45 protein-coding genes and 2 pseudogenes are annotated in these 48,288 nt (G+C 63.5%); 23 read left to right on the top strand and 24 right to left on the bottom strand.

The annotated features are described in order from the left end of the window. The 7 genes and pseudogenes from MUM_RS01000000132690 to MUM_RS0125240 form a co-directional block, all read right to left on the bottom strand. Window positions 1-1,316: pseudogene (locus MUM_RS01000000132690) on the bottom strand (type IV secretion protein Rhs); the annotation flags it as partial. A gap of 174 nt (window positions 1,317-1,490) precedes the next feature. Then, a complete protein-coding gene (locus MUM_RS0125265; protein ID WP_010175449.1) occupies window positions 1,491-2,252 on the bottom strand; it encodes an SDR family oxidoreductase in 762 nt (253 codons plus the stop codon). Then, a complete protein-coding gene (locus tag MUM_RS0125260) occupies window positions 2,245-3,045 on the bottom strand; it encodes an SDR family NAD(P)-dependent oxidoreductase (RefSeq protein ID WP_010175448.1) in 801 nt (266 codons plus the stop codon). Before MUM_RS0125260 ends, MUM_RS0125265 begins: the two co-directional genes overlap by 8 nt. After that, window positions 3,038-3,859, bottom strand: a complete 822-nt coding sequence (locus tag MUM_RS0125255) for a molybdenum cofactor biosynthesis F family protein (protein WP_010175447.1) — start codon at window positions 3,857-3,859, stop codon at window positions 3,038-3,040. Before MUM_RS0125255 ends, MUM_RS0125260 begins: the two co-directional genes overlap by 8 nt. A gap of 85 nt (window positions 3,860-3,944) precedes the next feature. Then, window positions 3,945-4,604 (bottom strand): helix-turn-helix transcriptional regulator, encoded by a 660-nt coding sequence (locus MUM_RS0125250; protein ID WP_010175446.1) that lies wholly within the window; start codon window positions 4,602-4,604, stop codon window positions 3,945-3,947. Between the two features lie 50 nt (window positions 4,605-4,654). Further along, window positions 4,655-5,020: a cupin domain-containing protein gene (locus MUM_RS0125245; protein ID WP_003209872.1), complete on the bottom strand. Its 366-nt coding sequence runs from the start codon at window positions 5,018-5,020 to the stop codon at window positions 4,655-4,657. Window positions 5,021-5,130: 110 nt separating this feature from the next. Next, entirely contained in the window at window positions 5,131-6,429 is a 1,299-nt protein-coding gene (locus MUM_RS0125240) for an NAD(P)/FAD-dependent oxidoreductase (RefSeq protein WP_010175445.1), read from the bottom strand. A gap of 195 nt (window positions 6,430-6,624) precedes the next feature. On the opposite strand from MUM_RS0125240, the gene hpaR (MUM_RS0125235) reads away from it, so the two are divergent. Further along, window positions 6,625-7,047, top strand: a complete 423-nt coding sequence (hpaR, locus tag MUM_RS0125235) for a homoprotocatechuate degradation operon regulator HpaR (protein ID WP_010175444.1) — start codon at window positions 6,625-6,627, stop codon at window positions 7,045-7,047. Window positions 7,048-7,189: 142 nt separating this feature from the next. Here the strand turns inward: hpaR (MUM_RS0125235) and hpaI are convergent, their stop codons facing one another. The 8 genes from hpaI to MUM_RS0125195 all read right to left on the bottom strand — a co-directional run bounded on the left by hpaI (window position 7,190) and on the right by MUM_RS0125195 (window position 14,635). Beyond that, window positions 7,190-7,990 carry a 4-hydroxy-2-oxoheptanedioate aldolase gene (gene hpaI, locus MUM_RS0125230; RefSeq protein WP_010175443.1) on the bottom strand — a complete coding sequence of 267 codons (801 nt, stop codon included), beginning with the start codon at window positions 7,988-7,990 and terminating at the stop codon, window positions 7,190-7,192. Between the two features lie 16 nt (window positions 7,991-8,006). Then, a complete protein-coding gene (gene hpaH / locus MUM_RS0125225; RefSeq protein WP_010175442.1) occupies window positions 8,007-8,810 on the bottom strand; it encodes a 2-oxo-hept-4-ene-1,7-dioate hydratase in 804 nt (267 codons plus the stop codon). A 10-nt stretch (window positions 8,811-8,820) separates the two neighbouring features. After that, window positions 8,821-10,125: an MFS transporter gene (locus tag MUM_RS0125220; RefSeq protein WP_010175441.1), complete on the bottom strand. Its 1,305-nt coding sequence runs from the start codon at window positions 10,123-10,125 to the stop codon at window positions 8,821-8,823. A 49-nt stretch (window positions 10,126-10,174) separates the two neighbouring features. Then, a complete protein-coding gene (locus MUM_RS0125215) occupies window positions 10,175-10,567 on the bottom strand; it encodes a 5-carboxymethyl-2-hydroxymuconate Delta-isomerase (RefSeq protein ID WP_010175440.1) in 393 nt (130 codons plus the stop codon). Window positions 10,568-10,708: 141 nt separating this feature from the next. Continuing rightward, complete coding sequence (gene hpaD / locus MUM_RS0125210; RefSeq protein WP_010175439.1) at window positions 10,709-11,566, bottom strand: 3,4-dihydroxyphenylacetate 2,3-dioxygenase; 858 nt, start codon at window positions 11,564-11,566, stop codon at window positions 10,709-10,711. Window positions 11,567-11,736: 170 nt separating this feature from the next. Next, complete coding sequence (hpaE, locus tag MUM_RS0125205; protein WP_010175438.1) at window positions 11,737-13,197, bottom strand: 5-carboxymethyl-2-hydroxymuconate semialdehyde dehydrogenase; 1,461 nt, start codon at window positions 13,195-13,197, stop codon at window positions 11,737-11,739. 5 nt (window positions 13,198-13,202) lie between these two features. Next, window positions 13,203-13,973, bottom strand: coding sequence for a fumarylacetoacetate hydrolase family protein (locus tag MUM_RS0125200; protein WP_010175437.1), 771 nt, complete (start codon window positions 13,971-13,973; stop codon window positions 13,203-13,205). After that, window positions 13,970-14,635, bottom strand: coding sequence for a fumarylacetoacetate hydrolase family protein (locus tag MUM_RS0125195; protein ID WP_010175436.1), 666 nt, complete (start codon window positions 14,633-14,635; stop codon window positions 13,970-13,972). The genes MUM_RS0125200 and MUM_RS0125195 overlap by 4 nt, the downstream gene beginning before the upstream one ends. A 143-nt stretch (window positions 14,636-14,778) precedes the next feature. On the opposite strand from MUM_RS0125195, the gene hpaA reads away from it, so the two are divergent. Beyond that, window positions 14,779-15,681: a 4-hydroxyphenylacetate catabolism regulatory protein HpaA gene (hpaA, locus tag MUM_RS0125190; protein ID WP_010175434.1), complete on the top strand. Its 903-nt coding sequence runs from the start codon at window positions 14,779-14,781 to the stop codon at window positions 15,679-15,681. A gap of 11 nt (window positions 15,682-15,692) precedes the next feature. Here hpaA and MUM_RS0125185 read toward each other — a convergent pair whose 3' ends face one another. After that, entirely contained in the window at window positions 15,693-16,949 is a 1,257-nt protein-coding gene (locus MUM_RS0125185) for an OprD family porin (protein ID WP_010175431.1), read from the bottom strand. 212 nt (window positions 16,950-17,161) lie between these two features. Between MUM_RS0125185 and hpaR (MUM_RS0125180) the strand changes: the two genes are divergently transcribed. After that, a complete protein-coding gene (hpaR, locus tag MUM_RS0125180) occupies window positions 17,162-17,584 on the top strand; it encodes a homoprotocatechuate degradation operon regulator HpaR (RefSeq protein ID WP_010175430.1) in 423 nt (140 codons plus the stop codon). Window positions 17,585-17,671: 87 nt separating this feature from the next. After that, the gene (locus tag MUM_RS0125175) at window positions 17,672-20,062 is read left to right on the top strand and encodes a TonB-dependent receptor (protein WP_010175428.1); all 2,391 of its coding nucleotides are present in this window, start codon (window positions 17,672-17,674) and stop codon (window positions 20,060-20,062) included. On the opposite strand, the gene MUM_RS0125170 is transcribed toward MUM_RS0125175, so the two are convergent. Genes MUM_RS0125170 through MUM_RS0125160 form a run of 3 tightly spaced genes read right to left on the bottom strand, consistent with a single transcriptional unit; the run spans window position 20,032 to window position 24,568 of the window. Continuing rightward, entirely contained in the window at window positions 20,032-20,997 is a 966-nt protein-coding gene (locus tag MUM_RS0125170) for a sulfonate ABC transporter substrate-binding protein (RefSeq protein WP_010175427.1), read from the bottom strand. The genes MUM_RS0125175 and MUM_RS0125170 overlap by 31 nt on opposite strands. Then, window positions 20,994-22,325, bottom strand: coding sequence for an LLM class flavin-dependent oxidoreductase (locus MUM_RS0125165; RefSeq protein WP_010175425.1), 1,332 nt, complete (start codon window positions 22,323-22,325; stop codon window positions 20,994-20,996). The genes MUM_RS0125170 and MUM_RS0125165 overlap by 4 nt, the downstream gene beginning before the upstream one ends. A 2-nt stretch (window positions 22,326-22,327) precedes the next feature. Beyond that, the gene (locus MUM_RS0125160) at window positions 22,328-24,568 is read right to left on the bottom strand and encodes a TonB-dependent receptor (protein ID WP_010175423.1); all 2,241 of its coding nucleotides are present in this window, start codon (window positions 24,566-24,568) and stop codon (window positions 22,328-22,330) included. 205 nt (window positions 24,569-24,773) lie between these two features. Between MUM_RS0125160 and MUM_RS0125155 the strand changes: the two genes are divergently transcribed. From MUM_RS0125155 to gspD, 12 genes are all read left to right on the top strand, one after another. Beyond that, window positions 24,774-25,814 carry a LacI family DNA-binding transcriptional regulator gene (locus MUM_RS0125155; RefSeq protein ID WP_010175421.1) on the top strand — a complete coding sequence of 347 codons (1,041 nt, stop codon included), beginning with the start codon at window positions 24,774-24,776 and terminating at the stop codon, window positions 25,812-25,814. A 634-nt stretch (window positions 25,815-26,448) separates the two neighbouring features. Next, entirely contained in the window at window positions 26,449-28,143 is a 1,695-nt protein-coding gene (gspE, locus tag MUM_RS0125150; protein ID WP_010175419.1) for a type II secretion system ATPase GspE, read from the top strand. Then, window positions 28,140-29,342, top strand: coding sequence for a type II secretion system inner membrane protein GspF (gspF, locus tag MUM_RS0125145; protein ID WP_010175417.1), 1,203 nt, complete (start codon window positions 28,140-28,142; stop codon window positions 29,340-29,342). The genes gspE and gspF overlap by 4 nt, the downstream gene beginning before the upstream one ends. Window positions 29,343-29,362: 20 nt before the next feature. Next, window positions 29,363-29,788 carry a type II secretion system major pseudopilin GspG gene (gene gspG, locus MUM_RS0125140; RefSeq protein ID WP_010175415.1) on the top strand — a complete coding sequence of 142 codons (426 nt, stop codon included), beginning with the start codon at window positions 29,363-29,365 and terminating at the stop codon, window positions 29,786-29,788. Beyond that, a complete protein-coding gene (locus MUM_RS0125135) occupies window positions 29,788-30,219 on the top strand; it encodes a type II secretion system protein (RefSeq protein ID WP_010175413.1) in 432 nt (143 codons plus the stop codon). Before gspG ends, MUM_RS0125135 begins: the two co-directional genes overlap by 1 nt. Next, window positions 30,216-30,587, top strand: coding sequence for a type II secretion system protein (locus tag MUM_RS0125130; RefSeq protein WP_010175411.1), 372 nt, complete (start codon window positions 30,216-30,218; stop codon window positions 30,585-30,587). Before MUM_RS0125135 ends, MUM_RS0125130 begins: the two co-directional genes overlap by 4 nt. Beyond that, the gene (locus MUM_RS0125125; protein ID WP_010175409.1) at window positions 30,584-31,204 is read left to right on the top strand and encodes a prepilin-type N-terminal cleavage/methylation domain-containing protein; all 621 of its coding nucleotides are present in this window, start codon (window positions 30,584-30,586) and stop codon (window positions 31,202-31,204) included. Before MUM_RS0125130 ends, MUM_RS0125125 begins: the two co-directional genes overlap by 4 nt. Further along, complete coding sequence (locus MUM_RS0125120; protein WP_010175407.1) at window positions 31,201-31,923, top strand: general secretion pathway protein GspK; 723 nt, start codon at window positions 31,201-31,203, stop codon at window positions 31,921-31,923. Before MUM_RS0125125 ends, MUM_RS0125120 begins: the two co-directional genes overlap by 4 nt. Beyond that, window positions 31,920-32,957 (top strand): PilN domain-containing protein, encoded by a 1,038-nt coding sequence (locus tag MUM_RS0125115; RefSeq protein ID WP_032882192.1) that lies wholly within the window; start codon window positions 31,920-31,922, stop codon window positions 32,955-32,957. The genes MUM_RS0125120 and MUM_RS0125115 overlap by 4 nt, the downstream gene beginning before the upstream one ends. Continuing rightward, on the top strand, window positions 32,932-33,543 hold the full coding sequence (gspM, locus tag MUM_RS0125110) for a type II secretion system protein GspM (RefSeq protein WP_010175403.1): 612 nt from the start codon (window positions 32,932-32,934) through the stop codon (window positions 33,541-33,543). Before MUM_RS0125115 ends, gspM begins: the two co-directional genes overlap by 26 nt. Then, complete coding sequence (locus MUM_RS0125105) at window positions 33,540-34,064, top strand: hypothetical protein (RefSeq protein WP_010175401.1); 525 nt, start codon at window positions 33,540-33,542, stop codon at window positions 34,062-34,064. The genes gspM and MUM_RS0125105 overlap by 4 nt, the downstream gene beginning before the upstream one ends. Further along, window positions 34,061-36,262 (top strand): type II secretion system secretin GspD, encoded by a 2,202-nt coding sequence (gspD, locus tag MUM_RS0125100; RefSeq protein WP_010175399.1) that lies wholly within the window; start codon window positions 34,061-34,063, stop codon window positions 36,260-36,262. The genes MUM_RS0125105 and gspD overlap by 4 nt, the downstream gene beginning before the upstream one ends. A 7-nt stretch (window positions 36,263-36,269) precedes the next feature. On the opposite strand, the gene MUM_RS0125095 is transcribed toward gspD, so the two are convergent. The 4 genes from MUM_RS0125095 to MUM_RS0125080 all read right to left on the bottom strand — a co-directional run bounded on the left by MUM_RS0125095 (window position 36,270) and on the right by MUM_RS0125080 (window position 40,275). Continuing rightward, window positions 36,270-36,932, bottom strand: coding sequence for an RraA family protein (locus tag MUM_RS0125095; RefSeq protein ID WP_010175397.1), 663 nt, complete (start codon window positions 36,930-36,932; stop codon window positions 36,270-36,272). Between the two features lie 26 nt (window positions 36,933-36,958). After that, entirely contained in the window at window positions 36,959-38,296 is a 1,338-nt protein-coding gene (locus MUM_RS0125090) for an MFS transporter (RefSeq protein ID WP_029616093.1), read from the bottom strand. Window positions 38,297-38,392: 96 nt separating this feature from the next. Then, complete coding sequence (locus MUM_RS0125085) at window positions 38,393-39,622, bottom strand: pyridoxal phosphate-dependent aminotransferase (RefSeq protein ID WP_010175393.1); 1,230 nt, start codon at window positions 39,620-39,622, stop codon at window positions 38,393-38,395. Next, the gene (locus tag MUM_RS0125080; RefSeq protein WP_010175391.1) at window positions 39,619-40,275 is read right to left on the bottom strand and encodes an RraA family protein; all 657 of its coding nucleotides are present in this window, start codon (window positions 40,273-40,275) and stop codon (window positions 39,619-39,621) included. Before MUM_RS0125080 ends, MUM_RS0125085 begins: the two co-directional genes overlap by 4 nt. A 104-nt stretch (window positions 40,276-40,379) precedes the next feature. Here MUM_RS0125080 and MUM_RS0125075 point away from each other — a divergent pair, with 104 nt between their 5' ends. After that, entirely contained in the window at window positions 40,380-41,264 is an 885-nt protein-coding gene (locus MUM_RS0125075) for a LysR family transcriptional regulator (protein WP_010175389.1), read from the top strand. Here MUM_RS0125075 and MUM_RS0125070 read toward each other — a convergent pair. Then, complete coding sequence (locus tag MUM_RS0125070) at window positions 41,261-42,163, bottom strand: LysR family transcriptional regulator (protein ID WP_010175387.1); 903 nt, start codon at window positions 42,161-42,163, stop codon at window positions 41,261-41,263. The two genes, MUM_RS0125075 and MUM_RS0125070, sit on opposite strands and share 4 nt — an antisense overlap. Before the next feature lie 117 nt (window positions 42,164-42,280). Between MUM_RS0125070 and MUM_RS0125065 the strand changes: the two genes are divergently transcribed. The 6 genes and pseudogenes from MUM_RS0125065 to MUM_RS1000000133530 form a co-directional block, all read left to right on the top strand. Beyond that, window positions 42,281-43,471, top strand: a complete 1,191-nt coding sequence (locus MUM_RS0125065; protein ID WP_010175385.1) for a CaiB/BaiF CoA transferase family protein — start codon at window positions 42,281-42,283, stop codon at window positions 43,469-43,471. Window positions 43,472-43,486: 15 nt separating this feature from the next. Beyond that, window positions 43,487-44,452 (top strand): hydroxymethylglutaryl-CoA lyase, encoded by a 966-nt coding sequence (locus tag MUM_RS0125060; protein ID WP_010175383.1) that lies wholly within the window; start codon window positions 43,487-43,489, stop codon window positions 44,450-44,452. Next, the gene (locus MUM_RS0125055) at window positions 44,449-44,832 is read left to right on the top strand and encodes a VOC family protein (RefSeq protein ID WP_010175381.1); all 384 of its coding nucleotides are present in this window, start codon (window positions 44,449-44,451) and stop codon (window positions 44,830-44,832) included. The genes MUM_RS0125060 and MUM_RS0125055 overlap by 4 nt, the downstream gene beginning before the upstream one ends. Then, entirely contained in the window at window positions 44,829-45,770 is a 942-nt protein-coding gene (locus tag MUM_RS0125050; RefSeq protein WP_010175379.1) for a D-2-hydroxyacid dehydrogenase, read from the top strand. The genes MUM_RS0125055 and MUM_RS0125050 overlap by 4 nt, the downstream gene beginning before the upstream one ends. A 49-nt stretch (window positions 45,771-45,819) precedes the next feature. Next, a complete protein-coding gene (gene dctA / locus MUM_RS0125045) occupies window positions 45,820-47,118 on the top strand; it encodes a C4-dicarboxylate transporter DctA (protein ID WP_010175376.1) in 1,299 nt (432 codons plus the stop codon). Window positions 47,119-47,767: 649 nt separating this feature from the next. Next, a pseudogene (locus tag MUM_RS1000000133530) lies at window positions 47,768-48,288 on the top strand (transposase); the annotation flags it as partial.

Genomic DNA, 48,288 nt, shown 5'->3' with positions numbered 1-48,288 from the left:
AAGGGCAGCACGCCCTCCAACGAGCCGTCGGTGAGGGTCAGCAGCTCCTCACCGGTAACCATCGATACCGGGCAGCCATTGGTTGCGGTCTTGTCTGCGGGAGCGGCTGCATCGCCGCCGGGGTTCTTGGCAGAGGCGGGCGCATCATCCACAAGCTCCTGCTTCACCAGCGCCGTGCGCGCCGTCTTCGGCTCCCGCACCAGAGCCGCCGGGTTCGAAACCTGATCTGGACCCACCTTCAACGGCACCGCCGCCGCCTTGACCGGCACCGCATGACGCTGAAGCGCTACCGGCTTAAGCACCTCGGCATGCCCATCCATCCGGGCCGTGCCGCCCAGCTTGGCCATCTGCTCCAGCCATTCCCGTGCCCGCTCGGACTTGACCTTGCCCCGCACCTGCGCACCCAGCCGCACGGCCACACCCATACCGCCGGTAGCCCATAGCAACAACAGGTTGAGCAGCACCTCGGTGGTGATTTCCCCCAGCAACTCAAACAGGTAATGCGGGGGCAGCATGCGCATCCAACTGACCATCGCGGACAGGTAGATAAACAGCAGCGGTTCATCGCTCAGAATCAGCAGTCCTTTGGCAATCGCCTCATGACTGAGCTTCAGCAGCGCTCCAAGCTCGGCCTGGGAGAGGTACTGCAGCAGCTTTTCGCTGTTGGGCTTGATGTCTGCCAACCATTGGTACAGTTGCGCAATACCGTCCCAGAGACCGTAAAGCACGTTGCCAAACCCTTGCGCATAGGCCATTTGCAGCGAGGTGTACCGATCGGTGTAACCGGCCTTGGCATAGCTCTCCCATATCGGCTTGAACGTGCTCGTCCACTCGCCACGCAGGCGACCTTCCAGCGAGCTGATCTCGGACTGATAGGAGGTATACAGCGCCTTGATGTGGTCCCTGGACACGTCGGGATAAAAGCTGACCCGGTACTGCCGGTCGACGGTGCACTCGGTGACTTCGAGAATGCCGCTGGGGCCGATGGTTTTATGGAGGGGGTCGCCGAGCGGACCACCGTCTTGCGCGATTTCCTGGAGCATGACCGGCGTATTGCCGATGGGCACGAACCGTGTGCTCTGGAACATGTGCACCAGGGTCAGCGGTGAGTTGGCCTTGCAGGTCGCGACGGTGCTGCTGGGGTAAAGAGAACGGGTGATGGGCGCGACCAGCGACACCTCATCGCCGACCTTGAACACCTGCTCGACATCCAGTGCCGAAAAACTCCAGAAGCTCTCGGCCCATGCGTCGTAGGTGTTCAAGCAGTGTGTGAAGTCGTTGAGAACCGCATTGACGTTACGCGTCTTCGGGTCCATCGCCGCCACGACTAAAAAGCCAATGGCGGGAATCAAGAGGCAGCCCCACTGGGCAGAGCAGTAATCGAAAAAGACATCGGCGTTCCCTCGCGCTGTGTGATCAGGCGAGGGACTTTGCAGCGGTTCTCAAGACGGGGGAGTAGAGGTTATCTGGCCGTTCAGTAGGACGTTTCGTTAAACCTCCGGCAAGGTCGAACCGCCATCCACCACCAAGGTCTGCCCGGTGATATAGCCTGCCAGGTCCGACGCCAGAAACAGCATCGCCCCGGCGATATCTGCCGGCGCACCCAGCCGTCCCAGCGGCACCCGGCTGGCGATCTGTGCGTTCACCTGGTCATCCCCCAGATTGCCCATGGCCGGCGTGGCGATCATGCCGGGCTCCACGCCATTGACCCGCACATTCAGCCCGGCCAGTTCCAGCGCGGCATTGCGGATGAACCCGTTGACCCCGGCCTTCGACGCCGCATAGTGACTCAACCCTGGAAATGCGACCCTCGGCCCGGTGACTGAAGACGTGACCAGCACGCAGCCCCGGCCCTGGCGACGAAACATCGGCAGCGCCGCCTGGGTCAGCCAGAACAGCGCCGATAAATTCACCGCCAGGGTGCGCTCGAGTAGCGCCGGGGTGATGTCGGCAAAGGGCGTCAGCGGAAAATACCCGGCGTTATGCACCAGAATGTCCAGCCGGCCCCACCCTTGCTCCAACCCCTCAATCAGTTTGAATACCGCTTCGGCCTCCGCCAGATCCACGGCCACCGCTTCCACCTGACAGCCGCGCCCGCACAGCTCCACTGCCAGCGCTTCGGCCAGTTGCAGGTCGGCGATCATCACTCGCGCACCTCGCAGGGCAAACGCCTCGACGATGGCCCGCCCAATGCCCTGGGCGCCGCCGGTTACCAGGACGCTGCGACCGCTGAAATCCAGGTCTTCATCCATGACTCGCCTCCATATGCGCATACGCCAGCGTCGGCACATCGACGATGCTTGAACCGCCATCCGCCACGAGCGTTGCCCCGGTAATGATCGACGCCTCGCTGGAGGCCAGGAAGCGGCACACCCTGGCGATTTCCTCGGCGCTGGCCGGGCGGCGCAAGGGTACATCGGCGCACACCCGGTCATAGGCGTGTTGCAGCGTCTCGCCATGAAAGTCCATCAACGGCTGCATCTCCTCATCCGCCATCGGCGTGCGCACCCAGCCCGGGCACACAGCGTTCACCCGCACGCCTCGCGGGCCGTAATCCCGGGCCAGTGAGCGATTGAGCCCGAGCAAGGCATGCTTGGCCGTGGTGTAGCCGCACACTTCAGGCCCGGCGACCAGGGAGGCAATCGAACCCATCAGCACAATATTCCCGGCACTTTCCAGCAGCAGCGGCAAACACGCCCGGGCACTGTAGAAGGCACTGTCGAGGTTGCTGCGCAGCGCCGCTTCCCAGGTCTGCGGGCTGGTGTCGGTGGCGCTGCCAACGCCATGCCCGCCCGCGCAGGCCAGCAGCACGTCGATCCGCCCATAGCGCTGGCGAATCTGCGTGACGAAACCCTCCCACGTCTGCGGGCAGGCCGCATCACCCACCAGCACGAGGCCGCCGGTTTCCCGGGCAACCTGCTCCAGCGGTTCGCGACGACGGCCGATCAGTACCAATTGCGCACCGTCGGCGGCGTACAGCCGGGCGCAGGCGGCACCGATGCCCGTGCCGGCACCGGTAATCACAACGGTGCGCGGCTCAGTCATCAGGATGCTCCGTGCGGTTGAGCACCTGGCAGTAGGAGCTGATGGGAAAGTTCGACAATTCATCGAAAGAGGCGTCGGCATAACCAAAGATCTTGCCGTCGCTGCGGTGCTGCTGCAGGTCGATCAGCACCAGGCCGAGGGTGGGGATGATTTTTTCGCGCCACACGAACAGGTACAGCTGGTCGGCGATCTTGTAGTAGTCGCAGCGGTCGGTGTCGCACAGGCCTTGCTCGACGCCCTTGAGGCATTGCCAGGCGTAGAACTGGTGGTTGAGGTAGATGTGCTCGTAGACCTCGCTTGGGCTGTAGCGGTACTGGTTGCGCAGGCCGGTGAGTTCGGTGGTGGGGGCGTGAGGGCATTGGCCGGCTTGCCAGGGGCGGTCGAGGCTGCCGTGGAGGAAATCCACTTCCACCGAGGTCAGCGGCTTGCCGGCGAGGGCGCGGCTGTAGAGGCCTTCGCGGGTTTGTTCCTGGGTGGGCATGCGCCCGAGTACGGCGGTGAACGAGGCGCTGGCGGTGTCGAGCACCAGGCTGACCGACCAGGCTTGCGCACCGTCGCGCTTGATGAAATCCACCAGGTACAGGCCGGGACGCACCGAGGTCGCGCGGTAGCTTGCGCTGCCGCTGGAGTGGCCGTCAGCCGCGACCCAGGCGAGGCTGTCGCGTTCGAAACGGTGTTCGATCTGCCAGCCATTGGCAAAGTACAGCGTGAAGGTTTTGCCGCTTAGGTCGGCCAGGTTCGGCAGGATAAAGGCCTCGGGGGCGAAGCCGTCGGCCAGGGCGCCCACGGTGATCCAGTCAGAAGGGGTGGTCATTGCGATGCTCCGGTTGGGTGGGTGAATACCACGGATCATCGCGCCCGGCAGCAGGCCCGACCATCAACCGGATGGTTGAGGCCGGCTACAGGAACAGGCTGCCCACCAGCTCCGTACGGCTGCTGACGCCGGTCTTGCGAAACAGGTTGATGAGGTGGGTCTTGATGGTCGGCAGGCCGACTTCAAGCTCCCGGGCCAGCTGTTTGTTGCTGGCGCCCTGGCGGAGTAAAAGAGCGATCTGGCGCTCCTTGGGTGTCAGCCCGGCCAGTGCATCCTCAGCGGGCTGCATGTTGGCGACGGCCAGTTGCAGCAAGGTTTGCAGGGCATTCAGTTGGGTCAACTGCTCGCCGGTGAACGCGCCCTGGTCGGCGGTGCGCAGCAGCGAGATCGCCGCCTGGGGCTGGCCGCCGCGCTGGGCGAAAATTTCCACCACATCGACCACGCCGTATCGCCGCAGAAAATCCCCATACCGTCGGGTATCCCGCGCCGGCTGGCGGGCCATGGCAAGGCCCAGCGGCACCACTGCGAGTCCACTGGACAAGCAGTTGCGCGGTTGAAGGGGATCGAACTGGCGGTAGTTGTCGAGGTAGTCGCGGTGCATCTCGCCGCTCATGCCGTGCAGCTGGAAATCCCGCGCTTGCAGGTGGCGGTCGACACAATAGAACGCGGCCTGGCTGACCGGAATCAATCGGGTAAAAGCCTGCAGGCACTGGCCGGCGACTTCGTGGGCGGGGAGGGAGTGCATGGGGGCACCTGCGCCAAAGGGCTGCCGACGGGTGCCGGCAGCCGGAGCTGTCACACCACGGCGAAGTAGTGTTTGACGAAACTTTCGCTGACCACTTCCCACAGTACGGGCGTGCCCTTGGTCACGAACCAGCTGTCACCGGCCTTGTAGCGGGTGCTCTGGCCGGTGGACTCGTCGGTGAGTACCACCTCGCCGGTGACCACGGTGGCCTGTTCGGCAAACGGGTAGACCATGCGGAACTTGCCCTGGGTGGTGCCGAAATAGGCGCTGCTGACCGGGTCGGTCGGGGCGCCGAAGGTCATTTTGCCGAAGGCCCGGACTTCGCCTTCGAGGATGGTCGAACCGAGGTCGGCGACGGTGCCCCAGGCGTCGAGTTCCGACAGCTGGATGTCTTTCTTGAGGGTAACGAGGGTCATGGCAGTTGCTCCTGATGAGAAAAAATAGGCGGCAATGTGGGCGCTGGCGTCCTGGATGAACGCGGCGCCCTCGGGTTTTTCGCGAGCAAGCTCGCTCCTACAGGTGTTTGTCAGCGGCGGCCGTTCCAGTAACCGGAAAGCTGGTGCCAGGACTTGCCGGCGGTGAGCAGCAGCGGGCGGATCGTGTCTTTGCCGATGATGGTCGGGCGATGGATCGAGCTGACCAGGTCATACCGCGCCGAGCCTTCGCTCATGCCCTCGGCCAGCACCTTGCAGATGATGTGGCTCGGGGTCACGCCGAAGCCTGAATAGCCCTGCACATAAAACGCGTTGCTGCGCCCGGGCAGGGTGCCGATCTGCGGGAACAGGTTCGGGCTGCAGGCCATCGGGCCGCCCCAGGCCAGGTCGATTTTCACGTCCTTGAGGTACGGGAAAATCTTCAGCATCAAGTTGCGGTTCCAGGCTTTCAAATCGCCGGGAATGTGCTCCACCAACGGCGTGGCGGCACCGAACAGCAGGCGGTTTTCGTTGGTGACACGGTAGTAGTCGATCACCGGGCGAATGTCGCTGTAGGCCCCGCGAATCGGGCTGATGCGGTTGATCAGCTCTTCAGGCAATGGCTCGGTCATCATCTGGAACGCATAGGTGTTGATGGTCGACCGGTGCAGTTCCGGTTCCAGCTTGTTGAGGAAACTGTCGCAGGCCCACAGCAGTTTGCTGGCCTTGACCGAACCGCGCCCGGTGCGCACGGTGATGCGTTCGCCGTAGCTGACTTCCAGCGCCGGGCTGTTCTCGAAAATCCGCACGCCGTAGCCGGCCAGGGCCTTGGCTTCGCCCAATAGCAGGTTCAACGAGTGCACATGCCCGCCGCCCATGTGCAGCAGGGCGCTGCTGTAGGCGTCGGAGCCGATGATCTGCTTCACGTCGGAGCCGCCGAGGAAGCGGATTTCATGCTGGGTGTTGATGGACTTGAAGTCTTTTTCCCAGGCGCGCAGGGTCTTTTCCTGGCGGGCGTTGAAGCCCATGTAGCCGTAGCCGTGGCAGAAGTCGGCATCGATGTCGTACTTGGCGATGCGGTTCTTGATGATGTCGGCGCCCAGGTCGCTGATCTCGAAGATCTGGCGCAAGCCGTCTTCACCCACGTCTTTCTTGATCTTTTCCAGGTCGTGACCGATGCCGGCCATGATCTGCCCACCGTTGCGCCCGGTGCCGCCAAAACCCAGGTAACGCGCTTCCAGCACGACGATGTTGGTGATGCCTTTTTCGGCGAGTTCCAGGGCGGTGTTGATCCCGGAAAAGCCGCCCCCGATGATCACCACGTCGGCTTCCACGTCCTGTTCCAGGGTCGGGAAGCTGAGGTTGTATTTTTTGGTCGCCGTGTAATAGGTCGGCGTTTCGATATTGATCATTGCGCTGCCTGACAGTGAAGAGCTAATGAGTGTATTAAGGGCGCTGGCACGCTGGATGTCTTGATTCTGTGTGCCGCAGGTTTTGATCCTGCGCGCCAGAGCCCTCGCCGGCTTCACAAGTTATAGCGTGAGGCGGGGAGGAGAGTGTTAGAGTTTCGTTAAAACATTAACTAAATCTATCGTGACCCTGAGCCTATGTTGAAACCCAGACAATCCCTGACCTTGACCCTGTTGCAGGCCCGTGAAGCGGCCATGAGTTTTTTTCGGCCTTCGCTGAATGAGCATGGGCTGACCGAGCAGCAGTGGCGGGTCATCCGAATTCTCAGCCAGCATGACGAGCTGGAGATTTACCAATTGGCCGAACTGGCGTGCATTCTCAAGCCGAGCATGACCGGCGTGCTGGTGCGCATGGAGGCGGCGGGGATGGTGCACCGGCGCAAGGCCGAGCAGGATCAGCGGCGGGTGCTGGTGACGCTGGCGGAGAAGGGCAAGGCCAGTTTCGAGTCGATGAGCCAGTGCATGGAAGAGAATTACCAGCGCTTGCAGGGGCAGTTTGGGGAGGAGAAGTTGCAGGTGTTGCTGGGGTTGCTGGATGAGTTGAAAACCATCAAGCGTTGAATCACGGTAGATGAGTAACAGGTGATCAAAATGTGGGAGCTGGCTTGCCTGCGATGCAGGCGCCTCGATCCTTCAGGTACACCGAGGTGATGCTATCGCAGGCAAGCCAGCTCCCACAGTTGATCTCTGTTGTTTGACGGGGTTAGTACACTCCGCCGGTAATGGCCGGTGCTGCGGTGTCTTTGAACTTCGCAGCCAGCCCCTGCAACCCGCGCATCAACACCGTCGTATCCACACCCACCGCCACAAACGCCGCCCCCAGTTCGATATACCGCCGCGCCAGCTTTTCATCCGCACTCAAGATCCCTGCCGCCTTGCCGGCTTTTTGAATCCGGACGATGGCGTCTTCAATCGCCGCCTGCACCTCGGGATGCCCGGGATTGCCCCGATGCCCCATGGCCGCACTCAAATCCGCCGGCCCGATAAATACCCCGTCGACGCCTTCAACCGCCGCAATCGCGTCCAGATTCTCCAGGCCTTCACGGTTCTCGATCTGCACCAGCAGGCACATCTGCGCATCGGCCTCGTCCAGGTAACCGGGAATGCTGTTCCAGCGCGACGCCCGCGCCAGCGCACTGCCCACGCCGCGTATGCCCCGGGGCGGATAACGCATCGCCCGCACCAGCTGCCGGGCCTGTTCAGCCGTCTCCACCATCGGCACCAACAGCGTCTGCACACCAATATCCAGCACCTGCTTGATCAACGCGGTATCACCGATCACCGGGCGAATCACCGGCTGGCTGTCGTACGGCGCTACGGCCTGCAACTGGCCGAGCATGCCGCGCAGGTCATTCGGTGCGTGCTCGCCGTCGATCAGCAGCCAGTCGAACCCGGCATTCGCCGCCAGCTCGGCGCAGTAGGCGTCGGCCAGGCCGAGCCACAGGCCGATCTGGGTTTCGCCACGTTGCAGGCGTTGCTTGAAGCGGTTGATGGGCATGTCCATGAACAGTCCTCCAGGGTCAGACAAAGCGGCAGGAGATGGAGCCCAGCATGTCGTAGTCGACATGGAAGGTGTCACCCGGATTCGCCGCCACCGGGCGGGTAAAAGAGCCGCCGAGAATGATCTGGCCGGGTTGCAAGGTGACGTCGTAGGGCGCCAGTTTGTTCGCCAGCCAGGCCACGCCCTTGGCCGGGTGGTTGAGCACGGCGGCCGACACCCCGGACTCCTCGATCACCCCGTTGCGGTACAACACCGCCGGCACCTTGCGCAGGTCGATCTCGGTCGGGCGCACGGCGCGGCCACCCATCACCACGCCGGCGTTGGCGGCGTTGTCGGAAATGGTGTCGAACACCTTGCGGGTGGCGTTGGTGTGCGGGTCGATCTGCTGGATGCGGGCGTCGATGATTTCCAGCGCCGGGATCACCCATTCAGTGGCGTCGAGCACGTCGAAAATCGTGCAGTTCGGGCCCTTCAGCGGCTTGCCGAGGATGAACGCCAGTTCCACTTCCACCCGTGGGACGATGAAGCGCTCGAACGGAATGTCGGTGCCTTCATCGAAGAACATGTCATCGAGCAGGGCGCCGTAATCCGGCTCGGTGATGTTCGACGACACCTGCATGGCCCGGGAGGTCAGGCCGATCTTGTGCCCGACCAGCTTGCGCCCGTCCTTGATTTTCTGTGCCACCCAGGCGCGCTGGATGGCATAGGCGTCGTCGATAGTGATGTTGGGGTGGTCCAGGGAAAACTGGCGCACCTGCTCACGGGAGCGCTCGGCCTGGTCGAGGCGGGCGGCGGCTTGCTGGATTTGGGCTTGTTCAAGCATGACAAACTCTCTACTGGGGATTGACGATGGCCGCATGGGTGCGCAGCACCAGCAGGCCGCCGAGGGCGATAAGCAGCGCCAGCACATACAGGGCCAGGCTCGCGCTTTGGGTGGTGTCGCGCATCCAGCCGATCAGGTACGGCGCGAGGAACGACGCGATGCTGCCGAACGAGCTGATCAGCGCGATGCCGGCGGCCTGGGTGCTGTTGGACAGGAACGCCGGTGGCAGTTGCCAGAACATCGGCAGTGCGGCGCTGGCGCCCATACCGGCCAGGATCAGGCCGCCGAGCACCAGGGTCGGGTTGGTGGGCGAAAGCCCGGCGACGGCGATACCGATGGCCGACATCAACAGCGGTACGCACAGGTGCCAGCGGCGCTCGCGGTTGCGGTCCGATGAGCGCCCGCAGCCGATCATGAAGAAGCATCCGGCCAGGTACGGCACGGCACTCAGCAGGCCCACCTGGCTGTCGCGGCCGATGCCGGCGCCGTGGATCAGGGTAGGCATCCAGAACGCCAGGGTGTTCACCGCCAGCATCACCGCGAAGTACACCGCCACCAGCAGCCACACCTGCGGGTCACGCAGGATGCCGCCAAAGGAGGTGATGGATTTGCGTTGTTCTTCAGTGCTCAGTTGCTCGCGCAGTTGTTGCTTTTGCGCGGGCTCCAGCCACTTCACGGTTTCGAAGCTGTCGGGCAGGTATTTCAGGACGACCAAGCCGAGCAGTACCACCGGCGCGCCTTCGATCAGGAACATCCACTGCCAGCCGCGCAGCCCGCCGAAATCATGGAAGTTCTCCAGGATTGCACCGGACAACGGGCCGCCGACCACACCGGCCATGGGCACCGCAATCGCAAACAGCGCGGTGACTTGGGCACGGCGTCGGGCCGGGTACCAGCGGTTGAGAAACACCAGGATTCCCGGGAAGAACCCGGCCTCGGCCACCCCCAGCAAAAAGCGCAGCACGTAGAAACCGGTGGAGCTTTCGATCCACAGCATGCTGGTGGACAGCACGCCCCAGACCACCATCAGGCAGGCGATCCAGCGCCGTGGGCCGACCCGGTCCAGGGCCATGTTGCTCGGCACGCCGAACAGCGCGTAGGCGATGAAAAACAGGCCGGCCCCGAGGCCGTACACCGTGTCGCTGAAATGCAGGTCGGTACTCATCTGCATCTTGGCGAAGCCGATGTTGATCCGGTCCAGGTGGGCAAACAGGTAACAGATCAGCAGCAACGGCATCAGTCGCCAGGTGACGATGCTGTGGGTGCGCTGATGTTCGATCAGGGTGGTGCTGTCGGCGGTATTGGCTGTGCTCATGATGTTGTTCTTTTTGGTTTGAGTGCCATGGGCGGAAAGCGGGCTGTGCTCAGCCCGCCTGGTTCTTCAGGAATGCGTGCACGTTGTTCTGCTTGAAATTCAGCTCGGGGTGCAGCTCGATCATCTCGAACGACAGCGCCAGCAGCCGTTGGGACTGCAGCTCGGCGAAGTGCTCGGTGATGACCTTGAACAGCGCTTCGGCTACCGTCTTGCGGGTTTCCAGGTCCCGCCCGTGGCCGACCTTGAGGGTCATGTGGACGAAGGCGTAGTCATGCTTGCCGTCGGCCATGCGCCAGGTGTCCAGGCGCACCCCGCGACTGCGAATGCCTCCCAGGGGAAACACGCCGCTGGCCCCCAGCACGGCGTGAACCTGTTCGAACAGGGCCGGCAGGTTGGCTTGCTGCTCAATGTTGTCGGTGTATTCGGCGATGAAGTGCGGCATGTGCGTCTCCTCTCAGGGTGAGGTGCAGCGAGTTTCTTGTGGGAGCTGGCTTGCCTGCGATGGCATCAACTCGATGAGACAGTTACACCGAGGTGCGTGCATCGCAGGCAAGCCAGCTCCCACATTGATCCTCACCAAGGCTCATAATGGGAAAACGGCATTGATCTGCCCGGTGCCCGAGCTGCCGAATGGCGGGGTGATGATCTCGGCCGGCTGGTTGTAGTCCGGCCCGCCCAGCAGTCCCAGGAGCATCGCGGTGTCGTGCATCTTGCCTTCGCCGAAGCAGTGCTCGGCGTAGTCCGGCAGCATCGCGCAGAACTCCTTGAAGCGGCCTTGCTTCCACATTTCCACCACGTGCAGGTCCATCTGCTTGTCGAATTCACGGGTCCAGTTGTGGATGTTGGCTTCGGCTTCGCGGTCGTCCGAGAAGCGGTGGGAGAGGGAGCCCGAAGCCAGCACCAGGACTTTGCGGTCGCTCTTCTCGATGGCCCGGCGCACGGCGGCGCCAAACGCGAAGCTGTCTTCCAGGCGGTGCCAGGCGCACCACGCGGCAATCGAAATCACGTCGAACTTCTGCTCGTCCGGTACGCCCATGTGCATGTAGCGCATCGGTACCAGGGTGCCGTATTCCAGTTCCAGGCTCGGGATGTTGTGGGCCATGGTGCGCACGCCGGCCAGGTTGGCCTCGGCGGCGATCAACTCGCCCAGCTCCGGGCAGCCCGGGTATTCGTAATCCATGTTCTTGATGAAGTGCGGCAGCTCGTTGCTGGTGTAGGTGCCCTTGAAGTGCTCGCCGCAGTTGACGTGATACCCGCTGTTGACCAGCCAGTGCACGTCGAACACCACGGCGGTGTCGGCCCCCAGTTCACGGGCGCGCCGCCCGATTTCCTTGTGCCCGGCGATGGCCGCTTCACGGCAACCGTGGTGCTTGCCGGGCAGTTCCGACAGGTACATCGAGGGAACGTGGCAGATCTTTGCTGCCAGGACGACTTCGCCCATGATGATTCTCCTGAATAATTGTTTTTGTCTTGGAAGCGTGTTGTCAAAGATCAAATGTGGGAGCTGTCGAGCCCCGGCGAGGCTGCGATGGGATCACCGCGCTGTCTCCGGCAGACCGCAGCGCTTGCATCGCAGCCTCGCCAAAGCTCGACAGCTCCCACAGGGATCACTCAAACACCCCAGCGCGGGATGTGATGACTGCCCATGGAAATGCACACGTTCTTGATCTCGGCGAACACTTCGAAGCTGTACTGGCCGCCTTCACGGCCGGTGCCGGAACCTTTTACCCCACCGAACGGCTGGCGCAAGTCCCGCACGTTCTGGCTGTTGATGAACACCATGCCGGCTTCGATGCCGTAGGCCAGACGATGCGCCTTGCCGATGTCCTGGGTCCAGATGTACGACGCCAGGCCGTACTCGGTGTCGTTGGCCAGTCGCAGCGCCTCGGCTTCGTCCTTGAACGGGATCAGGCACACCACCGGGCCGAAGATCTCTTCCTGGGCGATGCGCATCTGGTTGTTCACATCGGCAAACACCGTCGGCTGGATAAACTGCCCGCGGCTCAAGTGCGCCGGCAGGTTGGCCGGGCGCTCCAGGCCGCCGGCCAGCAGGGTGGCGCCTTCTTCGAGGCCAATCTTGATGTAACCGGTGACCTTGTCATAGTGGGCCTGGGTGATCATCGAGCCGACCTGGGTTTTCGGGTCTTGCGGGTCGCCAACGATCAGGCGCTTGGCGCGGGCTGCAAACTCGGCGACGAACTGCGGGTAGACGCTCTCCTGAATGAAGATCCGGCTGCCGGCGGTGCAGCGTTCGCCGTTCAGCGAGAAGATGGTGAACAATGCCGCGTCGAGGGCGCGCTCCAGGTCGGCATCTTCAAAGATCAGCACCGGCGACTTGCCGCCCAGTTCCATCGAATACTTTTTCAGCCCGGCGGTCTGCATGATTTTCTTGCCGGTGGCGGTGCCGCCGGTGAAGGAAATCGCCCGCACGTCCGGGTGGCGCACCAGTGCATCACCGGCCGTGGCGCCGTAGCCCTGGATCACGTTCAGAACGCCTTTGGGAATCCCGGCTTCGACCGCCAGGCGCCCCAGTTCATTGGCGGTCAGCGGCGACAGCTCGGACATTTTCAAAACGGCGGTATTGCCCAGCGCCAGGCACGGCGCGGTCTTCCAGGTGGCCGTCATGAACGGCACGTTCCACGGCGACACCAACGCGCACACACCCACCGGCTGGTACAGGGTGTAGTTGAGCATCTGGTCGTCCACCGGGTAGCTGTGGCCGTCCATGCGGGTGCAGACTTCGGCGAAGAAATCGAAGTTGTGGGACGCCCGGGGAATCAACACGTTTTTGGTCTGGTGGATCGGCAGGCCGGTGTCGAGGGTTTCCAGTTCGGCCAGGTGCGGCACGTTCTGTTCGATCAGCTCACCGAGCTTGCGCATCAGGCGGGCACGTTCCTTGGCCGGTGTTCCCGCCCATTTCGGAAAGGCTTCCTTGGCCGCCGCTACCGCCTGCGCCACTTCTTCGGCACCGCCGCTGGCGACTTCACCGATGGCTTCGCCGGTGGCCGGGTTGTAGTTGATGAAGGTGTCTTTGCTTTCGACCTCACGGCCGTTGATCCAGTGTTTGATCATGTTGCTCATGCCTCTTGACCGGCGGCGAAAAAGTCCGCCTCGCTGACAATTCGATTGACCAGGCGACCGACGCCTTCCACTTCCACGACCACTTCATCCCCCGGCACCACATCGGCCAGGCCTTCGGGCGTGCCGGTGGCGATCATGTCGCCGGGTTGCAGGGTCATGAAGCTGGACAGGTATTCGATCAAATACGGGATGTCGAAAATCATGTCTTTCGTGCTGCCTTCCTGGCGCAGTTCACCGTTGATCCAGGTGCGCAGCTTCAGGTTGCTCGGGTCCGGCACGTCGGCGACATCCACGATCCACGGGCCTACCGGCGTGGTGGCGTCACGGTTTTTTACCCGCAGGTTGGGGCGGTAGTAGTTTTCCAGGTAGTCGCGGATCGCGTAGTCGTTGCACACCGTGTAGCCGGCCAGATACTCCAGGGCGTTCTCGCGTTTGACGTTGCGCGCCGGCTTGCCGATGACCGCCACCAGCTCGCACTCGTAGTGCATGTAGGCGACGTTGTCCGGGCGCCAGGTCACCTGGTTGTGGCCGGTGTAGGTGCCGGGGGACTTGATGAAGGCCAGCGGTTCGGTGGGCGGCTTGAAGGCCAGTTCGGCGGCGTGGTCGGCGTAGTTCAGGCCGAGGGCAAACATGCTGCCGGTGGCCGGTGGCAGCCACTCGACCTGGTCTTCGGCCAACAGGCGACCGTCGGCCAGGCGCACGGCGTTTTCAGCTTCGACCAGAACCTGGTGGGCTTCACCTTCAAAGCGAATACGGGCGTGTTTCATGACAGCTCCTCAGCCTTGATGTGGTTGACCAGGCGGCCCAGGCCGCTGATCTCGACTTCAACCGTGTCGCCGGGTTGCACATCCACCCGGCCTTCGGGCGTGCCGGTGATCAGCACATCGCCTTCGTGCAGCGTCATGAATTCGCTGATCTCGGCGATCAACTGCGGGATGCTGCGCACGAAATTGGCGGTGGAGTTTTGCTGGCGCAGTTCACCGTTGACGAACAGCTTCACGCTCAATTGGTGCGGGTTGGCGACCTGGTCACGGGCCATCAGCTCCGGGCCCACTGCGCAGAAACCGTCCCGGCATTTGGCCTTCACCGCCGGGCGGTAGTAGCTGTCTTCCGGCAGGCTGAACTCGTTGACGATGGTGTAGCCCGCCACATGTTCCAGGGCGTTTTCGACGCTGACCCGGCTGGAGCTCTTGCCAATCACCACCCCGAGGGCCGGGCCCGGTTGCAGGCGTTCACCCTGAGGGTGCAGCACCACGCCGTCGTGGTGGTTGCGGGTGTTGGGCGTCTTGATGAACAGCACCGGCTTGACCGGTGGTTTCTGGTAAGGCGCTTGTTCGAATTCGGCGAGACGTTGGTTCAGCAACCCCTGGTAGTTCAGCGCAACGCCGAACAGGGTGCCGTTCGCAACATCGTGCAGGGCACGGCTCATGCTTTTCTCCTGGCAGTGGCGGGGCAGATTGGGGTCTGCTTCGCGGGATATTCGTTAACCTGTTAACGTTATAATTAAGATGTTAACTATCGTCAAGCGTGGCAATATTTCAGGGCAGTCAAAACAACAAAGAGAATCCAGTGATGAGCGATCGTCAGCCGATCCCCAACATCAACATCGGGCAGGTCTACGACCAGCGTTACAGCGATGCCGAGGTGCACTACGACAGGCTCGGTAACCTGGCGGGATTTTTTGGTCGCAACATGCCGGTGCACCGCCACGACCGGTTTTTCCAGGTGCATTACGTCAAGACGGGCGCGGTGCGCGTCTATCTGGATGACCAGCAGTACCTCGAATCCGGGCCGATGTTTTTCCTCACACCGCCGACGGTGGCGCATTCCTTCGTCACCGAAGCCGACGCCGACGGCCATGTGCTGACGGTGCGCCAGCAACTGGTGTGGGCCTTGATCGACGCCGACCCCAGCCTGGCCCCCGGCGCGCAATTGCCGGCCGCCTGTGTGGCGCTGGCGCGACTGGCGCCGGAGTTTCATCCCGAGGTGCGCCGCCTGGAGTTCCTCTTCGACGAGCTGTGCAGCGAGATCAACGCCCAGGCCTGCGGGCGTGGTTCGGCGCTGGACAGCCTGACGCGCCTGATCATGATCAGCCTGCTGCGCCTCTGCGCCAATTCCCTGGAGGCCCGTCCGGCCCGCCATGAAGACCTGCGGATCTTCCATCGCTTCAACGAACTGATCGAAGACCACTACCTGCAACACTGGCCGTTGTCGCGCTACGCCGACGGCGTGGGCGTCACCGAGGCGCGCCTCAACGAGGTGTGCCGGCGGATTGCCGACCTGCCGTCGAAACGCCTGATCCTTGAACGGCTGATGCAGGAAGCCCGGCGCCTGCTGCTGTTTACCGGCAGTTCGGCGAATGAAATCTGCTACCAACTGGGGTTCAAGGACCCGGCGTATTTCAGCCGGTTCTTCCAGCGTTACGCGCAGATGACGCCGGGGGAATACCGCCAGCGTCAGTCGGGGTTGCGTTGAGGCGCCCGGCGTTACCACAGGGCCACGGTGTAGCCGATGATCACCCGGCTTTCGTCGATGTCGCTGGTCAGGCCGTTGCTTGAGCGCAGGGTGGCGTTGCGCAGCCGTACGTTGACGTTCTTCAGCGGGCCGCTTTGCACGGTGTAGACCAGGTCGGTGTCACGCTCCCATTCCCGGCCGTTGCGCACCGTGGCGGTTTGCGCGTGGCTGCCGTCGACATAGCGGGTCATGAAGGTCAGGCCCGGCAGGCCGAGGGCGGCGAAGTTGTAGTCGTAGCGGGCCTGCCACGCATCGGTGTTGGCCTTGGTGAAGATATTGATGGTCACCAGGTTGACCGAATACGGGTCTTGGCCGGGGAAGGCAAAGTCGCCGTCGCCGGAAAGGTTCTGGAAGCCCAGGCCGAATTTGTGCGCGCCCACCGACAGGCTGAACATGCCGTTGAAAAACCGGTTGTCGATCCGCCCGCCGTCCACGCGGGTAGGGCTGCGCAGCAGGGCGCTGCCTTGCTCGCGAGTATCGAAGTAGCGCAGGTCGGTGCGCAGGTTCACGCCCTCGGCCAGCGGCAGGTCATGCACCAGGCCGATAAAGTTCTGGCGGTAGATGTCCTGCATCTGCGCGTAGTAATAGGTCGCCGCCAGGTGCGGGTTGATCGCGTAGGTGCCGCCGGCCAGGTCCAGGTGGCTGCTGTTGACGCCGCCGTAGCTCATGGACTCGTTGTTGGAGGAGTCCCGCAGGTTCTGTTTTTCCAGGCGGCCGACGTTCAACGTCAGGCCGTCGATGTCCTGGGAGGTCACCAGCTCGCCGTTGTAGGTCGACGGCAGCAGCCGGGTGTCGTTGTAGGCGGCCACCGGCAATATCGGTTGCAGGGTGCCGAGCTTGAGCACGGTTTTCGACAGGCGCAACTTGGCGGTCAGGCCGAGTTCGCTGTAGCTGTCGGCCGGCTCGCCGCTGGCGCCGGATGGCAGCAGCCCGGTGCCCCGGCGGTCGCGGCTGGAGTCGAGCTTCAGGCCCATTTCACCCAGGGCGTCCACGCCAAAACCGACCACGCCTTCGGTGTAGCCCGACTCCAGGCGCAGCACAAACCCCTGGGCCCACTCATCGGCCTTGTTCTGCGGCGCGTTGGTCTGGCGAAAGTCGCGGTTCATGTAGAAATTGCGCAGGTCCAGGCTGGCTTTGCTGTCCTGGATAAAATCGGCGTGGGCGACCAGAGGGGTAAACGCGGCGCACAGGCCAGCGCTTGCCGCCGTGCGAAAGAGGCACGAATGCATGAGGGGCGTTCCTTTTGTTGTTTTTGTTGGTAGAGCCCGCCACCGGGGCAGGGGCGGGCATATTGTTAACATGTTATCTTTAAGCTGAATAGCTGGATTAACAGGTTTTTATGAATTCGTTTCGAAATTAACGACTTGCTGCGTGCCCCGGGTTGCACGCACGTGACACCGACTCTAAGCTTCGACGCTTCGACCTCTACTGCGCGTGAACCATGCCCACCCCCAGACCGTCCCTTACGCTCACCTTGCTCCAGGCCCGCGAAGCGACCATGGCGTTCTTCCGGCCTTTGCTCAATGAACATGACCTGACTGAACAGCAGTGGCGGGTGATCCGCATCCTGCGCCAGCAGGGCGAACTGGAAAGCCACCAACTGGCGCACCTCGCGTGCATCCTCAAGCCCAGCATGACCGGCGTGCTGGGGCGGCTGGAGCGTGACGGCATCGTACGCCGGCGCAAATCAGCCGAAGACCAGCGCCGGGTGTTCGTCGCCCTGACCGAGCAGGGGCAGCAGTGTTTTGTCGACATGAGCGCCGGGATGGAAAGCAACTACCAGAAGATTCAGGAACAGTTCGGCGAGGAATCCCTGGAGCAATTGATGGAGCTGCTGCAAAAGCTGAAAGGCATCAAACCGTAATTTCAAAAAATATTGGCTGAAGCCTGTCCCCTTTTTTCACCTGGCTGGTCATTCCAGGTAAGTGAACAAAATCGAGAGCTTTTGCCAATGCCCGCCCTACGTCCGTTGCTGAATTTCAGCCTCATGCTGAGCCTGAGTGCCAGCCCGTTGTTCGTCCCCATCAGTTACGCCGAAGACGGCGCGTCCCGGCGCAGCTACCAGGTGCCGGCCGGCAGCCTGAGTGCTGCGTTGACCCGTTTCGCCGGCCTGGCCGGGGTTAACCTCTCGGTAGACCCGGCGCTGGTCAGTGGCCGCAACAGTGCCGGCCTGTCCGGCGAATACGGCGTCGAAGAAGGGTTTGCGCGCTTGCTCCAGGGCTCGGGCCTGCAACTGCAGCCTATGGGTGAACAGGCCTACATACTGACCCCGGTTCCCGAAGGCGGCAGCCTGCAACTGGCGCCCACCTCGATTCTCGGCACCACCGGCGATGCCGGCAGCGAGTCCTTCGCCGGTGGCCAGGTGGCGCGCCGTGGTTCCCAGGGTTTGCTGGGCTCGCGGGACTTCATGGAAACCCCGTTCAGCATGACCACCTACACCAGCGAGGCGGTCAAGAACCAGCAGGCGCGCACCCTCGGCGACCTGATCGCCAGCGACCCCTCGGTGCGTGCCACCAACCCGGCGGGCGGGCGCTATGAGCAATTCACCATTCGCGGCTTCAGCCTGTTCAACAGTGATGTCGCCTACAACGGCCTCTACGGCGTGCTGCCGACCTACACCATCGACATGGAAATGGCCGAGCGCGTCGACATCATCAAAGGTCCCAGCCAGTTGATCAACGGCATCTCGCCACGGGGCAGCGTGGGCGGCGGGATCAACGTGGTGCCCAAGCGCGCCACCGACACACCCATCACCTCCTTCACCGGCAGTTGGGCCTCCGACAGCCAGGCGGGCGGGGCCGTGGACATCGGCCGGCGCTTTGGCGAAGACAATAAGTTCGGCCTGCGTTTCAACGGCGTGAAGCAGTCCGGCGACACCACCTGGGATCACCAGAGCGTCGACCGCGAAATGGCCGTACTCGGCCTGGATTTTCGCGGTGAACGCCTGCGACTCTCCACCGACATCGGCCGCACCGAGCGCGACACCGATGCTCCGCAAGAGCGCGTGCAGGTCGGCCCCAAGGCCAATGTGCCGAGCGCCAACGACGTGCGCCACAACTACGCGCAGCCCTGGAGCAAAGCCAGCACCAACGACACCTTCGGCACGGTCAACGGTGAGTTCGACCTCAGCGACAACGTGATGCTCTACGGCGGCGTCGGCGCGCGCAAAAGTAACCATGACTTCCTGCGCCATGCGGTATCGGTGACCAACAACGCCGGCGATTTCAGCGTGCAGCCCCGGGACTTCACCCGCGACGAAAACGTGCGGACCGCCACGGCGGGCGTGCGCAACTGGTTCCATACCGGCCCGGTGAGCCATGAGGTCAACCTGGCGGCCAGTTACTTCTACATGGACTTTGAAAACGGCGGCGCGCGGTATGCGTCGGGTTCGAGCAATCTATACAACCCGGTGGAAATCCCTGCCCCCGGCAGGCCGACGCGACTCGACTCGAAGGTCTACACCGAAAACCGCTTCAGCGGCGTGGCGTTGTCCGACACCCTGGGCTTCTTCGATGATCGTCTGCTGCTGACCCTCGGCGCGCGCTGGCAGCGGGTCAAGGTGGACGACTGGACCGATGACGTCAAAGGCGACACTGCCTACGACGAAGAGAAGATTTCACCCTCGGGCGGCATCCTGTTCAAGGCCACCGACAAGCTGTCGCTGTACGCCAACTACATGGAAGGCTTGAGCCAGGGCAAGGTGGCACCGTCGACCTCGGTCAACGATGACGAAATCTTCCCGCCGTTCATCAGCCGCCAGGTCGAAGTCGGCGCCAAGTACGACGCCGGTGCGTTCGCAGTGACGGCGGCGGTGTTCCGGATCAAGCAGCCGGCCTACGAGACCAATGCCACCACGCTGGTGTTCGGCCCCAATGGCAAACGCCGGAACGACGGCGTCGAACTCAGCGTGTTCGGCGAGCCGCTCAAGGGCTTCCGCCTGCTGGGCGGGGTGATGTACATCGACAGCGAGTTGACGAACACCACCAACGGCACCTACGACGGCAACCGCGCACCCGCCACGCCCAAATACAACGTCAACCTGGGGGCCGAGTGGGACGTGCCGACCGTTGAGGGCCTGACCCTGACCAGTCGCGGGATCTATTCCAGCTCGCAGTACCTGGACCAGTCCAACGTCAAGGAAATCGACGCCTGGACCCGCCTCGACGTCGGCGCGCGCTATGCCTTCAAAGTCGACGACAAGCACATCACCCTGAGGGCCAATGTCGAGAACGTGGCCAACCGGCGCTACTGGAGTTCGGCGGGCGCCTCGGATGACAGCGAGCCGGGCCTGACCTTGTCGACGCCACGTACTTACTTGCTGTCGGCCACCGTCGACTTTTGAGGGGAGGCATCGGCGGCCTGCCACACAGCCTTCTGTACATCGATGGGCTTGGGCAACAGGCGGTTCTGGTAGAACAGGTCCGCCGTCTCCTGCTGCGCCTGGATGATCTGCTGATCAATCGGCAGTACCGGCGATGGCGGTCGATTGTCGACATAACGCGCAATCACCCCGGCCGGCAGACCCATGGAACGGGTCAGCACCTGCAGGCTGTCTTCGCGCTGGCTGCGGGTCAGGGCTTCGGCAGCGCTGAGTTCATCGAGCAGGGCGTGGATGAAGCCGCCATTGGCCTGGGCGTAGTCGCGCCGCGCGGTATAGATCGGCCCCGAAAGGTTCAAGCCTTCGCCATTGGCGAGCACGTGGCTGGGGCTTTGGCTCAGGGCCAGTGACGAGTAGGGCTCCCAGATCGCCCAGGCGTCGACACTGCCTTGCTCGAAGGCCGCCCGGGCGTCGGCCGGTGGCAGGTAAACCGGCTGGATGTCCTTGTAGCTCAAGCCGGCTTTATTCAATGCCCGCAGGACCAGGTTGTGGGAGCTGGAGCCTTTCTGGAAGGCGACTTTCTTGCCCTTGAGGTCGGCGATGGTGTGCAGCGGGCTGTCCGCCCGCACCAGGAGGGTTTCCGCCGTCGGCTTGGGCGGTTCGGCGCCGATGTAGACGAGGTCCGCGCCCGCCGCCTGGGCGAACAATGGCGGGATATCACCGGTGGACGCCACGTCCAGCGCGCCCACGTTCAAGGCTTCGAGCATCTGCGGGCCAGCGGGAAATTCGATCCATTGCACCTGTGTCTGGTCGAAGCGTTTTTCCAGCAGGCCATGTTCCTTGGCCAGCACCAGGGCAATCGAGCCTTTCTGGTAGCCGATTCTCAGGGTGGCCGGATCGGCCGCCAGCGCGGTTTGCGTCAGGGCAAACAGCGCAAACAACAGCCCAGGAATCTTCATGCTTGTTTCTCCGCAAAGCGATTGCCCGGCCGCGCCAAGCCAAGGTTTTCACGCAGCGTGGAGCCTGCGTATTCGGTCCGGAACAGGCCGCGCCGTTGCAATTCCGGCACCACCCACTGGGCGAAGTCCTCGAGCCCGCCCGGCAGGTGCGGCACCAGCACATTGAAGCCATCGGCGGCGCCGTTTTCGAACCAGTGCTGCAGCTCATCAGCGATCTGAACGGGCGTGCCGATCAGGCTGTAATGCCCGCGGCCACCGGCAATTCGGCGGCCCAGCTGCGCCAGGCTCAGGTGTTCGCGGCCCGCCAGTTCGGTCAGCAGTTGCTGGCGGCTGCGCTGGCCGCTGTCGGTCAATGGCAGTTCCGGCAGCGGGCCGTCCAGCGGGTAGCCAGACAAGTCGAAATTGCCCAGCATGCGCCCCAGCAAGGCGACGCCCACTTCGGGTTCGACCAACTGCTGGAAGGCCTCGAATTTGTCTCGCGCTTGCGCTTCTGTCTGCCCGACGACCACAAATACCCCCGGCATGATCTTCAATGCATCCGGCTCGCGCCCGTATTGAGCCAGGCGACCTTTGAGGTCGGCATAGAACGCCTGGGCGTTGGCCAATGAAGTCTGGGCGGTGAACACCACCTCGGCGGTTTGCGCCGCCAAGTCACGGCCCGCCTCGGAAGAACCGGCCTGGACAATCACCGGCTGGCCCTGGGGCGAGCGTGCCACGTTCAGCGGGCCCTTGACCCGAAAGTGTTCACCGACATGTTCAAGCACGTGCAGTTTTGCCGGGTCGTAGTAGCTGCCACTGGCCTTGTCGCGCACAAAGGCATCGTCTTCCCAGCTGTCCCACAAGCCCGTCACCACCTGATGAAACTCCCGGGCACGGCTGTAGCGTTCGCCGTGGCCGAGGTGTTCGTCTCGCCCGAAATTCCGTGCTTCGGCGGCATTGTCCGAGGTCACCAGGTTCCAGCCGGCGCGCCCGCCGGACAAGTGATCCAGGGAGGCGAATTTGCGTGCCACATGGTAAGGCTCGTTGTAGCTGGTGGTGGCCGTGGCGATCAGGCCGATGTGTTCGGTCACCGCGCTCAACGCCGAGAGCAACGTCAGCGGCTCGAAATGATCCGAGCGCGCCATGCGGCTGGCGATCTCGCCGGTGGCGGCGGCAATGCTGTCGGCCACGAACAGGGCGTCGAACTTTGCCGCCTCGGCAATCTGCGCCAGGCATTTGTAGTGGGCGAAATCCAGCCCGGCGTTGGCCGGCACATCAGGATGGCGCCAGGCGGCCACGTGGTGCCCGGTGGCCATGAGAAAAGCGCCGAGTTTCAGTTGACGGGGCATGCTTAGAAATCCTTGCGCAGTTGCACGCCGAAGTAACGTTCATCGTCACGGGGTACGGCGCGGTAGATGTAGCTGCCGCCACTGGCCAGCAGCGGTGAATAGGATTTGTCGGTGAGGTTCTTCGCCAGCAGCGCCACACGCCAGCCGTTGTTGTAGTCGGCGAGGGCGACGCTGGCGTTCCAGATGCCGTAGGCGCCTTGCTTGGTGTCGACATTCTGGCTGATGTCGTACTGCACTTCGCTCTGCCAGCTGTAGTCGGTGCCCAGTTCGATGTCCAGGCCATTGTCCAGCGGGATGCTGTAGTCGGCGCGCACGTAGCTTTTCCAATCCGGGCTGAAGGGCAGTGGCTTGCCGTTGACGTTGCACGACGCCGCTGCGCCCGGCGGGCAGGCGAACTCATCGATGCGGGCACGGGTGTAGGCCAGTGCGCCGGAGAGCTTGAGTTGTTGGGTGGCCTGCAAGGCGTAGTCGAGTTCGACGCCTTCGGTGCTGACACTGCCGGCGTTGATCAGGCGCGTCACCACTTGCCCGGCGACGGTGTCGAAGAAGTTCGCCTGGTAGTTGTCGTAGTCGCTGTGGAAGATCGCCAGGTTGGTGGTCAGGCGGTTGTTCCAGCTGGTGGCCTTGATCCCGACTTCCCAGGTGTTGGAGGTTTCCGGCTTGAGCGCGTCGGTGTCCCGTGGCTGCATGTTGAAGAACACGTTGTAGGCCGGGCCCTTGTAGCCACGCGAGTAGGTCAGGTAGCTGGTGACAGTGTCGCTCAGGTCGTACTGCACCCCCAGCCGGCCGGACCAGCCGTCTTCATCCACCGAGCCGGAACTGCTGGTGGCCGGTTGAATGCCGCTGACGGTGGTGGCCGAGGTGGACACGCGGCGGTGATCGTATTCCAGGTCGTCGTGGGTATAGCGCAGGCCGGCGATGCCGCGAAAGCTCGAGGTGAAATTCAGCGTGGTCTCGCCGAACACCGCGTAGCTGTCACTGGTGGTGCCGTAGTCGGCGATGCCACGGTCGGTGCGCGTGGTGGTGGTGAGGGTGCGCTGGTAGGTTTCCTGGTCCTTGCCGTGCATGTAGAACAGGCCGCCGACGTATTCGAGGAATTCGCCTTTGGGCGAGGCCAGCCGCAGCTCCTGGGAATATTGGCCGAACGCCAGTTGGCCTTTGTCGGCGGTGCCGGGGAAGGCCGCTGTCACGGTGCCCAGGCGGTCGCCGTCCTGGTACTGGGTGTTGTCCCAGCCGCGCCAGGCGGTGATCGAGGTCAGGGTGTAATCACCCAGGTTCCAGTCCAGTTGGGCAGACAAGCCTTTGTTGGTGTCGTCGACGCGGGTACGGGTGTCGGTGTTGATGTCGCGGTTGTCGCTGGTCCCGCGCACCGGGTTCAACGCGTTGGCGAACGCCGGGGTCAGGGATTTGCTCACCACGCCATTGGGCGCGTCGTCGTGGGACTGCATGTAGTCGGCAATCAGGGTCAGTTTTATGTCGTCGTTGGGGGTGAACTCCAGCTTGCCGCGCACGCCCTGGTGGTTGTAGCCGTTCACTTCCTGGCCGTTGTGCTTGTTGTCGACGTTACCGTCGTAGGTGCCGAACAGGCCGCTGATCGAGCCCTTCAGCGTACCGGGAATCAGGCTGCCGCCAAGGCCGAAGCGGGTGCGGCTTTCATTGCCGCTGTAGTACGACTGGTCGATATAGCCGTGGGTCTCGGCCGTCGGCGCCTTGCTGGTGATGTTGAGCACACCGGCCGAGGCATTCTTGCCGAACAGCGTGCCCTGGGGCCCGCGCAGCACTTCGACGCGCTCCAGGTCCAGCAGGTCGAGAGTGGCCTGGCCGGGGCGGGCGTACACCACGCCGTCAATCACCGTGGCCACGGTGGGTTCAACCCCGGGCGAGGTGGAAATCGTGCCCACGCCCCGCACGAACAGCGAGGTGTCTTTGTTCGACGCGCCGGTACGGAAATTCAGTGACGGCACTTGCTGGACGATGCTGCCCACGCCGTTGCGATTGTCACGCTCCAGCTGTTCGCCATCGAGCACCGAGACGGCCACCGGAACCTTTTGCAGCGATTCTTCGCGGCGAGTGGCGGTTACCGTGACCGGCTTGAGGGTGGGTTCCTGCTCGTCGGCGGCAAATGCACCAGGCACGGGCAGGGCGGCGAGCCCCGCGAGGAGCCAGCCCAGATGGGGGCGGCGCGCGGTCGCGGCGCGGATGGATTGCGAAAGTTTTTGAGGTTGCCCCGAATGTGTGTGCATGCTCTGACCGCTCGAAATGTGCCCTGAACCGCTGCCGTTCTGCGACGACAGCGCCGTTGAAACTGTCTTGGGCATTCGCTCGAGCGAGTAGCAGACAAAACGCTTTGGTAGCGCTAACATCGGCATTATTGGTAGCTGTGACATAGAGCGTCAAATACTAAAAAATTAGTTTTATATTCTTTTAGGTTTTTAACAGGATCGTCCCTTGAGCGAAGACAAACCCCGGAAACGCCGTGGCGCCGGCCGTGTCACCTTGAACACCGTGGCGCGCCAGGCCGGTGTGTCAGCGATTACCGTGTCGCGCTATTTCAACCAGCCGGAGCAGGTCTCGCCTGAGCGCCGCGAACGCATTGCGGCGGTGGTCGCCGAGTTGGGCTACGTGCCCAACCTGGTGGCGGGTGGGTTGGCGTCCGCGCGGGGCAGAATCGTCGCCATGGTGATCCCGAACATCTCCGGGCCGATCTTCGCCAATACCATCCAGGGCTTCAGCGACACCCTCAGCCGGCATGGCTATCAACTGCTGCTGGCGTCCAGTTACTTCAGCGCCGAGCAGGAAGAAAACGCAGTGCGCGCGTTCCTCGGTTGGTCGCCGGCGGCGTTGGTGCTCACCAGCCGCTTCCACAGTGCGGGCACCGAGAAGATGATCGCCGAGGCCGATATCCCGGTGGTCGAAACCTGGGACTACCAACCCGGGCGCGAGCCGTTGCAGATTGGCTTTTCCCATTACGAGGTGGGCGTGACCGCCGCGCGCTACCTGCACGGCAAGGGGTATCGGCGCATCGCCTTCGTGCAGAACAGCGCGCCGGGGGACTTCAGTGCACTGGAGCGCCGGGACGGCTACAGCGCGACCCTGCTGGAGTTGGGTTTGCAGCCCTGGGTGTTTGCCCCGGACGCCGATCGCGCACCGTTTGAGGCGGGCAAGCAAGCCATGCAAGCGTTGATGAGCGCTGCCATACGGCCTGACGCGATCATCTTCGCCAACGACAACCTGGCCGCCGGTGGCTTGCTGGCCGGGCAACGGGCCGGGCTGAAAATCCCCGAGGAGTGTGCGGTGCTCGGCTTTGGTGATTACCCGTTTGCCGAAATGCTCTTGCCGAGTCTCAGCACCATCAAGCCGCCTGCCCTGGAGATTGGGGTGCTGGCGGCGACGCGGGTGCTTGAAAGCCTGGGCGTGCTGCCGGTAGAGGATGAAGTGCAGCGCTTGAACCTGTTGGCGTGCGGCCTGATGGAGCGTGAGAGCGCCTGAGTCTGATTGCGGCTTCTCGCGACTCTGTGACATCGAGTTATTCAAAGCCGGGCGCCGAAACATGCGTTGGGTGGTGCGCGTTCGTCAGTTTTTTTACCGGTGCTAGTTCGTCTTTGGTGAGGTTGTTGTGCGATGGCTAATTGAAATTAGCACAGCGAATTTCACAATGTATAAGGTGTAATGATTGAGTGGACTGTTCTGGTGAGTAGTGTCTATGTGATATTGCAAAATGGCATTTTTAGTCGATAAATTGCCGTCAATGGGTCAGATATTGCCGTTAAGCATCAAGCTGTAGCTGGATTTTGCGTGAAGTGGGCAATATTTCCCTGCACTAATGAACTTAGTTTAAACATGTTAGTCGATTTTTTAAACGACGTTTCCGGGGTCATGGCCAACTAGTGGCGTCTTTCGGTAGTTCTAAATGGCCATAAATTAAGTTGGCTGTAATACAAAATGTTTTGGTGTAGGGTCTTTACCTTGTCAGGACATCGCCTGCGCCAAATACCTCTAACCAAGTTTGGATGCACTTGTTCCAGCGCGCGCCGCACGTGCCACGGAACAGGTTTTTAAATAGCCCCTCAGATTTGTACAAATGCCCCAGTCCATATCGGCAATACCCATCGATGCGTGCCGAATGCAAATTCCGGATGCCGAACAGGTGTGCGCGTGGCTGATGCGAAAAGCCGGTCTGAAAACCGTCGACCTCGAGCGCGCGCGACGATTATCCCAGGGCGCCGATGACAGCGGTTTGCTCGGCCTGCTGACGCGCCTGGGCCTGGTCTCCGAAGTGCAACTGGCGCGGGCCTGGGCTGATTTGCTCGGCGCCCCGTTGTTGCTGGCCGACGCCGCACCGCCCGTACTTGACCCGCTGCCGGCGCTGACCGAGCGTTTCATGCGCCATTATCAGGTGGTGCCGGTGGGCTGGAGCCACGGTGGTGTGCGGGTGCTGGCGGCCAATCCGGCGTTGTTGTATCCGTTCCAGGCCCTGGCGTATGCGTGCGGCGTGCCGGTGTGGCTGGCGGTCGGGCCGCGCAATGAAGTCGAAACCCTGATCGAGCGCTACTACGGCCAGGGCCGTTCCGCCATGGGCACCCTGATCGAAAACCTCGACGAGCAGGGCGGCGCCCTCGAAGACATCGAACACCTCAAGGACATGGCCTCCGAAGCCCCGGTGATTCGCCTGGTCAACCTGATCCTGCAACGGGCCGTGGAACAGCGCGCCTCGGACATCCATATCGAGCCCTTCGAAAACCAGCTCAAGGTGCGCTACCGCATCGACGGTGTGCTGCACGAAGCCGAAGCACCGCCGGCGAGTTCCTCGGCGGCGGTGATTTCCCGGGTCAAGATCATGGCGCGCCTCGACATCGCCGAGCGCCGACTGCCGCAAGACGGCCGGATCATGTTGCGCATCCAGGGCAAGGAACTGGATTTGCGGGTGTCCACGGTGCCCACCAGTTTTGGCGAGTCGGTGGTGATGCGCCTGCTCGACCGCCAGACCGTGCAGTTCGATTTCCCGAGCCTGGGCTTCGACGGCCGGCGGCTGGAAACCTTTCTGGAGGTGCTCGAACGGCCCCACGGTATCCTGCTGGTCACCGGGCCCACCGGCTCGGGCAAGACCACCACGCTGTACACCGCGCTGTCGCGGCTCAATACCGCCGAGCGCAAGATCATCACCGTCGAAGACCCGGTGGAATACCAGCTGGAAGGCATCAACCAGATTCAGGTCAAACCGGCCATCGGGCTGGACTTCGCCGGGGCGCTGCGCTCTATCGTGCGCCAGGACCCGGACGTGATCATGATTGGTGAGATCCGCGACCTTGAAACCTGCCGCATCGCCATCCAGTCCTCCCTGACCGGCCACCTGGTGCTCTCGACCCTGCACACCAACAGCGCGGCGGCGAGTATCACGCGCCTGTTGGACATGGGCGTGGAGAGCTACCTGATCGCCTCGACCGTCAATGGCATCCTCGCCCAGCGCCTGGTGCGCCGCCTCGACCCGGCGACCCGCGAGGCATTCGAAGCGCCACCGGAATTGATCCGGGAACACGGCCTCGACCGCTTCACCGACCAGCGCCCGATCCTGCTGTACCGGCCCCGCGCGAACACCCCCGGCGGCGGTTACCACGGCCGCAGTGCAATCACCGAATTACTGGTGATGAATGACGAACTGCGCAGCCTGTTGATGCGCCAGGCCGACGCCGCCACCCTCGAGCAGGCCGCTCGCCGTGGTGGCCTGCGCACCCTGCATGAAGAGGGCCTGCGCCAGGCGCTGGCGGGTGTCACGTCCCTGGAAGAAGTGCTGCGCGTCACCCGTGGAGAGGGCGCGTGAGCCTGTTCAAATACCGCGCCCTGGACAGCCAGGGCCTCGCGCAAAACGGCACCGTCGAAGCCAGGGACCAGGCCGCCGCCATCGCCGCGCTGCACAAGCGCGGCCTGTTGCTGTTGCAGATCGATGCCGCCGGTGCCCAAGGACTGCGTAATGCGTTCGGGCGTGGCCAGTTGAACGGCGCGGCGCTGGTCAGCTTTACCCAGCAACTGGCCACGCTGCTGGGGGCGGGCCAGCCGCTGGAACGCTCCCTGGGCATCCTGCTCAAGCAGCCCGGCCAACCGCAGACCCGTGCACTGATCGAGCGCATCCGCGAGCACGTTAAGGCCGGCAAGCCCTTGTCGGCGGCGCTGGAGGAGGAGGGCAGCCAGTTCTCGCCGCTGTACCTGAGCATGGTCCGCGCCGGCGAGGCAGGCGGTGCGCTGGAGCACACCCTGCGCCAGCTCAGCGACTACCTGGAACGCAGCCAGTTATTGAGGGGCGAAGTGATCAACGCCCTGATCTATCCCGCCTTCCTGGTGGTCGGCGTGCTCGGTTCGCTGGCGCTGTTGCTGGCTTATGTGGTGCCGCAGTTCGTGCCGATCTTCAAGGACCTGGGCGTGCCAATTCCGCTGATCACCGAAGTGATTCTGGACCTCGGGCAGTTCCTCGGCGCCTATGGCCTGGCGGTGCTCGCCGGGTTGATCGCGGTGAGCTGGGGCCTGGCGGCGTACCTGCGTAACCCTCTGCACCGCGAAACGTACGACCGGCGGGTGCTCGGTATTCGTCTCATCGGCCCGCTGCTGCAACGGGTCGAAGCCGCACGCCTGGCGCGCACCCTCGGCACCTTGCTGAGCAACGGCGTGGCGCTGCTGCAAGCCTTGGTGATCGCCCGTCAGGTCTGCACCAACCGTGCGTTGCAGGCACAAGTCGCCCAGGCCGCTGAGTCGGTGAAGGGCGGCGGCACCCTGGCCAGTGCGTTTGGCAGCCAGCCGCTGTTGCCGGACCTTGCCCTGCAAATGATTGAAGTCGGCGAACAGGCCGGTGAACTGGACAGCATGCTGCTCAAGGTCGCCGACGTGTTCGACGTCGAAGCCAAACGCGGCATCGACCGCCTGCTGGCCGCGCTGGTGCCGTCCCTGACCGTGGTCATGGCGGTGCTGGTGGCGGTGATCATGCTGGCGATCATGCTGCCGCTGATGAGCCTGACCAGCAATATATGAAGACCCAAGGAAGCAAGCCGATGCGCCATACCCGTTTCAAACCCGCCCGCCGCCAAGGCGGGTTCACCTTGCTGGAAATGCTCGCAGTGATCGTGCTGCTGGGCATCGTCGCCACCATCGTGGTGCGCCAGGTGGGCGGTAACGTCGACAAGGGCAAATACGGCGCAGGCAAGGCGCAACTGGCCAGCCTGAGCATGAAGATCGAGAGCTACGGCCTGGACGTCGGTTCGCCGCCCAAGAGCTTGCAGCAACTGGTCGACAAGCCCGGCAACACCGCCGGCTGGGCCGGGCCGTACGCCAAACCTTCAGACCTCAAGGACCCGTTCGGCCATCCCTTTGGCTACCGCTTTCCGGGTGAACATGGCGCCTTCGACCTGATCTTCTACGGTCAGGACGGCCAGCCCGGCGGCGAAGGCTACAGCGCCGACCTGGGCAACTGGGAATAATGCCTGCCCTCCAACGCGGTTTTACCCTGCTGGAAATGCTGGTGGTGATCATCTTGATCAGCATCGCCGCCGGGTTGGTGGGATTTGGCCTGCAACAGGGCTTGCAAGTTGCCAAAGAGCGCCAGGCGGTCGGGCAGATCGTCGATGCGTTGCGCAGCACGCGGGCGCGGGCGGTTATCGGCGGCGTACCGGCCAAAACCGTATTTGACTTGGTCCACCTGAGCTTCCAGGCGCCGGGACGACCTGTCAGGCACTGGCCGGCCGACCTGCACGTGACCCTGCACACCGCCGAGCATGCAGGCTCGGCAGTGGAGTTTTACCCCGACGGCAGTTCCACCGGCGGCAACCTCTTGTTGGCCAATGGCACGCGGCGTTGGCGCATCGATATTGGCTGGCTGACGGGCAGCGTGCAGTCCGAGGCAGTGCGATGAATCGCCAGTCGGGTTTTACCTTGTTGGAGATGCTCGCCGCACTGACCCTTATGGCGATCTGCAGCACGGTGTTGCTGGTCGCATTCGGCCAGAGCGCGCGCGCGTTGTTGCAGGTGGCCCGCAGCGACCGTCTGACCCATGCCGCGTTGAGCGTGATGGATCAGGAAGCGTCAGGCCCGCTGGCCAGCGGCATGCGCCAGGGACGCCTGGACGAGGGTATCGACTGGCAACTGACCATCGCCCAGCAGCCGACCGGTATCGGTCAGCCGCGTTTGTTTCGCCTCGACCTGACCGTCAGCGAGGCCCGGCGCCAGGCGCGGTTCAGCACCTTGAAACTGCGCGCCGCCACCGACGGGGCCGGCCTGTGAATCAGCGTCAACAGGGCTTTACCTTATTGGAAATCCTGGTTGTGCTCGGCTTGCTGGGCGTGTTGCTGGTGCTGGTGGGCGGCGCGTTGCTGGGCGCCAACCGCGCCGTGCTCAAGGCCCAGCGCTACACCGTCAGCCTGGATGAAATGCGCGCCGCGCAACAGTTCCTGCGCACGGCCATCAGCGAGGCGCTGCCCCTGGACGTGACCGAGGACGACAGCCAGACCAACGGCTTTTTCGTCGGATCTGCCCAGCGCCTGCAATTCGTCGCGACCTTGCCGGGCGTGCTCGGCGGCGGCATCCAGCGTTTCACCTTGCAGTTGGCGGAGCGCGAGTTGCAGGTGGCGTTCGCGCGGTTTGAGTCCAGCGCCCAGGTGAGTGTGCCGGCCACCCGCAGCGAGCCGCAGGTGTTGCTGAAGAACGTCGAGGCCCTGCAATTCAGTTATCGCGGCGTGTCGCCCAAGGGCCAGGCCACGGGCTGGATCAATGACTGGCCGTGGACCAAGCGCCTGCCGTACGCGGTGCGCATTGCGGCGCGGGTCAACGGGCCGGTGCCGTGGGTGACCCAGGTGGTCGCCCTGCGGCTGAATCTCTCCAGTGCGGGGGCAGGCGAATGAAGCACCAGCGCGGCGTTGCACTGCTGCTGGTGCTGTGGGTGCTGGCGTTGCTCAGCCTGCTGCTGGGCGGTCTGGCCGGTTGGGTGCAGTTGGAGACTCGCCAGGCCCTGTGGCATCGCCAGCACACCCAGGCGCTGCTTGCGGCGGAGGCGGGCGTGGCGTTGGCCCTGCAGGCGCTGGCCGATCCCTTGCAGCGTAAACAGTGGATTGCCGATGGCCGGGAAATGCCCCTGGTGTTTGATGACGCGCAGTTGCAGGTGAGCCTGCACAGCGAGCGCGGCAAGTTGTATTTGAACAGCGCCGAGCCCACCGATTTTGCCCGCCTGACCCTGGCCTGCGGCGCCACCCAGGCCCAGGCCAACCGGCTGGCCAAGGACCTGGAGGCGCGGCGCAACGAAGGGCTGGCACCGTTTCGGGTGGTGGAGGAAGTGCGGCAATTGCCTGGCATGACCCAGGCGCTGTACAGCCGGCTCGCTCCGGAAATCAGCCTGTGGAGTGGCCTGGACCGGCCCGATCCCGCCTTCGCCAGCCCGTTGATGCGCCACGCCCTGGACCTGCCACGGCAGAGCGCGGTGGGCGCAGACCCCGGTGACGTGCTGGTGATCGACAGCCGCGCGCAACGCCCCGGCGGTTACCACGCCCGGTTACGCACCACCGTGTTATTGAGCCCATCGGAGGGAAGCGCACAACCTTATCGGGTGCTGCGTTGGCAAGAATGAATCCAGACCTTTCAGCGCCCGTGGCGCGCCTTCAACAGCTGGCAGCACCGCTCACCCGGCGCTGGCACGGCAGTTTGCTGCAATTGGGCTGGCGGCTGTGGCTCAAGGAACTGCGTGGCTGCCTGCCGGCGTGGCTGTCGCTCCACGACATTCCCGAGCACCGCTACCACTGGCCCTTGACCGAGCCGGTGGCCAAGCCCCCCGGCGAAGTGCGCCAGGTGTTGGTGCTTGCGCCCTCGACGGTGCTGCTGCAAACCCTGCAGTTGCCCCTGGCGGCGGCGCGCAACCTGTCGACGGTGGTGGGTTACGAGCTGGACCGCTTTACCCCGTTCGAGGCCGGGCAGTTGTACTTCGTGGCCCGTCAGGAGCGGCGCACCGCCACGCACGTGCAGGTGACCCTGGTGGCGATCCTGCGAGAGCGTCTGGACCAGATCCTGGTGGACTGCGCCGGCCTCGGCTTGCAGCCCCACGCGGTGGATGTGAACGCAATGGGCATCGATTTGCTGCCGGCTCCGCTCTGCCCCCGCCAGCGCCCGGCCGGGAAGGGCTTGCAACGCAGCTTGCCGTGGCTGTGCGGCGCGTTGCTGATTGCGGCGATGCTGCTGTGGCTCAACGACCGCCAGCGGGTGCTGGACGTCATGCATGAGCAGGTGCAGCAGCAAAAAAACCAGGTCGCGGAGATCCAGCGCCTGCGCCAGCAATTGCTCAACACCCGTGGCGCCGCGCAGTACCTGATTCGCCGCAAGTCGGCACAACCGCCGCTGGCTGCACTGCTCAATGAACTGACCGCGTGCCTGCCCGCCGACACCTGGATTGACCAGTTGGACGTCAACCACGGCGCCGACGTGTCTTTCTCCGGGCAGAGTGCCAAGGCGAGTGCCTTGATCACCCGGATCAAGGCCTGTCACAGCCTGGAAAACGCCCAGTTCGAAGGGGTGATCCAACCCGATGCGCAAACCGGCAAGGATCAGTTTTCCCTGCGCGCCCACTTGCACCAGGAGACCGCCGATGCGCCGACCACTGACACCCCGTGAACGTCGCGGCGCGGCCTTGCTGCTGCTGGCGCTGGTGCTCGGCAGCGCTTACTGGCTGCTGATCGACAGCTGGTTCGCCGGGCCTTTGCGTGCCATGGGCGAGCAAGCCGAACAGCTGCGCGAACAACAGCAACGCTACGCCGGCCTGCTGCACCAGGGCGCCGCCTTGCGCGAGCAACTGGAGCAAGCCCGCCAGGACCCGGCCAGCAGCACCAGCCTGTTGCCCGGGGATGATCCCAGCGCCGTGGCGGCCGACCTGATGCAGCGCATCGCCGACCTGATCAGCAGCCGCGCCAGCCTCGGCGGCGGGTGCAGCCTGACCCAGCGCATGCCCATCACCCCGGAGCAGGACGACACCGAGCCCTATCGCCAGGTAAAAGTCAGCCTGACCCTCAACTGCGCCATCGAGCCCCTGACCGCAATCCTGCATGAACTGGAGTACCAGCGGCCGTTCCTGTTCGTGGATGAAATGAGCATCCGTCGCGGGCCGAATGCCCCGGCCAGCGGTGGCGCCGGAAAGCTGGTGGTGCACCTGCTGGTGCGCGGTTATCTGCAACCGGCAATCGCCACGCAGGCCCGCCGATGATCAATGCATTGCGCCCCCTGGAGTGGGGCTTGCTCGGTGTGGCCGGGCTGCTGGGCCTGCTGATGGTGGGCATCCTGAGCAGCATCGGCGATGCGCCGCAGTGGCTGGATGAGCCCGCCGGCACGGCGCGCGCCACTGCCTCGGCCAAGGTCCTTGTCGCCCCGAGCGCGACCCTGGAAAGCCTCGCCGGCACCTGGCAGGCGCCGCTGTTCAGCCCCGACCGCAGCCCCGATGCCGCCGTTGGCCAGGCCGAGATTTCCAGCCTGTCGAGCCTGAAGCTCAGCGGCGTGCTGCTGGACGGCGACCTGCGGGTCGCGCTGTTCACGCGAGCGGAAGGCCCGCCACTCAAAGTCCATCAGGGCCAGACCTTGCCCAATGGCTGGCGCCTGGAACACCTGACACCGTTGCACGCCCGTTTTGTGCTGGATGGTCGCACGCAGCTCCTGAGCCTCAGTGTCCTGCGTTTGCCGCCGCCGTCCACCACGCCACCGATTTCCCTTCCTCACGAGCCCGCCCCTTGATCGATACTTGCCCCGGCGCCTTGCGCACCACTGTGTTTTGCCTGGCCACTGCCGTCTCCCTGGGCGGCTGTGGGTCACTCCCCGATCACCTCGACCCGGACGACGCCTTGCTCCACGAGGCGATGCAGGGCACTGGCTCGCAACGGCCGCCCGTGGACCCGACCAGCGAGCCGCCTGCTGCTGACAGTCGCCAATCCCGGACGCCCACGCCGCCCCAGCGCCAGTTGATTCGCGGCAACCAGCAGTTTGTGCGCCAGCCCGCGCCGGCGCCGGCGGTCAAGGATGAGGCCAGTGGCGACATCGTGTTCAACTTCGCCGACCAGCCGATTGAAGCGGTGATCAACAGCGTGATGGGTGACCTATTGCACGAGAACTACAGCATCGCCCAGGGCGTGAAAGGCAACGTGAGCTTTTCCACCTCAAAACCGGTGAACAAGCAGCAGGCGTTGTCGATCCTCGAAACCCTGCTGTCGTGGACCGATAACGCAATGATCCGCCAGGGCCAGCGCTACGTGATCCTGCCGGCCAACCAGGCCGTGGCGGGCAAGCTGGTGCCGGAAATGAGCGTGTCCCAGCCTTCCAGCGGGCTCTCGGCGCGGCTGTTTCCGCTGCGCTATATCTCGGCCACGGAAATGCAGAAACTGCTCAAGCCGTTCGCCCGGGAAAACGCGTTCCTGCTGGTGGACCCGGCGCGCAATGTGCTGAGCCTGGCCGGCACGCCGGATGAGTTGGCCAACTACCAGGACACCATCGACACCTTCGATGTCGACTGGCTCAAAGGCATGTCGGTGGGGGTGTTCGGTTTGCAACGGGCCTCGGTGGCCGAGTTGATGCCCGAACTGCAGAAAATGTTCGGCCCCGACAGCGGCATGCCCCTGGCGGGCATGGTGCGGTTTTTGCCGATTGAGCGGACCAACTCGGTGGTGGCGATCTCGTCCCAGCCGCAGTACCTCAGCGAAGTCGGCGACTGGATTCACACCATCGACGAAGGCGGCGGCAACGAACCGCAGATGTACGTCTACGACGTGCGCAACATGAAGGCCACCGACCTCGCCAAGTACCTGCGGCAAATCTACGGCACCGGCGCGATCAAGGACGACACCCCGGCCAAGGTGGCGCCCGGGTTGCGCACCGCAACCTTGTCGTCACTCAACACCGGTGGCAGCACCCCGGGTGGCCTGGACAACAGCGGCAATAACCCGCCCGCCAGTGAGGCTGAAGACCCGGCCCCGGCCGCCAGCGAAGACAGTGAAGGTGCGGAGCAGGGCGCGGCCACCAAAAGCCTCGACGCCGGCACCCGGATCACCGCGCAAAAAAGCAGTAACCAGTTGCTGGTGCGCACCCGCCCCGTGCAGTGGAAGGAAATCGAGTCGGCGATCAAACGCCTCGACAACCCGCCGCTGCAAGTGCAGATCGAGACGCGCATCCTCGAAGTCAAACTCACCGGCGAGCTGGACCTCGGGGTGCAATGGTACCTGGGGCGGCTGGCGGGCAATTCCACCAGCACCACGGTGGCCAATACCCCCGGCAGCCAGGGCGCGCTGGGCGGTGGCGGGGCGGGGTTGGGCGCCGATTCGCTGTTCTATTCCTTCGTCAGCTCCAACCTGCAAGTGGCCTTGCACGCCCTGGAAACCAATGGCCGCACCCAAGTGCTGTCGGCGCCGTCGCTGGTGGTGATGAACAACCAGCCGGCGCAGATCCAGGTGGGCGACAACATCCCCATCAGCCAGACCACGGTCAACACCGGCAACTCCGACACCACGTTGAGCAGCGTCGAATACGTGCAGACCGGGGTGATTCTGGACGTGGTGCCGCGCATCAACCCGGGCGGCCTGGTGTATATGGACATTCAGCAGCAGGTCAGCGACGCCGAGAGCCCGACCACCAACAGCAGCGATACGCCCAACAACCCGCGGATCTCCACGCGCTCGGTGTCGACCCAGGTGGCGGTGCAAAGCGGCCAGACCGTGTTGCTCGGCGGGCTGATCAAGCAGGACAACGCCGAGAGTGTCAGCGCCGTGCCATACCTGGGGAAAATCCCCGGGCTGCGCTGGTTGTTTGGCAACACCAGCAAATCAAAAGACCGCACCGAATTGATCGTGCTGATCACGCCCCGGGTGATTACCAGCAGCGGCCAGTCGCGACAGGTGACGGATGACTACCGCCAGCAGATGCAGCTGTTGCGACCGGCCAACTAAGGGTGGGTCAGCCCTTGCGTTGCAGGGTGTGATAGCCCAGCGCTGCCCGCGCTTCGCGCAGCGATTTGCCTTCATCCAGCAGCGCCCGGATACGCGCTTCCACCGCTTCAATCGAGCGCGCGCAGGCCGCCACTTCATGGGCGCGCTCGCGGGGTACGATCACCACGCCGTTGGCATCGGCGACCACGATGTCGCGGGCGCATACGCGGGCCTGGCCGATGGAAACCGGCTGGTTCACCGACGCCACTTCAACCCGGTCCTTGCCGGTGCGCATGAACCGGCCCTTGGTGAACAACGGGTAGCCGTCGCCCAGCGCCTTGCTCACGTCGCGGCACACGCCATCGATCACAGTCGCGGCGATCCGTTGGCTGCCGGCGTACTGGGTCATGATGTCGCCCCACACGGTGCAGTCGGTGCGCCCGTCATTGTCGATCACCACCACATCGCCTTCGGCCACGTCATCGACAAAGTCGCCGACGGTGCCCGGCGGGGTGCTGGCGCTGACGTAGCGCACGGTGAAGGCCGGGCCGACCACCACCTGGCGATAGTTATCCAGGGGCATGATCCCCAGGCATTGGCCGGGCAGGCCGAGTTTGTCCAGGGCGTCGGACACGCCCGGGGTGTCCAGGCCTGCAAACAGGGCAACCAATTCTTGGTCTTGGGGCGACATGGGTAACTCCTTGTGGTGGTGACAAATCAGTTCGGGTGGAGAGAGGCCGGGCGCGGCTCGGCGATGGTCAGCAAAATGATGAAGCTGATGAACGAGCCGATCGCCAGCCAGGCGAACACGTAGTTCCAGCCGTAGTTGTCCAGCAGCAGGCCGGTGATGAAGGGCGTTGCAGCGGCGCCGAGCTGGCCGATCATGTTCACGATGGCGTTGGAGATCGGGAAGGTCTTCTTGGTGGTCAGGCCCATCGGGTAGACCATGTAGGAGGAGAAGCCGAGGCTCAACACCACGCCGGTCAGCATCAGCAGCAAGCCATAGGGCAGGGGCTCGGCCGGTGAGTTGATCAGCAGGTACATCATCAACGAGGTACCGACCGCCGACAGCAGCATGCCCGGCTTGCGGCGCCCGCCCATCAGGCGGTCGGAGCACCAGCCACCCAGCAGGTTGCCCAGCACCGCACCCACCCAGGGCGCTGCCGAGACCAGGCCCATGTTCATGATCGAGAACTGCTTGACCGTCATCAGGTAGGTCGGGATCCATGCCAGCAGCATGCTGGAGACGCCGAGCTGGAAGCAATAGCTGGTGGCGCAGCCCCAGACGTTCCAGGATTTGAACACCTCGCGGTTGGTTTCCAGGCGCTTTTCATCGCGGGTGCGAATCATCCGGTCGAGCTTTTCCACCCAGGCCGGGGTCTTGTGCACGCGGGCGGTCTGGGTGATTGCCGTGTCTTCGACGATGTACTGGAGTTCGGCTTGATTGACGAAGCGGCTGCGGGACGGGTGGTCGGCGACCATGAAGTACCAGACCACCGCCAGCACGATGCCGGGGATGGCAAAGAAGTAGAAAATCTCGCGCCAGCCCCACACCGAAATGATCACGGCACACAGCGGCGGCACGATCACCGGCCCGAACTTCACCGCCGAGAGAAAGATCCCCGACGCGGTGCCTTTTTCCCGTGCCGGAAACCAGTTGTTGATGGTGGTGGTCATGCTGATGGGCAGCGGGCCTTCGGCGACGCCCAGCCCCAGGCGATAGAGTTTCAGCGCCAGCAGTGAGCTGGCGGTGCCCACCAGGCCGGTCAGCAACGAGGTCAGCACCATGGCCCCCGGGAGGATGCGGCTCACGCCAAAGCGGCCGAAGGCAAAGCCCGAAGGCAATTGCGCCAGGGCGTAAGCCAGCAGGAACAGGCTGACGAGGCCGCCGGCCTGGGCGTTGCTCATTTCAAATTCCTGGCGAATAAACGGCAGCGCCACGCCGAGGTTGGCCCGGTCGGCCGCGGCCACGGTGTAGATCAGGAAAATCAGCGCCGCAACCACCCAGCGGTATTGGCTGCGCACAGCGGGTTTTATGACTTCAGGCATAGACATGGGGCGGACCTTGTTGTTGTGAGTGTTGTCCTGTTCGGCCCTAATCTTATGAAGGGCCGAACGCCACCATTAGCGATATTTATTTATGTGAATTCATCACTTTTCCTCTTCAGTCAGCAGGCTGCTGCAGAAGCCGCGGATTGCCTCGCACGCCTGGCGCAACGAGGCATCATCCAGTGCATAGGCGATGCGAAGGTACGGCCCCAGGCCAAAGGCGCTGCCGTGGACCACGGCCACATTGGCCTCATCGAGTAGCGCCAGGGCCACGTCTTCATCGCTGTGCAGCACGCGCCCGCCGGCCGAGGTACGCCCGATCAGCGCCGCGCAGGAGGCAAACGCATAAAACGCGCCGGCGGGGCGGATGCACCCCAGGCCCGGGGTGTCGTTCAGCAGGTCGACCATCAAATCCCGACGCGCCTGGAACGCCACGCGGCTGTCGTGGATGAAGTCCTTGGGGCCTTCCAGTGCAGCGAGGGCCGCCTGTTGCGAGATCGAGCAGGCGCCGGAGGTTTGCTGGCCTTGCAGCTTTTCCATGGCCTCCAGCAACCAGCGCGGCCCGGTGGCGAAACCGATGCGCCAGCCGGTCATGGCGTAGGCCTTGGACACACCGTTCATGGTCAATGTGCGCGATGCCAGCTGCGGTTCAACCTGGGCCAGGGTGTGAAATGGCTGGCCGTCGAAGATCAGGTGCTCGTAGATGTCATCGGCGAGGATCAGCACCTGCGGCTGGGCCAACAACACCGCTGCGAGTGCCCGCAACTCGTCCTCGCTGTACACCGCACCCGTGGGGTTGGAGGGTGAATTGAGGATCAGCCAGCGGGTTTGCGGGGTGATCGCCGTGGCCAGCGCCTCGGGTGTCAGCTTGAACCCACTGTCGGCATCACAGGTGACGATGCGCGCTTCGCCGCCGCACAGTTGCACCATCTCCGGGTAGCTGACCCAGTACGGCGCGGGCACGATCACCTCGTCGCCGTCGTTGAGGGTGGCCGCCAGGGCGTTGTAGATCACCTGTTTGCCGCCGTTGCACACGAGGGTGTCCTGCCAGGACACGTCCAGGCCGTTTTCACGCCGGAACTTCGCCGCCACCGCTTCGCGCAGGGCGCGGGCACCCGCCACCTGGGTGTAGCGGGTATGGCCGTTTTCAATGGCCTGGATCGCGGCTTCGCGGATGTGCGCCGGCGTATCGAAATCCGGCTCGCCGGCGCACAGCGAGATGATCTGCGCGCCTTGCGCACGGCGTTCTGCCACGCGGTCCATGATGCGATAGGTGGCAGACGGTTGCGCGCTGGCCAGGCGCGGGTTGAGCCGCTGGATATCGGCGCTCATTGGGTGATCGCCTCGAACTGTGCGTCGTGCATCACCTCGACCACCGAGCGCCCGCTGCGCACCGCCTGCACCATGCCGTCCTGGCGGCGGGCGATGCGCTCGCCGAGGTCCAGGACCTTTTCGATCATCGCCTGGGGCACAAACACCGTGCCGCACACATCGGCGATCACATAGTCGTCCTCGCTGACGCTGACGCCCGCGACGCTGAGGGTCACGCCGGCATCGAGCTGCACCACGCGGTTGCGTGCGCTGATCATGGTCACGCCGCGCCCGTACACCGGGTAGCCGATGGCCTCGCTGCCGTCGATATCACGGCTGAACCCGTCGATCACCGTGCCGCGTATGTGTTTGAGCGACGCCGCGTTGGCGATGATGTCGCCCCAGCAGGAAATGCCCTCGATGCCGCCGGCAATCACCAGCACCCGGTCGCGGCTCTCCACCTGTTCGATCACCGGGGTGATCAGGTGCACCGTGGGGGCCGCGTCGGACTTGGGGCCGAGCAATACGGTACTGGCGCGACCGACGATCTTCGGGCAGTTCCACAGCGGGCGCAGGCCTACGGTGGCACCGGACAGGCCGAGGAAGTCGAGGGCGTCGGACACGGTGTTGGTGTCCAGTGCGGCCAGGCGGTCGAGCAAGTGGTCAGCGGTCATGGGCAAGCCTCGGGGGACGGAGGCGGCCAGTGTCAGCGAGTCGCTTTGATAGGTATATTACGAAGTACAGAAGCCTTGCATACGCTTAACCTATGGATAAAACCATGATCAACTTTCGCCTGATTCGTCACCTCTGGCTGTTCCTCGCGGTGGCCGAAGAGCAGAACTTCGGCCGCGCCGCCAAGCGCCTTGGCATGTCCCAGCCGCCTCTGAGCGAGCAGATCCAGGTGCTGGAGCAGGCGCTCAAGGTCAAACTGTTCGACCGCTCGCGACGCGGGGCTCAGTTGACCCCGGTGGGCGCGGCGATCCTGCCGGCGGTGCGCAAGTTCGCCGAGCAACTGGAGCGCCTGGAGCTTGCGGTGGAGGAGGCGGTGGCGGGGCAGTCGGGGATGTTGACCATTGGCGCGATCTCCACGGCGATGTTCGATGTGTTGCCCGGCCTGATCGAACAACTGAAACTCGATTACCCCCAGCTCACGGTGTCGGTACGGGAAATCGACAGCGTCGAGGCGCTGCCGGCGCTGGAAGCGGGGGACATCGACCTGGCCTTCGCCCGTCTGGACGGCGACCTGGGCGCCTCGGTGCAGTCGCTGCCGCTGACGGAAGACCGGTTGGTGGTGGCCTTGCCCGCCGATCACCCGTTGGCGAGCCGCACGCGCATCAGCCTGTCGAGCCTGGCCAATGAACCGTTGGTGATGTTTTCGCGCAATGTCAGCCCGGTGTATTTCGACAACCTGATCGCCACCTGCCGCGCCAGCGGTTTTTCCCCACGGGTGCTGCATGAGGTGCGTTCGGTGGCCTCGCAGATCGCCTTTGTCAGCTATGGGCAGGGCATTGCGCTGGTGCCGGCGTCGCTGAAAAAACTGGCCCCGGCCAATGTGGTGTTTCGCGGGTTGAGCCAGAAACTCAATGTCGTGACCACGGCCATCGCCTGGAACACCCAGCGCCCCAACCCGGTGGTGGAGGCGGTGATCGCGCGGTTTCGCTAAGGGTTGCGCTGGCTCAGGTACTCGAACAGCTTTGCTGCTTCCGGTGCCAACTGCGCCTGGCTGCTGACCCCGACAAACAGGGTGCGCTGCGCCCAGTCGTCGTCCAGTTCCACCGCGATCAACCGGCTGCCCAGCAATTCGTCACGCACCGATGACAACGGCAGGATACCGATGCCCAGCCCGGCTTCGATCATCCGGCAGATCCCGTCGAAACTGCTGACCTGGATCCGCACCTTGAGCACCTTGCCGGCGCTCGCGGCGGCGTCGGTGATCCGGCGCAGCAGCGAGCTGCCCTGATTCAGCGCCACGTAGTCAAAACCCAGGGTGTCGCTGAAAGAAACCCTGTGTTCCGTGGCCAGTTCATGGCCTACCGGCACCAGCAACACCAGCCGGTCTTCACGATACGGCAGCTTGTACAGCCCCTCGGCCGGGACGTTATCGGCAAAGATCCCGATATCGGCGCGGCCACTTTCCACCGCCTGGATGATCGGCTCGCTGAGGGCTTCTTCCAGGCCGATGCGCACGTGGGGGTTGTCCCGCAGGAACGCCGCCAGGTCGTCCGGCAGGAACTGCACCACCGCCGAAGTGTTGGCGAACAGCCGCACATGCCCGCGCACCCCCACCGCGTAGTCACTGGCGTCGCAGGCCATGCGGTTGACGCCTTCCAGGATGATTTTTGCGTGTTCAACCATGCCTTGTCCCGCCGCCGTCAGCTCCAGCCCCCGTGGCAGGCGCACGAACAGCGGGCATTCGGTGGTGCGCTCCAGTTCGGCCAGGCGCTTGCTGGCCGCCGAGACGGTCATGTTGGCCTTTTCCGCGGCGCGGGTGAGGTTGGCGGTTTCGGCGGCGAAGATCAGCAAGCGCAGGGACAGCAGGTCGAAATGCAGGGGATTGATCATCAAGGGGGTCCGAGGGTTTCCAGTCTGGAAAGGATAGTGGCGAAATCCGAAATTTTCATCCGCCCGGTTTCTGTCGATTATCCAGGGCACACGCACTCAACAAGAACGGAAAACGTCATGGGCTTACCGCTGCAAGGTCTCAAGGTCGTGGAGCTGGGTCAACTGATTGCCGGACCCTTTGCCGCCAAGATGCTCGGCGAATTCGGCGCCGAGGTGGTCAAGATCGAACCGCCGGTGACCGGCGACCCGCTGCGCAAATGGCGACTGCTGCACGACGGCACGTCCGTGTGGTGGGCCGCGCAATCACGCAATAAACGCTCGCTGACCCTTGATTTGCGCCAGGCCGAGGCCCAGCAGGTGGTGCGCCAACTGGTGGCCGACGCCGATGTGCTGATCGAGAATTTTCGCCCCGGTACCCTGGAAAGCTGGGGCCTGGGCTGGGACACGCTGCATGCGCTGAACCCTAAGTTGATCATGCTGCGGGTTTCCGGCTACGGCCAGACCGGCCCTTATCGGGACCGACCCGGCTTCGGCGTGATCGGCGAAGCCATGGGCGGCCTGCGCCACCTGTCCGGCGAGCCGGGGCGTACGCCGGTGCGAGTGGGCGTTTCCATTGGCGACTCGCTGTCGGCGTTGCACGGAGTGATCGGCATCCTGCTGGCCCTGCGGCACCGCGACCAGAACGGCGGCGAAGGCCAGCAGATCGACGTGGCGCTGTACGAATCGGTGTTCAACATGATGGAAAGCCTGTTGCCCGAATACTCGGTGTTCAACACCGTGCGCGAACCCGCCGGCAGCAGCTTGCCGGGCATTGCGCCGACCAATGCGTACCGTTGCCGCGATGGCGGTTTTGCGTTGATCGCGGGCAATGGCGACAGCATCTATCAGCGCCTGATGGAAGTGATCGGGCGCCCCGACCTGGCCGCCGACCCGGCGCTGGCGCAGAACGACGGCCGGGTGTTGCAGGTTGAACGCATCGACGCCGCCATCTCCCAATGGACCGCACACCTGCCGCTGGAAGAAGTGCTGTCGATCCTCACCGAAGCGCGCATCCCCGCCGGCAAGATCTACACCGCCGCCGACATCGCCCACGACCCGCATTACCGGGCCCGCGACATGCTCCTCGACAGCGTGCTTGGCGACGGCACGCCGGTGACCTTGCCCGGCATCGTGCCCAAGCTGGGCACCACCCCGGGCCGCGTCATGCATCCGGCGCCGACCCTGGGCCAGCACACCACCGAGATCCTCGACGGCCTCGGCATCGCCCCCGCGCAGCAAGCCGACTGGCGCCAGCGCGGCATTATTTAAACCGGAGGAACAGCCATGCAACGCCTGTTTTTGCAGGAAGTCGCCACCCGTGACGGCTTCCAGAACGAAGCACGGTTTATCGAGACCGCCGACAAGATCGCCATGATCGACGCCCTCAGCCAGTGCGGTTTCGCCAAGATCGAAGTCACCTCGTTTACCTCGCCCAAGGCCATCACCGCGTTGCGGGATGCCGAAGCGGTGATGCACGGCATCCGGCGCAACCCCGCGGTGGAGTACACCGTGCTGGTGCCCAACGTGCGTGGCGCCGAGCGGGCGCTGGCGTGCAACATTGATGAAGCCAACCTGGTGATGTCGGTCAGCGAACCCCACAACCGCTCCAACCTGCGCATGAGCCGCGAGCAGTCGTTCGCTCAACTGCGCGAAGTGTTCAGCGTGATCGGCGCCAGGGGCCCGGTGGCGATCAATGTGTCGCTGTCGACGGTGTTTGGCTGCCCGATGCAGGGCGATGTACCGGTGGGGGAGGTGCTGCATTGGGTCGAGCGCTTCGCCGAATTGGGTGCCCGTGGCGTGACCTTGTGCGACACCACCGGCATGGCCTACCCGAGCCAGGTCGAGGCGCTGTCCCGGGCTGTGCGTGAGCGGTTCCCGGCGCTGCAACTGACCCTGCATTTTCACAACACCCGCGGCATGGCCCTGGCCAACGCCCTGGCGGCCATCGACGCCGGGGTTGACCGCTTCGATTCATCACTCGGCGGCCTCGGCGGTTGCCCCTACGCGCCGGGTGCCAGCGGCAATGTGTGCACCGAAGACCTGCTGCACATGCTGCAACTGATGGGCTTCAGCACCGGCGTCGACCTCGACCGCGTGCTGGCCGTTGCCCGGCAACTGCCCGGCCTGATCGGCCACGAGATTCCCAGCCAGGTCCTCAAGGCCGGCAAACGCCTGGACCTGCACCCGATTCCCGCCCATGTCGCCAGCCTGGAAAAGCAGGTGGCCAACACCCTGGAGCTGCGCCCATGATCGATCATCTTGACCACCTGGTACTCACCACCCTCGACCCGGTTGCCGCCGAGGATTTCTACGTGCGCGTGCTGGGCTTGCAGGTGCAGACCTTCGCCGGCGGGCGCAAGGCGTTCGCCTTCGGCCAGCAGAAAATCAACCTGCACGTGCGTGGCCACGAGTTCGAACCCAAGGCGCACTTGCCGGTGCCGGGGGCGCTGGATCTGTGTTTTATCGCCTCGGTTCCACTGGATCAGGTGATTACGCACCTGGCCAGGGTCGAGTGGCCAATCATCGAAGGCCCGGTGATGCGCACGGGCGCCACCGGGCCGATCCGCTCGGTGTATGTGCGCGACCCGGACCTCAACCTGATCGAGATTTCCGAGCAGGTACAGCCATGAACGTGGTGTTCCTCGACAGCGACAGCCTGCCCCTGAACATTCCCGCGCCGGCCTGGGTCACCGACTGGCAAGACCGCCCCGATACGCCTGCTGATCAAGTGGTGGAGGTGTCCCGGCATGCCCACGTGCTGATCACCAACAAGGTGCGCATTGGCCGCGTCGAACTGGAACAACTGCCGAACCTGCGCTTCATCTGCGTCGCGGCCACCGGCTACGACTGCATCGACCTGGCCGCCTGCCGCGACTTCGGCGTGACGGTGTCCAACGTGCCGGCGTATTCGGCGCAAAGCGTTGCCGAATCGGTAATCGCCTCGATCTTCGCCCTGCGCCGGCAGCTGTTTGCCTACCAGCGCGCGGCCCGGCAGGACTGGCCGGACTCGCGACACTTTTGCGTGCACCGCGCGCCGATCCAGGATGTGCAAGGCAGCGTGCTGGGCATCGTCGGCAAGGGCGCGATTGGCCTGGCCACGGCGCGCCTGGCAAGTTCGTTGGGCATGCGCCTGCTGTTTGCTGAACACCGGGGCGTGACGTCGGTGCGCCAGGGTTACCAATCGTTTGAAACCGTGCTGGCGCAAAGCGACGTGATTTCCCTGCATTGCCCGCTGACCGAGCGCACCCGTCACCTGATAGGCGCCGCTGAATGTGCACAGATGAAACCCGGCGCCTTGCTGATCAACACCGCACGCGGGCCGCTGGTGGATGAGTCCGCTGTGCTCGTGGCACTGGAGCGCGGCCGCCTGGGTGGCGCCGCTCTGGATGTGCTGTGCCAGGAACCGCCGCCGGCCGATCACCCCTTGCTCAACAGCCCGCATCCCAACCTGATCGTCACGCCCCATGTGGCCTGGGCCAGCCAGAGCAGCCTGCAACGGCTGGCCGACGGCATCCTCGGCAACCTTCAGGGTTACCACAGCGGGAGCCTGATCAACGTCGTGTCGTAGAGGTTTCTCCCTCCCACAACAAGGTCCACTCATGAAAACAATAACAAGCATGATTTCGGAAAAATCCCCGTCACGACTGCGCCGCGTACTGCGCCACCTGTATGTGCAGGTGCTGCTGGCGATCCTGCTGGGCATCATCGTCGGGCACTTTTATCCTGGCGTGGGCGAACAGATGAAGCCCCTGGGCGACACGTTCATCAAGCTGATCAAGATGCTGATTGCACCGATCATCTTCTGCACCGTGGTCAGCGGCATCGCCAGCATGCAGAGCCTCAAGCGCATCGGCCGGGTCGGCTTCAAGTCGCTGCTGTACTTCGAAGTGCTCACGACCCTGGCGCTGGTGATCGGCCTGATCGGCGTCAACCTGATGCAGCCCGGCGCGGGGATGCACATCAACCCGGCGACCCTTGATGGCCAGGCGGTTGCCGGCTACAGCAAGCTGGCTCATGAGCAGAGTGTGGTGGGGTTCCTTACGCATATCGTGCCGAGCACGGTGTTTGGGGCGTTTGCCGAGGGCGATATCCTGCAGGTGCTGTTTATTTCCATCCTGTTTGCGTTCGCCTTGCAGATGCTGGGGGCGGTGGGCAAGCCGTTGCTGAACCTGATTGATCTGGTGGCCCAGGCGTTTTTTCGCATGGTCAAGATTGTCATGTATGTGTCGCCGCTGGGGGCGTTTGGGGGGATGGCGTTTACCATCGGCAAGTATGGTGTGGGGTCGTTGGGGGCGTATGGCAACTTGCTGATTTGCTACTACGTGACGGCGGTTTTCTTTGTGTTTGTGGTGTTGAACCTGGTGGCGCGGTTGGCCGGGTTCAGTCTGTGGCAGTTTCTCAAGTACATTCGTGATGAGTTGTTCCTGGTGCTGGGGACATCGTCTTCGGAGTCGGCGTTGCCGCGGTTGATGGGCAAGCTTGAGCGCCTGGGGTGTGAGAAGTCGGTGGTGGGGTTGGTGGTGCCGTCGGGGTACTGTTTCAACCTGGATGGCAGTTGCATCAACATGACGGTGCTGGCGATTTTCATTGCCCAGGCGTTGGATATTCCCCTCGACCTTTGGCACCAGGTCACGTTGTTGTTGATTTTGCTGCTGACTTCCAAGGGTGCGGCCAGTGTGACGGGTGGGGCGTTTATTACGTTGGCGGCGACGCTGGGCAGCCTGGATGTGATTCCGGCGGCGGGGTTGGTGTTGGTGCTTGGGGTTTATCGGTTTATTTCTGAAGGTGGGGCGTTGATTAATGTGATTGGCAATGGGGTGGCGACGCTGTTTATTGCCAAGTGGGAGGGGGCGTTGGATGAGGGGAAGCTGGCGGCTCAGTTGCGGGATGGGTGTGGCAGGGAGGGGCGGGTGTGAGTGGGTGGTTGTGGGTGTATATCCGTTGTTTAGGTAACGGCCACTTAGGGTTTCGCTCTTACAGCGACTCACTTTGGAAAAGCCCCAAAGTAAGCAAAGGGCTCTGCCCCGCCTGTCGGCACCTCGCCTAGGCTCGGTGTTCCCTCACTCCGGCGATGCTCCGCGGGCCGCCGCGATGGGCCATCCTTGGCCCAGCGCGGCTAAACCGGCGTCCTGCCGGTTTACCCGCTCCGCACCCCCTGCGTTCGGCCTCGGGCTTATTGGGGCAGTCAGGGCCAGATCAAGATCAAAAGCAAGAGCACAGCGGCCTACAGGCCGGCTTGAGTGGTAGAAGCCAGATCAAAAGCGAAAGCCAAATCTGAAACTGCTGCAGCTCTGCTTTTCTGTGGGAGCTGGCTTGCCTGCGATGGCATCACCTCGGTGTGTCTGATGTACCGAGTTGTCTGCATCGCAGGCAAGCCAGCTCCCACATTTGACCGTGGTCGCTTTAGATTTTGATTTTGCCTTTGCTTCACACCACTCAAGCCGGCCTGTAGCCCCCGGTGTCAGGGTAGTTGTCGCGTCCACCGCTTTTTGAACACATTTCGGGGGCGGCAAGAGTATGGTCATGCCTTTCTACTCAGATGAACGTAAAGCCGCACTGCTGAAAATGATGCTTCCGCCCCTGAGCCTTTCAGCAGCGGAGGTCGCTCGCCGCGAAGGTTGCAGCGATATGTCTCTCCATTATTGGCGCAAACAAGCTGCTGCCAGAGGAACGCAATTGTCCGACGCTAAACAACCCGCCGAAAATTGGTCAGCCGAATCCAAACTGGCGGTCATCATAGAGACAGGTTCGCTGTCGGAACTGGAGATCGGTGAATATTGCCGAAGGAAAGGTATTTTTCCCGAGCAGATTACCGATTGGCGTAATGCGTTTATCGCCAGTAGCACCCAAAAACCAGCTGCGAAAACGGCGAGTTCAGGGCAGTCACGGGATGATAAAAAAAGGATCCGTGAGCTTGAGCGCGAACTACGCCGCAAGGATGCGGCGCTGGCCGAGACGGCGGCGTTACGTGGTGCTGAGAAAAAAGCTCAATGCCTACTGGGGGAGCGACGACGAGGACAAACTGACCTTGTTGCCTGAACGGTATTTACTCGTTGGTTGGCTCAATGAAGCCATCCTGGCGGGCC

Origin of the sequence: Pseudomonas sp. PAMC 25886, assembly GCF_000242655.1 — a bacterium.
Lineage (GTDB): Bacteria > Pseudomonadota > Gammaproteobacteria > Pseudomonadales > Pseudomonadaceae > Aquipseudomonas.
Note: the sequence above shows the minus strand (reverse complement) of the source record. Positions and strands in the feature narration are given on the sequence as shown.

Excerpts from the sequence above, each read along its gene's own strand:
- MUM_RS0125265 (WP_010175449.1), bottom strand. The coding sequence starts at position 2,252 with ATGGATGAAGACCTGGATTTCAGCGGTCGCAGCGTCCTGGTAACCGGC.
- MUM_RS0125260 (WP_010175448.1), bottom strand. The coding sequence starts at position 3,045 with ATGACTGAGCCGCGCACCGTTGTGATTACCGGTGCCGGCACGGGCATC.
- MUM_RS0125255 (WP_010175447.1), bottom strand. The coding sequence starts at position 3,859 with ATGACCACCCCTTCTGACTGGATCACCGTGGGCGCCCTGGCCGACGGC.
- MUM_RS0125250 (WP_010175446.1), bottom strand. The coding sequence starts at position 4,604 with ATGCACTCCCTCCCCGCCCACGAAGTCGCCGGCCAGTGCCTGCAGGCT.
- MUM_RS0125245 (WP_003209872.1), bottom strand. The coding sequence starts at position 5,020 with ATGACCCTCGTTACCCTCAAGAAAGACATCCAGCTGTCGGAACTCGAC.
- MUM_RS0125240 (WP_010175445.1), bottom strand. The coding sequence starts at position 6,429 with ATGATCAATATCGAAACGCCGACCTATTACACGGCGACCAAAAAATAC.
- hpaR (WP_010175444.1), top strand. The coding sequence starts at position 6,625 with ATGTTGAAACCCAGACAATCCCTGACCTTGACCCTGTTGCAGGCCCGT.
- hpaI (WP_010175443.1), bottom strand. The coding sequence starts at position 7,990 with ATGGACATGCCCATCAACCGCTTCAAGCAACGCCTGCAACGTGGCGAA.
- hpaH (WP_010175442.1), bottom strand. The coding sequence starts at position 8,810 with ATGCTTGAACAAGCCCAAATCCAGCAAGCCGCCGCCCGCCTCGACCAG.
- MUM_RS0125220 (WP_010175441.1), bottom strand. The coding sequence starts at position 10,125 with ATGAGCACAGCCAATACCGCCGACAGCACCACCCTGATCGAACATCAG.
- MUM_RS0125215 (WP_010175440.1), bottom strand. The coding sequence starts at position 10,567 with ATGCCGCACTTCATCGCCGAATACACCGACAACATTGAGCAGCAAGCC.
- hpaD (WP_010175439.1), bottom strand. The coding sequence starts at position 11,566 with ATGGGCGAAGTCGTCCTGGCAGCAAAGATCTGCCACGTTCCCTCGATG.
- hpaE (WP_010175438.1), bottom strand. The coding sequence starts at position 13,197 with ATGATCAAACACTGGATCAACGGCCGTGAGGTCGAAAGCAAAGACACC.
- MUM_RS0125200 (WP_010175437.1), bottom strand. The coding sequence starts at position 13,973 with ATGAAACACGCCCGTATTCGCTTTGAAGGTGAAGCCCACCAGGTTCTG.
- MUM_RS0125195 (WP_010175436.1), bottom strand. The coding sequence starts at position 14,635 with ATGAGCCGTGCCCTGCACGATGTTGCGAACGGCACCCTGTTCGGCGTT.
- hpaA (WP_010175434.1), top strand. The coding sequence starts at position 14,779 with ATGAGCGATCGTCAGCCGATCCCCAACATCAACATCGGGCAGGTCTAC.
- MUM_RS0125185 (WP_010175431.1), bottom strand. The coding sequence starts at position 16,949 with ATGCATTCGTGCCTCTTTCGCACGGCGGCAAGCGCTGGCCTGTGCGCC.
- hpaR (WP_010175430.1), top strand. The coding sequence starts at position 17,162 with ATGCCCACCCCCAGACCGTCCCTTACGCTCACCTTGCTCCAGGCCCGC.
- MUM_RS0125175 (WP_010175428.1), top strand. The coding sequence starts at position 17,672 with ATGCCCGCCCTACGTCCGTTGCTGAATTTCAGCCTCATGCTGAGCCTG.
- MUM_RS0125170 (WP_010175427.1), bottom strand. The coding sequence starts at position 20,997 with ATGAAGATTCCTGGGCTGTTGTTTGCGCTGTTTGCCCTGACGCAAACC.
- MUM_RS0125165 (WP_010175425.1), bottom strand. The coding sequence starts at position 22,325 with ATGCCCCGTCAACTGAAACTCGGCGCTTTTCTCATGGCCACCGGGCAC.
- MUM_RS0125160 (WP_010175423.1), bottom strand. The coding sequence starts at position 24,568 with ATGCACACACATTCGGGGCAACCTCAAAAACTTTCGCAATCCATCCGC.
- gspE (WP_010175419.1), top strand. The coding sequence starts at position 26,449 with ATGCAAATTCCGGATGCCGAACAGGTGTGCGCGTGGCTGATGCGAAAA.
- gspG (WP_010175415.1), top strand. The coding sequence starts at position 29,363 with ATGCGCCATACCCGTTTCAAACCCGCCCGCCGCCAAGGCGGGTTCACC.
- MUM_RS0125135 (WP_010175413.1), top strand. The coding sequence starts at position 29,788 with ATGCCTGCCCTCCAACGCGGTTTTACCCTGCTGGAAATGCTGGTGGTG.
- MUM_RS0125130 (WP_010175411.1), top strand. The coding sequence starts at position 30,216 with ATGAATCGCCAGTCGGGTTTTACCTTGTTGGAGATGCTCGCCGCACTG.
- MUM_RS0125120 (WP_010175407.1), top strand. The coding sequence starts at position 31,201 with ATGAAGCACCAGCGCGGCGTTGCACTGCTGCTGGTGCTGTGGGTGCTG.
- MUM_RS0125115 (WP_032882192.1), top strand. The coding sequence starts at position 31,920 with ATGAATCCAGACCTTTCAGCGCCCGTGGCGCGCCTTCAACAGCTGGCA.
- gspM (WP_010175403.1), top strand. The coding sequence starts at position 32,932 with ATGCGCCGACCACTGACACCCCGTGAACGTCGCGGCGCGGCCTTGCTG.
- MUM_RS0125105 (WP_010175401.1), top strand. The coding sequence starts at position 33,540 with ATGATCAATGCATTGCGCCCCCTGGAGTGGGGCTTGCTCGGTGTGGCC.
- MUM_RS0125095 (WP_010175397.1), bottom strand. The coding sequence starts at position 36,932 with ATGTCGCCCCAAGACCAAGAATTGGTTGCCCTGTTTGCAGGCCTGGAC.
- MUM_RS0125090 (WP_029616093.1), bottom strand. The coding sequence starts at position 38,296 with ATGTCTATGCCTGAAGTCATAAAACCCGCTGTGCGCAGCCAATACCGC.
- MUM_RS0125085 (WP_010175393.1), bottom strand. The coding sequence starts at position 39,622 with ATGAGCGCCGATATCCAGCGGCTCAACCCGCGCCTGGCCAGCGCGCAA.
- MUM_RS0125080 (WP_010175391.1), bottom strand. The coding sequence starts at position 40,275 with ATGACCGCTGACCACTTGCTCGACCGCCTGGCCGCACTGGACACCAAC.
- MUM_RS0125075 (WP_010175389.1), top strand. The coding sequence starts at position 40,380 with ATGATCAACTTTCGCCTGATTCGTCACCTCTGGCTGTTCCTCGCGGTG.
- MUM_RS0125070 (WP_010175387.1), bottom strand. The coding sequence starts at position 42,163 with ATGATCAATCCCCTGCATTTCGACCTGCTGTCCCTGCGCTTGCTGATC.
- MUM_RS0125065 (WP_010175385.1), top strand. The coding sequence starts at position 42,281 with ATGGGCTTACCGCTGCAAGGTCTCAAGGTCGTGGAGCTGGGTCAACTG.
- MUM_RS0125060 (WP_010175383.1), top strand. The coding sequence starts at position 43,487 with ATGCAACGCCTGTTTTTGCAGGAAGTCGCCACCCGTGACGGCTTCCAG.
- MUM_RS0125055 (WP_010175381.1), top strand. The coding sequence starts at position 44,449 with ATGATCGATCATCTTGACCACCTGGTACTCACCACCCTCGACCCGGTT.
- MUM_RS0125050 (WP_010175379.1), top strand. The coding sequence starts at position 44,829 with ATGAACGTGGTGTTCCTCGACAGCGACAGCCTGCCCCTGAACATTCCC.
- dctA (WP_010175376.1), top strand. The coding sequence starts at position 45,820 with ATGATTTCGGAAAAATCCCCGTCACGACTGCGCCGCGTACTGCGCCAC.